This is a genomic window from Oceaniserpentilla sp. 4NH20-0058 (genome assembly GCF_040371755.1).
Taxonomy (GTDB): domain Bacteria; phylum Pseudomonadota; class Gammaproteobacteria; order Pseudomonadales; family Oceanobacteraceae; genus Bermanella.
This window is the reverse complement of sequence record NZ_BAABWE010000004.1, coordinates 173,015-230,685: the sequence shown is the minus strand read 5'-3', so window position 1 is coordinate 230,685 and position 57,671 is coordinate 173,015. Positions and strand designations below refer to the sequence as shown.

Sequence of the window (57,671 nt, the reverse complement as noted above, 5' to 3'; positions counted from 1 at the left end):
ATCATGTCATTGGCGGCCGTAACCTACAGTGGCCACCGGGCTAAAGTAAATGAACCCTTTTGACCAGTGTCTAATATTTTTAGGACTAATTTTCTCTGAGATAAGCTCACTATTAAAGTTGTAAGCCGTACATGTAACGCTTTAGGTTATTGCAGGTTTTCTGGTTTTTATTGCTATTTATACTCTTTCATCTAACACCAGTTTTATGATTCATGGTATCAGCAACGGCGTATATCGGCCTTAGATACATTAAATAGTAAAAAATACTAGCACCCTGTACTGTTCATTTAACAGTCAGCCCAACAAAGAAACCTGACTTAGACCGGAAAAAGGTTAGAAATTAAGCTTTTCAGCAAACAGTATAAGCCTCATAGCAAAGCTGATTATATTTAAAACAACAATATGACAATGGTTCCATCAGTCGCCCGCAACAGGTAGAATTTACTTCTTTAGAAACAAACTGAGAGCAAACAATGGGTCGCGCCTTTCAAAACCGAAAAGAATCTATGGCCAAAACGGCCGCACAAAAAACCAAGGTTTACAGTAAATATGGCCGTGAAATCTATGTAAGCGCCAAAAAAGGCGGTATCGACCCCGACGGTAACCTTTCTCTACGCAGCTTGATTGATCGAGCTAAAAAAGACCAAGTACCAAGCCATGTAATTGAAAAAGCCATCGACAAGGCCAAAGGCGGCGGCGGTGAAGACTACGATGTCGCACGTTATGAAGGTTTCGGGCCTGGTGGCACCATGGTGATTATAGAATGCCTAACCGATAACCCAAATCGCACGTTTGGTGATGTACGCACTTGCTTCAATAAAGCAAAATGCAAAATTGGTGCACAGGGTTCCGCATCTCATATGTTTGATCACAGTGCTATTTTCGTATTTAAAGGTGAAGACGAAGAGGCTGTATTAGAAGCATTAATGATGGACGATGTAGACGTAACCGACATTGAATTAGACAACGGTATGGTAACTGTATTTGCTCCACAAACTGAGTTCTTCAAAACAAAAACGGCTCTACAAAACGCCTTTGAAGGCTTAGAATTTGAAGTGGAAGAAATCCAATTTGTACCACACCAGACAGCTCCCCTTCCAGAAGCGGACTTGCCTATTTTTGAGAAATTCTTAGAAATGCTCGATGACGTGGATGACGTTCAAAACGTTTACCACAATGGCGAACTACCAAACTAGTCTCTTCATAGGCTTACTGGCTCCAGTAAGCCTTACATTAAGGGGTATCACATGTTAAACAAGCTAGAATTGCTCTTGCCCCCGTTACCCCTAACGTTTTTCATTGCTGCTCTAATGTGGCTTATTGATCAATCTTTAGCGGTTCACATTCAATTCTCTGGGCAAGCCCTGTTCGCTACATTTTTATTAATACTTGGTATTCTCTTTATTTTTCCTGCTGCCGTCAGTTTTATTCGAGCCAAGACCACTGTAGACCCAAGAACCCCGAATAAAAGTAATTCATTAGTCATTACCGGGCTCTATCGTATTAGTAGGAACCCTATGTATGTAGGTATGGTTTTATGTTTGCTAGCCTTGAGTTTATCCCAAGGAAATATCATCAATCTCATGTTAAGTTTTGCTTTCGTTGGGTATCTTAACCGCTTCCAAATTCAACCTGAAGAGCATTTTTTAAAAGAGAAATTTGGCGAGCAATATGTACAGTACTGCACACACGTTAGACGCTGGATATAACAGGAAATAAATGAGCGAATTAAAATTAGACTCCCAACAAAAAAAAGATGCCATAGAAAAAATAAAACGTTACTTTTTGCACAACCTTGACCAAGATATTGGTCAATTTGATGCCGAATTTTTACTTGATTTTTTCTCCAGCGAAATTGGCAGCTTTTTTTATAATAAAGGCCTGCAAGATGCCGGCGTTTTAGTGAGTGAGAAACTAGAAGATCTTCAACACGCACTCTATGAGGTAGAAAAACCGGTGTCATTCTAAATTTGTTAGCCTGCATCTCCACAATCTCATAGCTGGCGCCCCCAAACAATGAGTTCAGGTTCACATGCAACAACAGAGAAGAAATGCGAGACGGCATCAGCCATTCCTTAGAATAAAAACAATAAAAAATCAGCTAGGCTTATAAGAAGCTAAGGGCAAAGTTAGGCGGAGAGTTTTGTGCTATTGGTACGTTTAATATTCATTTTAGTTATAAGCATGAGCCATGTGTTTGCCTCAGAAATCGTTATAGACGATTCACCTGTGATGACTCTTAATGGCCCTTTATCAACCGTAATCAACCAAGATCATGTGAAAGAACCTGCCGAGTACTGGTTTTCTCAGTCGTTTTCCAATCAGGCCTATGAAACATCACTCCAGCAAGGGCCGCATACAAGCTGGTATAAAATCAAATTACTTGGACACTTCGCCGACGAGCATTCGCACAAACGTATTATTAATATTCAAACACATGTATTAACCCATCTGCATTTCTATCTTTATGAAAATGGTAAATTAATAAAACACAAAAACTTAGGTCTTGCCCATAGAGAACCAAATAACGATGAATCATACAAAGGAGTCAACTTTGAATTTACTATTAAAAATAAGCAAGCATTCACACTGCTAATTGAAAAACAAAGTAATGGCCCTTCGGTGCTGCCTATGACGATTTATAACGAAAGCAGCCACAGTGAATTTGTGCGATTTCAAGACTCTTTTTGGGCCAGTGTTATCTCTGTTCTATTGGCTATGGCCTTCTTTAATGTCCTTATTTACGCCATGCACCCCAGCAAGACCTATATATGGTATTTAGTGTTTCACCTAACGGGGTTCTTATATTTTTCAGGGGCAAACGGTTTCGGATTCAAAATTTGGCCCGAATCAATTCAAATTTTGTTATCTCAAAATGCCATGTTTTTGGGAACCATGATGATTTATTTTGGTTTGCACTTTTTTTATTCCTTTTTAGATTGTGAAAAAAATGCGCCTAAGTATGTCAAATTCTTTCTCCCCCTAAGAGTTATAACTCTTATTTTTGCAGCTACCAATTTGATATTTTATGAATATCAAACCATGCCCTATTTTGGTCCCTTCCAGTTTTTAATCAGTATTTTTGCTGTTTATGTTGGTTTTATTGCATTCAATCAGGGATACAAGCCGGCCAAGTATTATTTGATTTCATGGGTATTCCCATTAACAGGAGCGTTAATTGATATAGGTTATTCCACTAATTTATTGCCAGCCAATTTTTTAACTATTCATGGCTTCCTATTTGGTACTTTAATAGAGTTATTCTTATTATCTATTGCACTAGCAAGCCGGATTAAACACGCAGAAAATACTCTACTCAATCAACTTTATATTTATCCTGATACTCAAGTGGCCAATTTTAGTTATCTCAAAACTGAATTACCAAAATTGTATCCAGAGATCGGAAGTCGTCTTGAACACCCTTTTGTTATCATTGCTGATTTGGCTGGGTTTAAAGAAGTTGCCAGTTTATACGGCCCCAATGCGTTAACAAAACTATATAATTCTCACACACTCAATATTTCTAATTTTTTAAAAAACAAAACTTGGTCAGTCCCCTTTCCTATGCCAAATGGAGAGGATACCTACCTCATCTCTTTGCCATCAGAACAAGTTATGTGCCTGATTAATTTACCTAAAGACGGTATTGATATCACCTTGTCAGAAGTTATGAGTCAAATGATGGAAGAATCTGATGGTCTGCTAACAAGTAAGGAATTTAATAGTCAAATCCGTATCACACTGGGCTGCGCTGAGGTAACAGAGGATATCGAATCTGCCTATCGACAAGCCCAAGTTGCTTTACTCATCAGCTTACGCCAAAAAAATAAATGGGCTCTTTATTCTCATGATCATGAAAAATCAATAAGCGAGCGCACACTAATTGTTCATGAGCTCCAAGAAGCATTAGAGGAACAACACTTAAAAGTATTTATTCAACCGAAATTTAATTTATCCGATGAATCGTTAATTGGTGGTGAAGCACTTATTCGTTGGCCTCATCGTAATTTTGGAGAATTCTCTCCTGGTCTATTTATTCCATTAGCCGAACAAAGCGGTATGGTTTTTCAAATTACACAATATGTAATAACCAGTGTATTCAAGTGGATAGGAGATTTAAATAAACAAAATATGCTTGAAATGCCCTTCAATATTTCAATCAATTTATCTGCCTTAGATTTGTCAGAACAAAGACTCACGCCTTTTATTGCATCTCGATTAGAGTTTTATAATATTGAATCAAAATGGATTACATTTGAAATCACCGAATCGGCGGCTCAAGACAACCCAGCGCAAATAATTCAAACCGTTAAAGTGCTTAAACTTCTAGGTTTTACAGTTTCAATTGATGACTTTGGTACTGGTTTTAGCTCTATGGTCTACTTACAAAATATTGAACCTGATGAAATCAAAATCGATATCGCGTTTACGCGAAATATTCATATTGATAAGCAAAAACAGCATATTGTCAAAGCTATCGTGGAGCTAGCTCGCTCCAGTAATTCTAAAACCATCGCAGAAGGCATTGAAACAAGGGCTGAGCTTGAGCACATCAAAGGTATCGATTGTGATGGAGCTCAGGGGCACTTTTGGTGTCCAGCCATATCTTTCGAGGAGTTTGAAGAGAAGTACCTACAAAACAAAAAAATCTAACAATTGTATTGTTTCACCCCCTTTCAGGAAACGCATCATGGAGCCAAGAGTAAAGGACTATTACAGAGATGACTTACAGCAGTTAAGTACTCCTCTATTTACTGCTTTTGTTTTAACTACAAGCCTTTGACAGGTCCTTTGGTTATTAGTAAAAACTATCATACAAAGAGTAATAATTAATTATCATAATACACTAACAGCCTTTATCTTTAATGCATGCCTTAGGGCAACCACCAATAAAAGGATAAACATATGAACTTAGTTAAGCGTATTATTAAAAAGCATACTCAAAACCAACCACTAAAGTGCAATTACACTGACAATTATTATGGCGATCAGGTGTGTATCACACCACGCCCAGTAAAGTCTTAGTGGAGCACGGAAAATGAGTCTTCAGGGTATCTATAAATTGAATAACCCAACGTATTCTGAAGACTCATAGTGTCATCCAATTCCAGTACTGACACGTACAAGATAGTGTCTATATTATTAAGTGCGTACTATGAATATTCTCATTAGTGGTGCAAGCGGCTTCATTGGAAGTGCTTTAAAACCATACCTCGAAAGCAAAGGCCATCAAGTGTATTTACTGCACCGTGGCAAATCTTCTGGCAGTTTTTATTGGCTACATGAACAAGACATTATTCACCTTGATGAATCTATTACTATCGATGCAGTCATCAATTTAAATGGCGTGAATATTGGTGAGAAATCATGGAACAAGAAAAGAAAACAAGCACTAATTGATAGTCGGGTGAAAAGCACCCAATTATTATCACAAGCCCTTGTAAAACGCTTTGAGCCTCCTAAGGTCCTTATAAATGCCAGTGCCATTGGCTATTACGGCGATACCCGTCACACAGAAACAGACGAGTCCAGTAAAGCTGGCAATAACTTCTTAACTGACATCGTTAAACAATGGGAAGCGGCCGCTTTGCCTGCTGTAAACGCCAATATTCGCACTGTTTTTATACGCTCAGGTATCGTTCTAGCAAACCATGGCGGAGCACTTCAAAAAATGCTTCCTGCATTTAAATTTGGTCTCGGTGGCAAAATCGGTAACGGCCAGCAATACATGAGCTGGATCAGCCTCACAGATGAGCTTCGAGCCATTGCCTTTTTATTAGATGAGCCTAGCATCCAAGGGCCCGTCAATTTAACCGCCCCACATCCAGTCACCAATCGTATATTCAGTCAAACATTAGCGGCCGAGCTCAGACGCCCTTGTCTTCTGCCATTGCCGTCCACCATGATAAAACTGTTATTTGGAGAAATGGGGGAGTTATTACTCTTAGGCAGTAACCGTGTCTTGCCCAGCATTCTGACCCGCCACGGATTCCAGTTCCAACATAAAACGTTAGCAGAAGCCCTTAATTTTGAACTAAAAGCCTCAGGGTAATCCTAATAAATTGCTAGACCAAATGTAAAAAAAGACTACTATACAGGTCACACATCAAACTATGAGGAAATATGGATGATTGTATATAAAACCCTTACGGAAACAGCCTGCCGATAATTCAGGTTGAACTTGGGGCAACCCATTTAACTTCTTTTTAAGTAACGAGTGTTACTTAGGGTTCGTACATGAATACATATTTAACGCTGCCAGCACTTGGCTGGCGTAACTTTTTTCAAACTCAATTAAGTCTTGAAGAGTTAGAATCTTGCCATGCTGTGCGCATTATTGAGCAACATAAAAACCAGTATCGATATCTATCTACAGAAGGGGAAGGGACTTTACCCATAACCCAAAATGTCTCCAGCCTCACCGTTGGCGATTGGGTCCTGATGAGCAAAGAAGGACGCTTTGAACGTTTACTGGATAGGCAAAGTTACTTTTTCAGAAAAGCCAGTGGCACAAAAGTACAAAAGCAGAGCATTGCCAGTAATGTGGATACGGTTTTTATAGTGGCATCATTAAACGATGATTTTAATTTAAACCGGATTGAGCGTTACCTCGCCATTACCCATGAAGCGCAATGTGAGCCTGTGGTCGTGCTAACCAAAGCAGACTTGTGTGAAAACATTGACGACTATCTAAAGCCTCTGCGCGCATTAGATCATCACCTAATGATTGAAACCGTTAACGGGCTCGATGAAACCAGCCTCAAAGGACTATACGAGTTTTGCAAAAGCGGTCAAACCATTGCACTGCTTGGTTCGTCCGGGGTAGGTAAGTCCACCTTGGTTAACACCTTAAAAGGTTTAACCAACGAGGACTCATCCGCCAGCGCCACTCAGGGCATTCGTGAAGATGACAGCAAAGGTCGTCACACCACTACCTCAAGGCAACTGCACTTCTTACCACAAGGGGGCCTGTTACTGGACACACCCGGAATGCGAGAGCTGCAACTGGCACAATGTGAAGAAGGTATTCAGCAAACTTTCTCTGATATTACTGAGTTAGCAAAAGCCTGTCGATTTAATGACTGTCAGCATCAGAACGAACCAAACTGTGCTGTCAACCAAGCCATTGCTAATGGTGAGCTTGAACTTAGACGACTCCAAAGCTATCACAAACTCATGCGGGAGCAGGCACTCAACGTCGCCACCCTTGCGGAAAAACGCGCAAAGGATCGAGATCTTGGGAAAATGTACCGTACAATAATCAATGAAAAGCGAGCGAAAAAAAATCAGTAGAAACACGATTGCCGTTTAGATTATAAACGGCAATCTTTAGGTATGCGCAATAAACTGTGGCTTTGGCACATCTGAAACCAATTGTTCGCCTTGCGCCAAAAAAGCTTCTAGCTTAGCTTGGCTCCAGCTGGATATTTGTTGCTGGTTAGCAATAGCACCTTGCTGAGTTGCAAATGGTTGTTGAAAAACCAGTTCCACCGGTAATCGAGTAGCGGTATAGCAATCTGAAAACACTTGATTGTGATGCTCTGCAAGGCGCTTACCAAGTTGATCACTATGGCCTGTGTAATAAGTACCGTCACTGCACTTAAGAATATAGACGTGATATACCATGTATTCTTCCTTGAATGTCATTGGCTTAATAATAAATCAGTATCAAACAAAACCAAGACTACGACAACCTAATGAGATGTCAGACTCATATCGGCTGGTTAATTAAACAAGGCTAATACTATATGCTGATTTCAGTTAAAATCAAAAAGAGATTTGTTGTGTTTTGTAACAGGCTTAAGTGATTAAGCTAAAACCACATGGCTGGCAGCACCATCTAATTCTTATGATCACTTAATATGCACACCCATTAAAAATGAACGGGAAATTGCTGTCTAGAGCATTTATGAATATTTATTCATAGAATGATAAAAAACCACTATAAAGTGGCTTTTATTCTTTTGAAGGTCTCTCGAAGTAACGTTACATCGTTTGCAGCACGATGTATTTCTAATTGAAGCTCTTTTACCATGGCATCTTTGGTGTCGCTCCAGTGACTCATTTCATCTTCTGTTAGAAGGCGAGTAATGGTATCTAAGCGAAAACGCTGGATGATTTCTGCCTCATCAAACAAACGCCCTAACCAAGAACTATCAAAGCTCCAAGCATCACTGTAAAGCGTGGTGCCAGAGCACATATCATTCAGATATAAAGCAACTTCACGAGGGGTTTTCCCATGCGCCATCAGATACTCACGACTGATGCCATGTATAGCCTCAGCGCTTTCATCCCAATGGGTCCAGCTTTCAGCTGGTTGTATTAATAAGGCATGGACTGAGCCATCCTGTAATGCAATCCCCACTTCAATGGGGTAGCTGCCACGTCCAAAACCAGACGCTTCTAAATCGATAATGGCCGGCACTTCCATTATTGTTTACCTTTTATTATGGCACTGGGTGTATCACCAATGCGGAATCCGGACGTTGAACGGTTGGTGTTGCTCATTCCTTAAGGTTAGCCCATTTCTGCTGGGGTCACTCGCAATACTTCTTCTATAGTGGTCAATCCTGCGGCCACTTTTTGCGCCCCACTTAATCTGAGGTTGCGCATACCGTCTTTCATGGCTTGGCGCCTTAATTGCGCCATATCTGTTTCTACTTGGATAAGTTCTGCCAATGTATCATTCATGGGCATAACTTCATAGAGCCCAGCACGACCCTTATACCCAGTGTTGCGACACTCTAGACACCCTATTGGTTCGTAAACGAAGTCGGGGGCTTTTGCGCTCCAAGGTTTCACTAGGTCATCCCACATTTTACCATCAACCGCTTGCTTCTGCTTGCAATGAGGACAAAGAGTTCGTATCAACCGTTGTGCCATCACACCGGTTACGGCGCTTTTAATCAAATAATGGGGCACCCCAATATGTTGTAATCTGGCAATAGCACTAGGGGCATCGTTTGTGTGTAACGTGGACAATACTAGGTGGCCGGTGAGTGCGGCCTGAATCGCCATCTCCGCGGTTTCACTGTCACGAATCTCACCAACCATGACTATATCTGGGTCTTGACGCATTAAGGTACGGATACCGGACGCAAAGTTTAAGCCTATGGAAGAATTCACCTGCATCTGATTAAACGTAGGCTCTACCATCTCAATAGGGTCTTCCACCGTACAAACATTGACTTCTTCTGTGGCCAATTGTTTTAAGGTGCTATACAGGGTGGTCGTTTTACCGGAACCTGTTGGGCCGGTTACTAAAACAATACCTGAGGTTTGATGCACCATGTTGTCCCAGTGTTGATTGTCTTCTTTGCTAAAGCCTAATTCACTAAAGTTGCGCAGTAATACATCTGGGTCAAATATGCGCATAACCAACTTTTCCCCAAAGGCCGTTGGCATGGTGCTTAAGCGTAACTCGACTTCATAACCATTGGGTGTACGTGTTTTGATGCGGCTGTCTTGAGGTTTACGTTTTTCTGCAATGTTCATGCGTCCCAAGCTTTTTATGCGACTAGTAACAGCATTGGATACTGTTGCAGGGAACTCATATACAGGATGTAGAACGCCATCTATGCGAAACCGTACTCGAGAAATTTCTCGGCGCGGCTCCACATGTATGTCGCTGGCTCGCTGCTCAAACGCGTATTGGAACAGCCAATCCACAATATTAATGATGTGCTCGTCATTCGCATCACTACTGGTTTTAGTCCCCAGCTCCACTAATGACTCTAAGTTACTGCCTTGTTTTTGATGCAATGCACTAGCACCACTAACCGAAGCTGCAAGACTAAAGAACTCCACTTGATAACGCTGAATGTCTGTAGGCTTTGCCAGAACCAATCCCACTTGTCGTCGATTAATGTGCTCGATGTCTTCAATCCAACGATGATCATACGGCTCTGCCGTAGCAACAGTCACCTGATCGCGACTTATGGCAACGGGCAATAAACCATGACGCTTCGCAAACGCAAACGACATGGTAGGGGTGACTTCACTGGCTTTTACTTTTAATGGGTCGATGGTGAAATACTCAAGTTTTGATTCTTGAGCAAGCAGCCCCATGATGAATTCTTCATCAAGCTTTAGTTCAGGTTTAATGGCACTGGTAAATTGATAGCTTTCAATGGCACTAACAGGATGTGATTTTCCATTCATGCCTTTTTGTTTGATTTCAGCTAGGTGTTCTGCAGATAAATGCCCAGCATTTTGAAGTAACTGAGTAACTGCTGTAATCGAAAGTTTTAAGTCTTGTGCCTGATTCATAGAGTATCCAATTACACCCAGCCCTGTTCGGTGAGAGCTTGTTTCGCATCGAGTAAATTACGATTTTCAACGGTTAAACGTCGTTGCCAACTGGCCAGTTTGGCACGGCTTATATCATCTGTCATAACATTTAACATGTCTTTTGCGCTAATCATGCCATTTACAACGGTTTGACAACGAATGACATCATTCACAAAACTGTATCGCGAATCACCACAACGCAAACATATATAGGCTAAAGTATGTAACGAAGTTTCACAGACGTATTGCTCTTGTGTCGCCTGATGCATCAATTTTTTTACGCTATCAAAAACATTTGGCTGGGCCTGATCATTTTGATCTTGTTGAAACAAGTAATGACCTAGATCTAACATGGCCAACCCTAGACCATTGTTCTTCATACAAGTGGCAAGCCCTTTGCTCAATTGTGGCGCATTTAGGTTTAACAATCGCTGACTTAAGCCACGGCTATTGCTGTTAATATCTACATACAAACCCGAGACAACCACGGCCGGCTGCAATAATTTTAATAAATCCTGCTGTAACACTAACCAACGACCACGCAGGCTATCTGGGCAATTTGGAATTTCACTAAGTAGCCAGCATATAGTATGAACTTGTCGAGTAACTGCCTGCAACGACCACCAGTTTTCTTGCTGTGAAAAGCGATCCCAATGGCGACTCATACGAGTTAACACTTCTTGTAAGAACTGAAAAACGGGTAATTGTTTTTGCTGCCAAGTTTTAGCAAAGTCTTGTGGTGTAAAAAAGTTAATCTCGGGAGATAATAAACCATAGCCCCGCTCTGCTTTATTGATGTCACAGGGAACCAAAGGATGGCGACTAGCAAGTTCAAGCGCACAGCAAAATAAATCTTCGATGTTTCCAGATTTAAGTTCCAATTCAATTTCACACAAATTAATGCTTTGACTATTATTCGCTTGTTGCTCTGGGGTTGGGTTGTTGCTTTGAATCGACCCCTCATCTAATACCAGTTCAATTTCACTTTCACCGTAGGTTTTAAGCCAAACATGGCGAGTGAAATCGGTTTTAAAAATTGGGCGAATATTTTGTTTTAGCTTGTCTTGAAGTTGAATGTCGTTTTCAAATAATAACCAGTCTATTTGATCACTTGGAATGTCGTACTCCCATTCACCACGTTGATGCAAACCCGCAATTGTATGCCCTTTGTTTTTCAGGGTCTGCTTATAGCCATGCTGGGATTTACGCACGCGCAAAGCCGCGTGGGACTTATTTAAGTCTAATGATGGGGTATCGAAATACTGATTATCAAGCAGTAATGGGGCTCCTTGAGCGCTGCCAAGATCAGCATCGAGCTTAAATGACGCGACCGCCTGACTCGGCAAGGTGAGTTTCAGTTCAACTTCGTTGGCCATAGCCTTCCACTTATTGTTTTTTTCTAAAGGGAGCTTAGCAGAAACCGAATCAAGACTCAGCAGTAAAGCACACAACACGAGACATTTATATTGGCTTTGATACACTCAAGCTACATACAATAATTTGGTTACGCTATATACACCATGAAACCATTACCAGACATTAAACAAAAAATGTCCACCCTACTGTCATTGCCCAGTATCTCTAGCACATTAGCAGAATACGACATGAGCAATAAATCCGTTATAGACCAGTTAGCCAGTTGGTGTGAAAGCTTGGGGTTTAGCGTTGAAATACAATGTGTTGATGAGGCACATAAAAAATACAATATGCTGGCTACATTAGGCAAAGGTCCTGGGGGATTAATATTATCGGGGCATACCGATACAGTGCCATGCAATATCGAAAAATGGCAAAGTGACCCTTTTACCCTGACAGATAAAGACAATCGCTTTTATGGGCTCGGCTCATGCGATATGAAAGGCTTTTTTGCACTGGCTTTGGCTGCCGTGGAAAAGGTCGATCCAGCCAAACTGAAATCCCCAATCTTCATATTGGCCACCGCTGATGAAGAAACCAGCATGACGGGAGCCAGAGCCTTGGCTAGTCTTGGCCTACCAAAAGCCCGCGCCGCTATCATTGGTGAGCCCACCAGCTTAAAACCCATTAATATGCACAAAGGTATTTTAATGGAAGGCATTAAAATCACAGGACAAGCGGGTCACAGTTCAGACCCAAGCCTTGGCAAAAATGCCATGGACGTCATGCATTCCGTCATTGGTGACCTAATGAGCTTTCGAGCTGAGCTCAAACAGCAATATCACCACACAGGCTTTAGTATGCCTAACCCCACACTCAATTTAGGCTGCATTCACGGCGGCGATAACCCAAATCGTATTTGTGGCCAATGTGAATTACACTTTGATTTACGCACCATTCCAGGCATGAGCAGCCAACAACTACGTGTCCAAATTAAAGATCGATTAGATAGGATTGCCGAGCAGACTCAAACTCAAATTGAATTTTACCGATTATTTGATGGGGTTGAGGCCTTTGCCAGTGGCGAGCACAGTGAACTGGTGAATTTAGCAGAAAAACTCACAGGCCATGGCGCACAAGCCGTTGCTTTTGCCACCGAAGCGCCATTTTTAGCCGCTGCGAATATCGATACGGTTGTAATGGGTGCAGGTAGTATCGACCAAGCTCATCAGCCAGATGAATTTATGGCTCACGACCAAATTGAGCCAATGGTAAATTACATAGAACAATTCATTAAACATTATTGTTTATAAATTGGATTTGGGGCTTTGCTAAAAAAGCCGTAAACTGTTTTAAAACGCACACAAGTAGACAGCAAATTGAGCAATACACACAAGCAATACGTCAACTGGTTTAGACAAAGCTCCCCGTACATCAATGCTCACAGGGGGAAAACCTTTGTCATCATGTTAGGAGGGGAAACCCTTGCCCATGACCAGTTCCAAGATATCATTCACGACATCGCCCTGCTCAACAGTTTAGGAGTGCGATTGGTGCTGGTGCATGGTGCTCGCCCACAAATTGATGAGCTATGTGCACTTAAAAAACAAACAGGCACTTTTTACGATAATAAACGTATCACAGATAAAGACACCCTCGTTACAGTGCAACAAGCTGTTGGCCATTTGCGTTCACAAATTGAAGCTATGCTCAGCACGGGCATGAGTAACAGCCCAATGCACGGAGCAGATATTCGAGTAGTGGGGGGGAATTTCGTTATAGCCAAACCCATGGGCGTAATTGACGGCATAGATTTCGCTCATACCGGTGAAGTACGTAAAATTGATGCAAAAGCCATTACTAAGGTGTTAGAGAACAACGCGATTGTTCTATTAAACTGCCTTGGCTATAGCCGCACAGGTGAAACCTTTAATTTATCTGTCGAAGAGGTTGCAACTGAAACTGCCATCGCCTTGCAAGCTGATAAATTAATTTTATTTGGCGAGAACAACTGCATTTATAAAAACGGTGGTTTAATCAAAGAAGTCATCACTAGCGCCATCGGTGAATTATATGACTTAGGCTTGAACCAAGAGCAACAAGTACAGCTACTAGCCGCCACACATGCGGTACATGGTGGTGTTAAGCGCTGCCAATTAATTTCTCATTCTGAAGATGGTGCGTTACTCACTGAATTATTTACCCTTGAAGGCAATGGCACATTAGTCAGCCAGCATCATCAAGAGCAACTACGTGGCGCTCGTATGGAAGATGTCATGGGTATCTTAGAGTTACTAAGCCCATTGGAAGAAAAAGGCGTACTAGTAAGGCGTTCACGTAAAGTTTTAGAAACCGAAATAGATCGCTTTCGCGTCTTGGTGAAAGATGGCATGGTGCTAGGCTGCGCTGCATTATATTCCTATGATAACAACACCGCCGAACTTGCCTGTGTTGCCGTGCACCAAGAATATCGTAATGGAAAACGTGGTGACCGCTTGTTAAATACATTAATCAGTGAAGCAAAAAACCAAGGCATCAAGCAACTATTTGTACTAACTACTCGTACTGCACAATGGTTTGAAGAGCGTGGGTTTAAAGCCGCAAATACTGACGATTTACCCCAGCAGAAAAAAGAGCTTTATAACTACCAGCGTAATAGTAAGGTTTTTATAAAAACCCTATAAGTGACTAAAGTTTGAAGCTTATCTTCTCACTGTTATACACGCTGTTTAATATAACTTGTTTTCCACATCGTAATGGACACCCTTTTCTAAATCATCCAATGATATAGACTTAGGGGCCTTTTTTATCATTGTTTCAGCTAGGGTCGGTAATCCAGCTAAATTCGGCCAATGCTCTGGCTGCCAAAGTTTGGAACGTACCGTACTTTTTGCACAATGAAAGAAGGCCTCTTCCACATGGATGGCTAATCCCAATAAAGGCGATTTACCATTTACTTGCATATCGTCAAGAATATTGGCGTCTCTAATGATGCGCGCTGAACCTGATACCCTAAAGGTTTCTTTTTTTCCTGGAATAAAAAAGATAAGAGCCGCTTTTGGGTTACGTAAAATGTTATTATACGAATCTGCGCGTTTATTCCCCGGTCGCTCAGGCATTACAATTGTATGATCATCCAAAATCTTAACAAATCCAGCTGGATCTCCCTTAGGGGATGTATCTAAATTGCCAAGTTCATCACAGGTGGCCACCACCACAAATGGGCTACGACTTATAAAGGTTTTACAAAAATCATCTAGACAATCAATGGCTTTATCACGGGCAACAGGGTGAGGTTCACCTAAAAGGTTTGTTAATTCTTGCTGGTTTTGAAGAACCTGTTTGAATGGATACATATACTCCCCCAATTCTGATTTAAGAGGAGTATATGGTTGATTTAGCAGCGAGTACAATTGTTTTGGACGGTGTATTTAACCATTTGATGTTTTAAAAAAACCTAATATTTATTGCATTTTTTTCGCTTGCTCAGCCATAGCTGTGCTCAAGTTGACACTGTATGAATATCGGTAATTATTCTCTAGAAGCTACAGCTTAGCTTCCACATACTTATGTTCAGCATGTGAATTCGAAAAATAATTTACTTGTCCAAATAGTCAATTTCAAATAGCAAATAACTCAATATGGATTAATGTTTAATATATTCATTTAATGTAAATAATATGCGCATTAAGCTAAACAACCAATAAAGTATACTTTTTTTCTTATATTGCATTTTTCGGATATCTAACGACTAACAACCTCCTAAGATCAAGAATAATCAAGGAGATATTCCATGCATAATATTTGCTATATTGGCTCATCCTACCCAAATTATTTAAACAGTTACCCTATTGACTCTCTGTATTTTGTTCATCTAGATCATTTAGAGCCAATGAAGCACGTTCTGGAAATAGCCCATGTAATTATTTTAAATGGCAATGCTTTTAGTGAAAATTCATTATCTAACGCCAGCTTATTGCGAAGCCAACACAATCGTTCCAATCAAGTTTGGATTTATATTGTGAATGAGCAGGTAAATGAAACTATAGAAGAGTGTTATACAGAAGGCTTCGATAATGCAATTAGCTTAATAAGCCATGAAGTTTACCATTCTATCTTACGAGCAGAGGTACTATTTGAACAGCGCAAACAATCAGAAGTGCAATTGATACTAGCACAAAAAACTGCGCAAACCGCATTAATGAATAGTAGTGAATTAGGCTCCTTAATTAAATTACTTACTGATATTATTAAAGTTAAAAATCCCGCGTCCTTAGCGTTTGCCCTTATACATTGGTTTAGACAACATGGATTATGTGTTTGCCTGCAACTACGCGGTAATCAAAAACGCTATGAATTTTCAAGCAATGATATTATTCGCCCAATAGAATCTGAATTATTAAACAAAGGCGAATCAGGAGATAGAATCGTAAAAATTGGTAAGCGCTATTTGTTTAACGAAACCCATTTATCCATTCTAATCAAAAATATGCCTATAAATGAGCCTGAATTTCTAGGACGCTTGAATGATCACATTGCCACTATATGTCACAGTTGTGAATCAGCCATAGACAACGTACTAAACGAAAACCCTGACGAAGAAAGTTTTAATACAGTTGAATTAAGTAAAATTAAATCCAATATTACTGATTTAAACCAAGAGGTATTTGATTATATTATTAGTGTACGGGGTCGATTAGGAAAGCTAATGAAGGTCATGCATGCCGACTTTAGTCGCCTTGAGTTAACAGATGAACATCAAGAAATCCTTAGATCAGTGATCTCTGAATATTCATCCAATATGGAAGAAATTGACGAAATGAATTTTGATATTGAAACTAAAATCACTCGTTTTGAGCAAAACATTCAAAAAATTTAGATCATAGTGACTTTTTTGAGCATCTTCCTTGTGTTTCGATAGGTAATTCGCCAAATAAAATCTTATACTGGCTAGCAAAGCGACTTAAATGAATAAAACTATGCTTCATAGCGATTTCAGTTATGGTCATTGACTTCCCATATTTTAATATATCGAGTCGTACATTTTTTAACTTACAAACTATAAAAAACCGATAAGGGGTAATATTTAGCTCACTATTAAACAACCAATATAGTGTTCTTTTTGGTACACCTGCCTCTTGGGATAAAAAATCAACATCATACTCCCATTCTGGATTAGCCAATATATAACTGACGGCTCGTTCGAGCTTTTCATTATTTATATATGGGGATGCATTTTTAAGACTATTATCATTTTGAATCGAATCAATGATATCTAATCGTACTTTCTTTAGTAACTCTAATGCACTAAACATATCCTTACAAAACGTACATGCGTAAACAAAATTTTGAATCGCTCCCCTAATGGACTGAACTTGCTCTAATGATAGGACGGAATTTCGGCGCATAATAGATGAAAACACCTGATTATGATAATCATTAGCAGGTAAACGAAGTATGATGTGACCACACTCCGCAGAATATTTCATATTTAATTCAACATTCGGTGGAATAAAAAAAACTTCGTGCCCGACTAGTGGCTCTGAATATGGATTAATTTGAATACTTGCTTTTCCTGCCAAAGGAATAACAAAGCAAAATACATTATCTTGCAAACAATGCACTTCAACGTCTATACCATAGCGAAAACAACTCACTTGGATTTCATTAGTCTCTGCACCTGCAATATAACCATTTAAACTCATACCACAACCAACATACCTAATATTAATGTGCACATCTTGAGTGTACTCATCAATAGCTTTCAGTAGCAACTTCGTATTCTTGCCCAAATGACTAGAAAACATAGCCATTGGATACGTTTCTTGGGTATGAACCATACTTATTTTTTACTTACTATTATTGTTATAATTGTCCATTTTTTGGATTGTCTTTATAGCACGGCGGTTCAATCTTAGGATATCCGAAAAATGCAACAAAGCGGAAATAAAATTTAAATTTAATCTACTAGATGTATTTAGATAGAAGCACGGCTTATTTATAAACTATCTGAAAGATTTTAATGAATATTTTGTTAACCCGCTACTATTGACCAAGATCATATAAAACTATAATAGCCGCGTGATAAGTTAAGTAATTTTAATTTTTAGAAAAATATTTACTAATGAATTGAATTCACGACTTAAATAACCATGTCACTAACTTAATTTAATCAATGATAATTTTATCTGGATAAGCTTATATTCTTGATATTAGAAACCATTCGAACAAGTAAAGAATGTCAGCACTAGGTATAATCGTTCCCTAATGCTTATTAGATAGGAGTGCTATATGCTTTCGAATAATTGGTGATAAATTCTTATTAAGCACTATTTTTCGTTTTAAAAAATCCTAATATTTGTTGCATTTTTTTCGCTTGCTCAGCCATAGCCTCACTGGCTGCAGCTGCTTGCTCAACCAGTGCCGCATTTTGTTGCGTCATGCTATCCATCTGAGAAACCGCTACATTAACTTGATTAATACCTGCAGTTTGCTCTACCGCACCTTCTGAAATATTACGAACAACACTATCCACATTATTCACAGCATCTAAAATTTCTTTAAGTGTGCTGCCAGACTTATTGACTAATTGCGCTCCATCCGTCACTTTGTCTACGCTATCTCTGATGAGATCTTTAATCTCTTTAGCCGCTCCCGCACTACGTTGAGCAAGGCTTCTCACCTCACCGGCAACAACCGCAAACCCTTTACCTTGCTCTCCTGCTCTCGCTGCTTCAACTGCTGCATTAAGGGCTAATAAATTTGTTTGAAAAGCGATTTCATCAATCACGCCTATAATATCGGCAATTTTTTTGCTCGAAGCGTTAATTCCTTCCATGGCACTCACCGCTTTATCAACAACAGCACCACCTTGTTCAGCCCTAGATTGAGCTAATGAAGCTAGACCGGCAGCTTGTTTGGCCCCCTCTTCACTTTGTTTTACATTCGCTGTCATTTCTTCCATGCTAGCTGCTGTTTCTTCTAAACTTGAGGCTTGTTCTTCAGTTCTTTGGCTTAAATTTGCATTACCCTGAGCCAATTCATCTGCCCCACTATGTACTGCTGTAGATGATCTTAGAACCTCTCCAATTACCTCCGTTAATTTATCCACCGTTTGATTGGTATCATCTTTTAACTGAGAAAATAATCCCTCATAATGGCCTTCGATTTTTTGTGTTAAGTCGCCATTTGCTAATGAGCTAAGTACACGAACAACATCACTAATGGCAATATCTGTTGTCTCTGATAGTTTATTCAAGCCAAATGCCAGTTTTTCAAAGAAGCCTTGCTTCCCTTCTAAGTTCATGCGTGCGCTGTAATCTCCGCGACTTGCCGCATCAATCATAGTATTTACTTCTGATTCCACTTTTACCTCTTGAGTACGGTCATTCCACTCTACAACCGTACCAATGCGTTCACCTGAATCACTGCTAATTGGATTAGCAGTAAGAGAGAATGTACGCCCGCCTATTTCTATTTCTGTTTGATAAGTTTTATTCAGTTTTGCTAGCATTGATCTTTGGTGGCTCGGATCTTTATGGTAAATATCTATACTATTTCCCATAATTTTATCAGCATTAAAATTCGGTAAAGCCGTTTGTAAATCGGATTCAACCTCATGCATCATATCCGTTACGGCTTGGTTCATGTATATGACGTTATTGTCTGCATCCCCAATCATCACATTTGTCGAACATGCATCTAAGGCTTGTTTAATTCTGGCGTTCTCGTTAGCGATTCGTTGCGCTTCATTTTGGCGTTTTAGCTCTTCTGTTACGTCATTCCATTCCACTACTGTGCCAATACGATTATGCTGTTCATCGTTAATTGGATTAGCCACAAGGGTAAATGTTCGCCCCCCAATGACCACTTTAGTGCGATAGGTATCATTAAGTGCTGCTAACATTGAACGCTGATGATTTGGATTTTTATGGAAGATATCAACATTACTATTGAGTACACCTTTGACATTAAAACTTGGAAGATCTTTTTTAATGTCTTGCTCTGCATCTTTTAACATTTCATTTACGGATTCATTCATATACACAATATCATGGTCTTGATTCGCAATCATGATATTGGTTGAACAAGCATCTAACGCTTGTTTAATACGCCCATAAACGATGGCCTCATCTTGTGCTTTTTTCATTAATAAATTGGATTCTTCTGCACTTTTTTCTAACGCTTGAGATTGAGTTTTTTGATCTTTTTGCATTTCATCCAGTTGTTCAACGGTTTCATTCATACCTTTTGCTAATGCGGCCATATCACCGTTGTATTGTTTTTCTAAACGCATAGTAAAGTCATTTTTAGCGACACCTTCTAGAACGTTTTTAGCCTCTCCAAAGCAATCCCCCAATGATTGTAATAATTGATTGACACCATTGGCCGCTTGACCTACTTCATCTTTAGTTGAATTTTTTACACGAATAGAAAAATCGCCCGTGGATGTAATTTTATTAAGTACCTTAGATAATTCTGAAATGGGTGACGATAACGCCTTACCTAGTATGTACGCCACTACCAGCAGAATTATTAAAGCAATTACAACCACCATTAATACAATATTTTGCAACTTGCTTACCGGAGCCAAAGCTTCAGCTACATCTATTTCTGCGAGTATTGCCCAGTTGAGTCCTAATACACTCATTGGCGCATACGCGCTGAATACAGGATTGCCATTATAATCAATGACCATTTGTTCACCGCTTTTTCCATCGAGCGCTTTTTCTATGACAGGGGTTTTAACTGCACCCAGTTCTGGGTTTCTAAAAGAGTTAACAACAGAGTGATTTACAGGGTCTAAATAGGAATCTGAGCGCATTAGGTGATCTGGCCCCACTAGATAGGTTTCTCCTGATTCACCCATTCCCGAACGATCAGTCATCATTTTATTGATTTCAGCGATTGGCATTTGAAAAATAAGTACGCCAATTTTTTCTTCACCATCATAAACTGGGCTAGCAATAAAACTCGCGGGTGCTTGATAAGACGGATAATATAATTGGTAATCAGAAAGTGCGGTTTCGCCTTTATTTAAATCCTTCGCGGCCACTTTAAACACATCAGCAAAGTTCGTATTGGCATACGGCCCACTCATTAATGATGTAGCAAAATCCAGTTCTTTATATACGCTATAAATAATATTACCCGTTTTAACATCAACTAAAAAAATATCGTAATAAGCAAATTTCTGTAGAAATTCCCTTATTTCAGGGTGATAACGCTGATGAATGGCATGGTAACTAGCTGAGCCAACCCCTCGCGGCAGCGCATCTTTTGCACCTAACGGGTTAGGATTATCGCTAATATAGGCCTGTTGCAGTGCTAGCGTGGTTGGTGTCAGTTTTTCTATTACTTTATTTGCATTTGCTGGCACTTTATTTTGTGATTTAAATTCTGTTGCAAAGTCATTTTGATAATATTGTGAAACAGAATTTTTAGCTTGGGCTAGGCTGTATTCTTTAGATTGTTCAATATAGCGGTTATAACCCCGAATGAAATTTGATGTCGCATCAGAAATTGTTTGCTGCTGGGACATCACGCTGATTTGATCCGATATCCGGTTAAAATATCGCTCTATGGCACTTTTCCGAGCATCCCTAACGGCAAGCAAACTATTGTGAGCCTCTTTTTCTAACAGCTCAGATGCCTCATTACTTGCTATGCCACCAATAATAATGGCTGGTAAAAGCCCCATAACCACTAAGACCAATACCAGTTTTTTGGTCATGGGCATATTTAAAAACCAAGAAAACATACTCCCTCCATGGGAATTACTACGCATATAATTTTTAGAATAGCAGCATAATTTATATTTTCTGGTAGATTTAAAATTTAGTGCCAACTCAAGGAAAATGGCTTTATATAGTGCACACAAATTCAAAGCTCACGTAGATGACTAGACTATGCGCAATCCCCTATATGAGCTGGCTTTAAACCACTTCACGCCTTAATTAGACTACCTGCTACACGTTAATCCTCTAAAATGATATCTCTATAGCCCCCAGCAGTAAGATTATGTCAATCGCATATACTCCCTACACCTTGCATTTGATATACTGCGTGCCACTTTTTGTTAGTCACCCTCACTGAGAGAGTCAACATGCCTGAATATCGCAGCAAAACCTCCACCGGCGGCCGTAATATGGCCGGAGCCCGTGCCCTTTGGCGTGCAACGGGTATGAAAGACGATGACTTTTCTAAACCAATTATTGCCGTTGCCAACAGCTTTACACAGTTTGTACCCGGTCACGTACACCTGAAAGACATGGGTCAATTAGTTGCCCGTGAGATTGAAAAAGCCGGCGGTGTGGCTAAAGAATTCAATACCATCGCAGTAGATGACGGCATCGCTATGGGTCACGACGGCATGCTATACAGCCTACCTAGCCGTGAACTCATTGCTGACTCAGTGGAATACATGGTTAATGCACACTGTGCCGATGCCATCGTTTGTATCTCTAACTGCGATAAAATCACCCCGGGAATGCTGTTGGCATCTTTGCGCTTGAATATCCCTGTGATCTTTGTATCTGGCGGCCCAATGGAAGCCGGTAAAACCAAGCTTTCTGAGCACAAGTTAGACTTGGTTGACGCCATGGTTATCGCCGCTGACGACTCAGCCAGCGATGAAAAAGTGGCCGAGTATGAACGCAGTGCCTGCCCTACCTGTGGCTCTTGCTCTGGCATGTTCACCGCCAACTCGATGAACTGCCTAACCGAAGCACTAGGGCTGTCATTACCGGGCAATGGCTCAACACTGGCTACCCATGCTGACCGTGAAAACTTGTTTCTAGAAGCTGGCCGCTTAATCGTGAAAAATGCTAAGCGTTATTATGAAGAAAATGACGAATCCGTTTTACCGCGCTCTATTGCTAACTTCAAAGCATTCGAAAATGCCATGACACTAGACATCGTAATGGGTGGTTCAACTAACACTATTCTTCACTTATTAGCCGCTGCACAAGAAGGTGAAGTGGACTTTGACCTTAAGGACATCGACCGTTTATCACGGGTAGTGCCTCAGCTGTGTAAAGTAGCGCCTAACTCTCCGCTTTATCACATGGAAGACGTACACCGTGCTGGTGGCATCATGGGGATTTTAGGTGAAATTGATCGTGCAGGTTTATTACACAACGATTTACCAACGGTTCACTCCAAAACCATGAAAGAAGCCTTAGATAAATGGGACATCATGCGCAACCCAAGTGAAGAGGTTATGGAGTTCTTCCGTGCAGGACCTGCTGGTATTCCAACACAAACAGCGTTTAGCCAAAGCACTCGCTACCCTACTGTGGATGGCGACCGTGAAAATGGCTGCATCCGTTCACTAGAACATGCATATTCAAAAGAAGGTGGCTTAGCCGTACTGTACGGCAATATTGCCCTTGATGGCTGTGTAGTTAAAACCGCTGGTGTAGATGAGTCAATCCATGTATTCCAAGGTAAGGCAAAAATCTTTGAAAGCCAAGACGATGCCGTTAAGGGAATTTTAGCTGATGAAGTGGTTGCAGGGGATATCGTAATCATTCGTTACGAAGGCCCTAAAGGCGGCCCAGGTATGCAAGAAATGCTATACCCTACCTCATATCTAAAATCTAAAGGTTTAGGTAAAGATTGCGCCCTATTAACAGATGGCCGTTTTTCCGGTGGTACCTCCGGCCTCTCTATTGGTCACTGCTCTCCTGAAGCCGCATCTGGTGGAGCCATTGGTCTACTGCAAGATGGCGACATCATTAATATCGACATTCCAAACCGCGCCATCAATGTCGATTTAAGCGCAGAGGAATTATCTGTTCGTCGTCAAGAGCAAGATAAGAAAGGCTGGAAACCAGTGGCAGAACGCCCACGTAAAGTGAGCCGAGCCCTTAAGGTATATGCTAAGTTTGCAACAAGTGCCGACAAAGGTGCTGTACGCGATAATGCGCTGCTAGATGCAGAGTGACATTAACATAAAACTTGAGCCGCTTACTTGAGAAAGTAAGCGGCTTTTTTTTGAGTTACTTGGCATAAATAGGCCCACCACTTAAACCAAGCTCCACTGGCATCGCAATATCATCCTCAGAAGGCCTATTACCCTCTTCAGATAAAGCAAGAGTGACCATATCCTGTGAATATATAAGCACACCTTCTAACACATCCCCGATACCAGGCAGCGCAACGGTTAACGGGTTAAACACCCCATACATTGTATCGCTTGCACCAATACACTCCATATTCTCAAAACTATAAACAGAGCCCGGTTGCCATAAAGGCAAATTGCATACACTGGGGAGCGTACTCAAGGCATAAGCCCCTGCAGAACTATTCACATGGCGAGCTATATCCGTTACTAATAAATCAATACGATCAAACTGGAACTCACTACTTGCAATGGAATAATCCGCCTCAACCTGATCAGCATAATCGTAATCGTTGTAGCCGCCATCACACTTTGTATTATCAAGGTAGATAGCCGTTTTCATTGTTATGCTAGCATCGGTAAACTCAATGAGCTCCAGCAGGCTATCATCATGAAAGCCATCACCATCACCATCGATTGCTGTGCAAATTGGGTTAACTTCTTGTTCAGACAAAAATGAATAGCGCCCACTAGGAATACGCGCAAATACTTCGAGATAGCGACTAGATGTCATATTGACACCTTCTACCCGCATAGACCAAAAGCGATCATCATTGGGATTAGGAATTACTTGATGTTCATGTCCAAACTCTAGGCACCCTGTAGAAGTCAATGCCGTCATCACCCACAATATAGTGCTCTTCCTAAACAACATGCTTACCACCAAAATACTGCATCCTTAAAAACAGTATAGTGGTGAGAATTCGAAATATTCTTTATTAAGACAAATGTTTCATATTGAAAACCTAATCTGACAGAACAAGAAAGCATAAGAAGGTATAAGAATAAGAAAGCTAAGCATTATATTAAAAATAAATTAAATGAAGCACTTCTAACCCGCTGAATAATTTCATAACCTTCTAACTAGGTATCGTTATAAGGATAAAATCACATAGGCTGTAGAAACAATAACGAATAAAAACTATGCACATATGACGTATGGTAAAGCCATTAACATGGGCTAATCTTTATAGATGAACTGCCTATATGGCTCTATTGAGTTGATTTGGAATACACATGCCAATACTGGTCGTAATATTAGCGAGTATAGTGAGCTACAACACTTTAGCAGCTCCTATTACTATGCTTGAGCCAGGAACAAATTATAATTTCGTAAATGAAGTAGAATATATCCTAGATGACACCCATAAACTAACAATTGAAGACATCAGAAAGAGGAAAAACTGGACGCCAATAACAAGTGTAAACATAAATTTTAGTTTAATTACAGATACCTTATGGCTAAATCTTAAAGTAAAAGCCAAACAAGATGGCGACTGGTATTTGAAAACCCCCTATCCTCTACTAGATTACTACTCAAATTTTAGCTTTATTAACAATCAGCCATTAGACCCAATACATACAGGGGACAAACTGCCTTTCAATAGTCGTTTGATTAGGCACCCATACTATGTATTCCCATATAAATTAAAAGAAAACGATTTACTTGATATTTATTTAAAAGTTAATACAAAGGGCGCAGCAGAAGTACCCCTACATTTTTTGGAAAAAAAATCATATAAATTAGAGGAGCGACTCCGCACATTTTTACTTGGATGGATGAATGGAATATTAGTTGTAATGATGCTTTACAATTTCTCTATCTATTTTTTCATTAAACAAAAAATTTACCTAACCTATGTATTTAACGTTGGCTTCTACATAATGGGAACCGCTATGTATAACGGCACAGCGTTTCAACATCTGTGGCCTAACAAACCTGACCTTAACGAATATCTATACCCAACTTTTCTTGCCTGTTATCATTTTTTTAATATCTTATTTATCGTTATGATATTAAATACCAATAATCGTAATAAATTTATTAAATATTATTTCATGGTAATATTAATAGCAACGTTCTCACTCATTCCTTTATCATTTATTCTTCCTTATGAAATAATTATTCCTATAGAAGTTATTATCGCATTGATACTAAATTTTTCAGCATTTTTACTGGGAGCATTTTATTCAATTAAAGGAGAGAGAATTGCTCAGTTTTTTACCATTGCTTGGGGTTTATATATTTTAGGATTACTAATAGCTAACTTGAGAGTCCTTGGTATATTACAAGCTAATTGGTTTACATTATATGTATATCAAATAGGTGCATTTATACAAGTTTCGGTTTTATCAATTGCTCTGGCGCAAAGAATAGAAAAACAAAGACAACAAAGCATTAACACACTAAATAAATATAAAAACTTATACAATACAAGTCTATCAGGTCAATTCACCCTAAATAAAAGAGGGGTAATTATTGATGCAAACCCAGCATTTACTAAAATGTTAGATTATGACAATACAGAAGAGATTCTAAATAGATCTAAAGAAAACCATAGGGAGTATTTTCACGAAAATGAATCTACTCCTAAATCAATATTTAAAAACATGTATGAAAAAGGCTACATTATTGATTTAGAAGTACAACTAAAAAACAAAAACGGGGAATTAATTTGGTTTTCTGTATCGGTAAAATCAGTAAGAAATAATAAAGGCGACATTATTTCTTACCAAGGTTCTGCCATAAACATTCAAGAAAGAAAACAAAATGAAGAAAATAAAAAACGAGCAATGAGAGAAAGAATGCTAGCAATGGAACATTTAGTAGTTGGTATATGCCATGAAATAAACACACCTTTAGGAGTAAGCAAAACAGCCATAAGTCAGCTTAAAGACGATTTCAAATTTTTAACTGACAGTTTTGAAAATAACGAATTAACTAAATCAATTTTTTCACAAAGGCTAGAATTTGAATATGAGGCAATTGAAATAATAAACAATAATCTTGAGAAAATAAACCAACTTATCAGTGAATTTAAAGAGGTTTCAGTATTACAAAAAGGATACAAATACCAAGAAAGTTCAATCAATATAATTTTAGAAGAAATTGAACTTGTACTTAGCAAAATGATTGGAAAAGAAAATGTGATAATAATATGTGAAGAAAATATTCCATTCAAAGGCTACCCACGGGCAATTACAGATATGCTTACAAATCTATATACAAACAGTGTCATCCACGGATTTGAAGAACAGGAAGGAGTTATAAAAATACTAGCATCAACTGATAAAGACAGCATAACAATAAAAGTAAAAGATAACGGCATTGGAATTGATAGTCGTCGAATACGCGATATATTCAATCCGTTTTACACCTCAAAAAGAGGGAATAAAGGAAGTATTGGACTCGGGTTATTTCAAGTATTCAATATTGTTACTCAAATCCTAGATGGGAACATTGAAGTTGAAAACACCCATCCTGGAGTAGAGTTCACCATTACATTCCCAGTTAGCATTACAAGAGTCGAAGACAGGGGAGGTCAAAAAGAAGAGCACAATCTGAAACTAATAAACTAACCCCACTACACATGAATGGTAAACACAGTGATTTATACTAACATTATTAATAGATCCGTAATAAATTTAGGCCTTTAAATGCCATTATTGGTATTTTTAATAACATTAACTTTTAACATCAATGCAAACTCAGCACCCATTATTCCGCTGGAAAACAACCATGTCTATTATTTAGTAGAGGAAGTAGATTATCTACTTGATCCAAACAATTCACTAAAATATGAAGATGTAAAATCAAGTTCATTATGGAAAGGAATTGAATCTGATATTATTAATTTTAGTTTCATAAAGAACACTTTATGGCTTAGATTCCATCTACTTGCACAAGATAATGGAAAATGGATACTCAAAATACCTTTTCCACTGTTAGATCATATATCTGTCTTCAGCACATTAAACGAAAAAACATTACCCACTATTACTACTGGTGACGCACATGTTTTTTCAACCCGCCCAATAGATCATCCACATTTTTTATTCCCATATGAATTAACTAAAGGTGATGATTTAGAAATAATAATCAAGATTAGGACAACTGGAGCAACTGAAGTCCCAATTTATTTTGTCAGTGAATCAGAATCAGAATTAGACTATGAAATAATGACGTTTTTGCATGGATGGATGAACGGAATATTAGTTGTCATGATATTCTATAATTTTGTCATATATATTTTAACAAAGGATAGTATTTATCTTAGTTATTCATTTGCTGTTATCTCATATTTATTAATGTTTGCATCCTATAACGGCACTGGTTTTCAATATTTATGGCATGACTACCCTGAAATAAACTCCCCAATTTTCGCGTTCATAAATGGTTTCTATCAGTTATCAAACTGTATTTTTATAATTATGTTTTTAAAAATATTCACGAATAAATCTTGGTTAATACATATATTTAAACCTCTACTTTATGCATTTATTGTCTTACTACCTTTATCTTTTATCGCTCCGTATCAAGTTATTATGTTGATATATATAATACTTTCTATTGTATTAAATATAAGTGGTTTGATTGCTGGCATATATTATTCATTAAAAGGTGATAAATCGGCTATATATTTTACACTAGCATGGTGTCTATTAATCATCAGTATCATGATTGGGAATCTTAGAGGACTCGGACTACTACCTGTTAACTGGATAACTCTATACTCCTATCAGATAGGTGTATTCATAGAGGTGGTTGTTCTTTCTATTGCATTAGCCCAAAGAATAGAAAATGATAGAATTATAAGTATTTTAAACTTAAAGAAATATGAAGATTTATATAGAACAACTCTTTCAGGTCAATTCACACTCGACAAAAATGGAGTAATTAATAGCGCCAATCCATCTTTTTGTAAAATGCTAGGGTATAACAATGAAAAAGAAGTAATTGCACTATCAGAGAAAGAGAATGGACGATATTTTCATATAGACAAAAACCTTCCTGATAAATTATTTTCCATGTTAAAAAAAGTACAGAAGACATTTGATATGGAGCTTAAGTTAAAAACCAAAAATGGACAAGAAAAATGGTTCTCGTCATCCATACAATCAATAAAAGACAATAAAGGAAACATTATTGCCTATGAAGGATCACTAATAGATATACACGAAAGAAAAGAAAATGAAGACATAAATAAACGATCACTTCAAGAAAGAATGATGACGATGGAGCATTTAATTGTAGGCATCTGCCACGAAATAAACACTCCTGTCGGCGTAAGCAACACAGCGATATACCATTTAAAAGAAAACCTAGACACTCTTAACGACTCATTCACTAGCGGAACATTAACTAAATCCGCATTCACAAAAGAAATCAAATACGAAAAAGAAACTGCAGAATTAGTAGAAGAAAATTTAGAAAAAATAAATGACTTAATTCGTAAATTCAAAGAAATATCTGTACTCCAAAAAGGTTATAAATATGAAGCAGGGAGCTTATGTGAAATAATCGAAAATCAACTACCTTTACTTCACAAAAAAATTCACCCAGATAATATTAAAATTGAATGTAAAAAACCACTCGATTTCATAGGATACCCAAAGGCATTAATTGATATAATTAATCAAATAATCACTAATTGCATTCAACATGGATATGAAAACAAAGATGAAGTAAATATATTTATTAAAGCAAGTAGCTCAAAAGATAGAATTGAACTAAAAATTGGGGATGACGGAAAAGGCATTAAAATAGAAAATATAAGAAACATTTTTAATCCTTTCTACACAACCGAAAAAGAAAATAACGGAAGTATTGGATTAGGCCTCTATCAAGTTTACAACATTATTTCACAATTAATGGATGGAACAATAGAGGTTAAAAATACAAATCCAGGAACTGAATTCACCATTAACTTCCCTATTCATGTGAAACAGAAGAATGAAAAAATCAAAAACACCATAGATTCATTTTAATCTAGAAAATTAAAAACATGCAATTAAAAAATTTTGAACACAAGGTCCATTAGAATGAAAAAGAAATATTATATTGTAATGGAAGCAATCATACTATCCATACTAATTTCTATTAGCAGCTCGTCAAATGCTGTTCCAGATAACTTCTTTTTTGTTTTTCAGTCTATATATAAATCAAAAGTCACTTCAAATAAGGTAAATAACTATTTTGGGGATTTTGAAAACATTGTTAATCAGCCTGTTACATTTTCGAGCAATTCTGATTTTGATGATATAAAATCCACAATAGAGCACAATAAAATTGATCTATTGCTATGGGGCTATTCCAAAAAAATTGATAAATACCTAAATATTAAAGGATTTCATACCGTTGCCATATCACCAATTACTGTCAACATATATAAGTATGGAAATCACCCTTCTGCTGACAACAATCAGCTTGAAATTGCTGTTCTTAAAGACTCTGCAGCCCATTATTCAGCAAAAAAATATTTCAAGGACAGTCAAATTCCTGTGAAGTTTATTTTCTTTAATAATTACTTTGATTTACTTAAATCTTGCTTTAAAAAAGAAGTCGATTTAGTCGCAGCGGCTCCCTCTTTTTTAATACCACAACCAGATTCTGTTCAAGCATTGTTCAAAGTCCACCAAAAACTTCCCGTTTTTGCCAAAGTTGCAGTATGGGTAAAGGAATCTAACCATAAAAGTAAAAGTGAATTAATTTTCAATTACTTTGAATCTAAAGAGTTAATTTTAAGCAATATAATAGGCACTGAAAAGTTCAATAGACCTTAGTTAATCCGATTTCAAGATCTCAACGTAAACGGTATGGGCGTGATACCAGTGATCACATGCCCATGACTCAAGTACCTCAATTCATTATGAGTTAGACACTTTAAAAGCCCAATTGAATTTCTGATTTATCTGAAAGTTCGGGCTTACACAGCACCACTCTTTTTGATAATTCAGAATCATAATTTACTATTTCCTTCTTAATTAAATTAGCCTTAGAAAGTGCTAAATCCTGCCAATTCTCAGCTAATTCTTGTGTTTTCTTGATATGCGTACACACATATAATTGAAGCTCAGTTTTTTGTTGCAAAATTTTTGATATTTTTTCTATATAAACCAGTTGATCTTTTGTTAATTGATCATGTACTAATTCAATGGGTTCTAGTTTTATAGTAAATGGGTTTAACCCTGCGTAATCGACAATATCAATGACTAATGTATAGGGGAAAAAAGATTGGAGGAGATAACTTGTAGCGGCTTCTTTAAGAGCTCTTTTACTTAAAATCGCAATTAAATCGTTTAAGCCAAAATCTGGATCTTGTATATCTCCTTTAATTGGAATATCTAATATTATATTATTTTTATCATCCTTTAATAGAGATAAGGCCGTTTCAATAGGCATTGAAATTTTCTTACTAACTCGTTCAACTGTATCAGCATCCGAAGGCTCCATTTTACTATTAAGAACAACAACTTTTGCATTTCCACTTAGTTTATCTTCTTTGACATTCAGCTTTAAATCAAAATTTAAAAGCCCTTGACTAGCATGATAACCTAACATCTTTTCAAGATACCCGTTTAACATTAGCAAGTTGAATTCAGTTATATTTAAGTTAGTTTCACTATTCATTTTTTGTAAATTTAAAATAGAATTTAATTCTAATTTACTATATTCATCAAAGCTAATATTTAAATATACACTTGTACTCTCATTTTTATTCGTTATATTTTCTATCACTAAATCTTTAATATCTGACTTTATGTTTACTTTTGGAGAAAGGTTATCATTAATAAAAATTAGATTAGATTCTTGTTTGTTTGACTTCCTTATTTTTGTTACATGAAAGTTTATAGGTTCCGCTATATCTTTTTTATCATCTACCTCTAAATCATCATTGTGGATGATCTCTGTTTTTTTAGCCAACAACATTGGTTTATCATGTTCATCCATTTCAACTTTAATTCTTAAACCATCAAATACATTTTCTTCACTTGAAATATTTCGTCCATCAACCTTCAATTTATTAATGATATATTTATCTAAATACAATTTATGGTCATTTACATTTAATTTTGATATTTCCAGAATATCTATATTTTGAGTTGCAGGGTCTATATTCACGCCGTTAAAACTAACAGAATCAAGCAGTACCTTGTTATTCAAAATGAGAGTATCAATATCTAATAGTTGAATATTACCTGTCCATCTAGGCTGACTATATAAATCACTAATGTCACCTGATATCAATAATTTACTAGGTTTATTTAATAATATCGTTTTATTTGAATCTGCCAGTTCGTTAATTGAAATATCAACACTTAAGGTTAGTCCTTCGGCTTTACTTAGCTTATTGATTTTAATGTTATTAATATCAATTGCGGTGTGTATTTGCTCATTACCAAAAGTAAATCTAATGCCATTAAGATCCGCTTTATTAACAGAAAATTCCCATGGGGTTGATTCCTTCACATCCGCTTTTTCAGGTGCCATATTAGGATCATCAACCATAGGAATCTGTAAACCTAGTACTTCTATTTGTCCTTTTACTATTTTTAAATCAACTTGGCTTCCAGCAAATTCTAATTTTTCTATATTAATTTGATTATCAAATAACCCTAAAATTTCTAAGTCCAATTCAAATAATTCAAAATTCATACTAGAATTTGAATAATTAAATGTCACATCCTGAATAATGATTGAGCCAGCCCATGGGTTAATATTCAAAGATTCAACGTCTAACGAATAATCGTTTCCTTGCTTTCCATACCAGTTTTGCACCCCTTTTATTGCAGCAAAAGGAATCAGCCATTCAATACTTACAACCCATATAACAATAATTACAAAAAGGATTTTTAAACCCTTATTTAAAAACAACATATTTCAATCACCAATTTTTTTACAATTATATTCAACAAACATAAGCTCTATTAGTATAAGTATTTAAAAGCTCACGCTGCAGTTGCGCTGACACCATTAGTATCAAGTTGCGGGGTATTATATGACACAAGAAAATGTGTTTTTTGACGACTTTCGCTTAAAAGCCATATTGGTCATGGCTTTTATCTATAAAGTTACAGAGCTTTATCGTATACGACAAAACTATAATCATAGGGATTTTCTTCACTAGCCATATAATCCGCTCGCTGAACTTCACGCCAATTAGAAAAATCCACCTCTGGAAAATAAGCATCCCCATTTACGTTTGCGTGTACCTGTGTCAAATATAATCGGTCCGCTATAGGCAAGCACAACTCATAAATGGTGGCACCACCAATAATCATGATTTCATCGACACCGTTGATTTCATTCACGGCTTGCGCCACTTCGATAGCGGCCTCTAGACTTGTGACCACCTTTACACCTTCGACAGAAAACTCTGGGTTACTACTGATCACAATATTTGTTCTGTTCGGTAATGGGCGACCAATGCTTTCATAGGTTTTACGACCCATGATAATAGCTTTACCCGTTGTGCAGGCTTTAAAATATTTTAAATCTTCAGGTAGATGCCATGGCAATTGATTATCAATACCTACAACCATATTTTTTGCGTAGGCAGCAATTAAGGCTATTTTCATTATATAACTCTTATCTTAAACACTAAATGGATAGGCTATGGCATCATGATGCTTGTAATCTTCTACGCTAAAGTCGTCCATAGTAACCCACGTTTCAAGGTCTTCTAGGGATTTGATATCTGGATTAATGATTAACTTTGGCGAAGGATATGGCTCACGCTTAATTTGCACATCACGCATGAGTTCAAGTTGGTCTTCATAAATATGTGCATTAACAATCTTATGGTATGCCGTTCCTGCTTTATGCCCAGTAATTTGCGCCATAATGGCCAAAAAGAAAAAAACCTGCACTTGATTGAAGTTCAAGCCTAATGGCACATCGCACGAACGTTGATAGCTAGTAAGATACAAGGTGTCCCCTAGCAATGAAAAATTATGGGTATGCATGCACGGACGTAAACAGCCCATGTGGAATTCACCAGGATTATAGAACGACATGATTTCACCACGATCATCAATACCCTGTTTAAGGTCATTCACAATTTTGCGTAATTGATCAACAAAACCACCATCCGGTTTAATCCAACTACGACCTTGTACACCGTAAACACGGCCCATGTCATCATCACCTTTGCGGTGAGGATTATTCAGCCAAGCTTCATTTAAATTGGCATTGGCATCCCAAGTTTTTGCGCCTAATTTACGAAAGTCTGCTGCATTATCATAACCACGAATGTAACCTAAAAACTCTGCGATGGCTGCTTTGTAAAAACTTTTACGAGTGGTAATCAGTGGAAATTCATTTTTATCCACACGATACTGCAAGTCAGCATCAATCACCGTCAAGCAACGCTTACCTGTGCGTTCGTTTTCAACCCAGACACCATCATCAATGATGCGACGGCACAATTCTAAATACTGTTTCATTACGCACCCTTCTTTTGTGCCAAATTAGCATGGTTTTTATAACCAAGGTAAATGATAGCCGCACCAAATAGTATCATAGGCACACATAGTAATTGACCTCGAGTCATCCACCCTAGTAAATCAAATCCAATATGATTATCCGGTTCACGCACAAATTCCACACTGAATCGGAACACGCCATAACCCACTAAAAATAAACCACTCACTGCCATAGTTGGGCGCGGCTTACGACTATATAACCAAAGAATTAAAAATAGCACCAAGCCTTCTAAAAAGGCTTCGTATAATTGACTTGGGTGACGTGGCAATGGCCCTCCCTTTGGAAATACCATAGCCCACTGCACATCAGAAACACGACCCCAAAGTTCACCACCAATAAAGTTACCAATACGGCCTGTTAATAAACCAATTGGAACCATTGGCGCACCAAAGTCAGTAATAGAATAAAACGTTTTGTTGAAACGGCGACCAAACAAAAACACCGCTACTAACACACCCAGTAAACCACCATGGAACGACATACCGCCCTCCCATATTGCAAATAACCAAAGCGGGTCATCCAAAAATTTAGGAAAATTATAAAACAATACATAACCAAATCGTCCACCCAGCACCACGCCCATGGCAGAGTAAAATATTAAGTCGCCAACTTGGTCTTTATTCCAGCCTGAATTAGGCAAGTTAGCGCGGCGCACCATTAACAGATACGCTAATGAAAAACCCACTAAGTACATCAGTCCATACCAATGAATACTTAAAGGGCCAATGCTTATAGCAACTGGATCAATTTGGGGGTAAGTCAGCATATTTATTCCGTTATTATTCTTACAAATTCAGATTCTACAAATTGGCCGTTAAAAATTTAACCGCCACAAACACTAACATGATGGCAAATAATCGTTTCAGTTTTTCGGCACTTAACCGATGGGCCAATTTAGCCCCCAAACGAGCACATGGGACACTGGTGATCACAATACCCAATAACGCAGGCCAGTAAACATACCCAATGGATTCTTGTGGCAGTAAAGGATTACTCCAACCAACCGCCATATTCGACAACGCCCCAACCAAAGCAATTGGAAAACCACACGCAGCAGCTGTCGCAACACTGCGCTGCATCGGATGATTACACCAAGTTAAAAACGGCACGGTTAAAGAGCCACCACCAATACCAAACAACGCCGATGCCCAGCCAATCCCTGCACCTGCCGAACCTAGCCCAACAGGGCCAGGTAGAGAGCGAGTTGGTTTTGGTTTTAAGCCTAACCCCATTTGTGCAGCCATCATTAATGCTGAAATACCAATGACAATTTGTAGTCCTGCTCCGCTTAAGGAGTCGGCTGTTAAAACTCCTAACACAGCGCCTACTAAAATCCCTAGGCTAAGCATTTTTACGATGGACCAATCCACTGCTTTCTTCTGGTGATGAGTGCGTACTGAGCTCAACGAGGTAAAAACAATACTGGCAAGGGATGTGGCCACCGCCATATGAGTCAACACATCATTTGAAAAACCAAGGCTTTCAAAGGTGATCACCAGCACCGGCACAATCACCATTCCACCACCAATACCAAATAAACCCGCCAGCAAACCTGCAAAAGCGCCAACAGCCAAGTAGGTCAAAATTAACATATAAGCTTCAATTGAAAAAATGGGTGAGCATTATGAATGCTATTATGGCTAAGGGCCAGTTTCAAACGGATACATTACTGGCTAATTTTAAGATCATAGGTAAACTTCGCTTATGTGCTTAATTACCTTTCGTTGGCAACCAAATAGCCAAACCCCCCTTATATTAGCCGCCAATCGCGATGAGTTTCATGCTCGCCCTGCTGCCGTCGCCCAGTACTGGCTTGAACATCCTCATGTATTGGCAGGTAAGGATTTATCCGCTGGTGGCACTTGGCTTGGGGTTACTTTTGATGGGGCTTTTGCAGCTCTGACTAATGTTCGTCAGCTACCCGCACCCTATGAGGGCCAAGTTTCTAGAGGCAAGCTGGTATTAGATTACCTAGCCCACAACCAAGACCCACAATCTTATTTGCAAAAAATCGCACAGAACCCAACCCTATACGATGGGTTCAACCTAATTGTAGGCAATCGAACTCACTGCTGGTACTACAGTAATCGCTCTCAAAGCGCACCTGTTTCACTTGAACCGGGTTTATACGGATTAAGTAACAATATTCTGGACACTCCTTGGCCCAAATTGGAGCGTGCAAAAAACCAATTATCAAATTGGATGAAACAACCCAGCCAGCCGCTACACACGATTCTTCATGAGCGCCAAACATACCCTGAACACCTACAGCCCAATACAGGTATTGGCCAGCCTTGGGAAACCATGCTTTCTGCCGCCTTCATTACCAGTGATGAATACGGCACCAGAGCCTGTACCAGCTTACAGATTCACCATGATCAAATTGAATTTACCGAAGAAAGCTATGATTTGCAGGGCAAAGCCACAGAAAAAGTAGATTTTAAGATTTAAAAAAAATTCTTTAAGATTTTTTTGCTATTTAAACTCAGCAAATATCTGACACCTAAAGCCATATTTGCAAAATACAGCGCTAACTGATTGTTTTACTTGCTGTCATTTTTTTGAATTACAAACCCTTGCGCGACGTAACCAAAACGTCCTAAAAAGCAGCGTGAAATCCATCACATAATACATTTCCCCCTGCCATACTTTGTTGTATGGACAAGTACCTATATACAGCCCCAGTTAGGCACTCCCCTGTGCAATCACAAAGCAAAGCTTTGTTGGTTTTGGGCGTATTATGCTTATCACTTTTATATTCAGCCATTTTTTTCAGCGGCGTTACGCGCCCCGTAATGGCCCCCCTTGTGGCACAAGAAAGCCTAGAGTATTGGTTATATGAATCCCCTAATAATGTGGCGGGAAACATTAGCCTGCGCTATCGAGAAGAACTAGACCTACTTTACCGGAACAATGACTTTCAACCTGTTTGGATGGATCACTTTGAATTAAGCAAAGCCGGCAAGAAACTGGTCAGTAGCTTAAGGCACACAGCCAGTGATGAGTGGAAAGCCTATCGCTATCGCATCAGTAAACTTCAAACAGAAATTGAGCGACTCAGTAATCAGCCTAAACATGCCGCTGCCATCGATGTATTACTAAGCGATGCCTACATCGATTTTGCTCAACAGGTGATGAATAATGAACTGCTTCCCAATAATGGCGAGCTGGATCACCCTTCGTTTAAGAAAGTAGCCGCCCCGCCTACTACTCGAATATCATCTTTGGATGTTATTAGCTTGCTTTCACAAAGCCTAGAACAAGGCAAACTCTTTAGCTTAGTTAGCCAACTTGTACCAAAACACAAAGGGTACGAGCGTTTAACTAAAGAATTAGACCGCTACCAAGAAATTGCTGATAGTGGCATGTGGTACCCCTTAGACATAAATACAGAACTTACAGAAGGGGATCGTCACCCACAAATACCCAGAATACGCTGGATGCTTCAATCTTACGGGGATTACCATCAAGGCTCTTTAGATTGGCTTAAACCCCAGCAAGCCACACAAGACCCACTACTGTTAGAGCAAGACTATCAAGCCGGTGATCAACGCAGCACCTACCAATTAGACAATGACACCGTTGCCGCTATACAGCACTTTCAAACTCGCAACGGTCTAACCGCCCATGGACGTATTGACCAAGCAACCCTTGAGCGTTTAAACGTGGCACCGTATTTTATGGCACAAAGAATCGCGTTAAATATGAAACGCTGGCGTTATCTACCAAAACACCTTGGTGAACGCTACATATTGGTCAACATGGCCAATTACCGCTTAAACTTCATAGAAAACGGTGAAAGCCAACTGAGTATGAAAGTCATCATTGGTAAAGAAAAACTGCGCACTCCCGTTTTATCAGAAACTATTAATTCCGTTGTTTTAGCGCCAGTTTGGAATGTGCCTCACCGTATTGCTAAGCGCAGCATCATCCCATCCGCCAAAGCTAATCCTAATTATTTGAAAGAACATAATTTTAAAATTTACGAAGGCTGGCAAATACCCGCTAAAGAAATCGACATATCACAAGATATCGATTGGGATGGCTTTAATGCCAGAGAAAACACCTATCGTTTTGTGCAAGCACCAGGGGAAGAAAATTCCCTTGGTCATGTGAAGTTCGTGATCCCAAATGATCAATCCATTTACTTGCACGACACCAATCATAAAGAATTATTTCGTTACAAAGACCGAGCCCTTAGCAGTGGCTGTATTCGAGTAGAAAAACCCTTTGAATTAGCACACGCCTTATTAAAAAAACAAAACTGGAACAGAGACACCATAGACAAAACCATTCAAAAAGCTCAAACACGAGCGGTTCGCCTAAAAGAACCCGTTCCTGTGTACCTTATGTACTGGACAACGTGGGTAGACGAGAATGGTCAACTTCAAGTCCGTGATGACGTATACAAACGCGACCAAATTCATGGCGAAAGCCATAAACTGGATTCCATCGTTTTGTAATTCCCTACGCTTCTATAAATGTAATAGATAGGCACTTTGCTTATAACCACCCAAAAATGGCACAATCCCTGCGACTTTATCCATAACAATAAAAATCGTCAGGGACCAAGCAGTGAATCGACGCGACTTTATCAAACAATTGGGATTATCCAGCCTAGTGATCGGCAGCAGCCCTGTTTTCGCAAACAATAGCTCATTGATCCTGCCTGACACAGAGCACCGCACCCTCAAAATCAAAAACCTGCACACAGGTGAGAAAATTAACGCCACCTACTGGGAGAATGGTGAGTACTTAATAGATGGTTTAGCTGAAGTGTATTTCATTATGCGTGACCATAGAGCAAACAAAGTCACAGCCATTGACTTAGACCTGCTTAACAACCTGCATCATGTACAGCACACCCTTAATACCAACAAAGAAATCTATTTAATCTCAGGCTATCGCAGCCCCGAAACAAACGTATCCTTAAGACGCCAAAATCAAGGTGTGGCCAAACACAGCTTACATATGCAAGGACAGGCAATGGATTTCCGCATTCCCGGTATTAGCAACAAGCATATAAACAGAGCCGCCCGCAGCAGTATTTCAGGAGGCGTGGGGTACTACCGTAAAAGCGGTTTTATCCACCTAGATACAGGGCGCAAGCGTCATTGGATTGGCTAATAACCCTCGTCACAACTGTACAATTTACAACCACCTGATTTGAAAGGGTTTTTCTTTTCATACAGCTTATATTTGTTATGATGTGTTTTTATCGCAATAACAATAATGCCTGTGCGACATACTTACTTAGCCACATTAGGCCTTTCAGAAGGGGCTGATCAACAAAGTATTAAGACGGCTTTTCGTCGGCTTGCCTCTGTCTATCATCCAGACAAAGACCCTAATCATCGCCAGCGCTTTATTGAAATCTGCCATGCCTATGATCAACTCATGGCACCAAGCCCACAGATCAAAATGAAACCCACTCGTATGAACACCAATAGACGTCTTGGTAAACGTGGAGAGCCTTCACAACGGCGCTTCGAAACCATGCTAGAGCAGCACTATAAAGGGGTAAATGTTAGCGTTAAGGCATAATGCTCTAAGTAGAAATAGGCCCAAGAATCCGGCTCTGGCCAATCTTATTCAATGCCAGTTCCAGCGTACTACTAATCACATTCGCATCATCTAGCTTGATTACATCCGCCAGCAACTGCTGAGCAAACACCATATCCGAATTACGAATCACAGATTTCACCCTAGGCACGTTTGTGGCATTCATTGATAGCATATCGTACCCCATGGCCATCAAAAGCAGGGCTCCCGCTGGATTCCCCGCCATTTCACCACACACACTAACAGGGCAGTTTTCACTTTTACCTGCATTCACAATATGCTGTAACGCCGATAACACCGAAGGGTGAAAACTATCATACAACCCAGACACCCTAGGGTTGTTTCTATCCACTGCTAATAGGTACTGGGTTAAGTCGTTAGACCCAACCGATAAAAAATCCACCATGCTGGCTAATTGCTTTGCCTGATAAACAGCGGCAGGCACCTCAATCATGACTCCAACCTCAGGCATTTTCACCTCGATACCTTCTTCAAGCACTTCTTGAAAAGCACGATAAATAAGATGTTGAGCCTCTTCAACTTCACTGATACTGGTAATCATCGGCAGCATGATCTTTAAATTATCCAAACCATGGCTTGCTTTTAACATAGCACGTACTTGCAATAAGAAGATCTCAGGATGATCTAAGGTCACACGAATACCGCGCCAGCCTAAAAACGGATTATCTTCATCAATTGGGAAGTAAGTAAGCGCTTTATCTCCACCAATATCCAACGTTCGCATGGTGACAGGCTGAGGCGCAAAGGCTTCTAATTGTGAACGATAGATTTGTGCTTGCTCTGACTCAGAAGGAAAGCAATCACGCATCATAAAAGGCACTTCTGTACGATACAGGCCAACACCTTCAGCCCCTTTATCTAGGGAACGAAAGGCGTCGGTAATAAGCCCCGTATTAACAAACAACTGCAAGCGATGCCCATCAAGGGTTTGTGCTGGTAAATCTTTAATGGCCTCAAGACCTTTTACCAGTGCTTTTTCTTCTTCAACAATTGCTTGAAACTGCTGCAGCATTTTTTGCGATGGGTGGGTGTATATATACCCCCGATAACCATCAATTACTAACTCAATGCCGTCCATTTGCTTAACAGGTAGATCTAGCGCCCCCATAACCGTAGGAATGCCCATTGCTCTGGCTAAAATAGCCACATGGGAGTTAGCAGAGCCTTTCGCGCTAACTAAACCAACTAGCTTATCTTCTGGCACCTCTCCTAACATGGAGGGGGTCAGCTCTTCGCTAACCAATATGGTATTCGGTGGGAACTGAAAGTCTGACAACGCATCACTGGTGTCTTGCAACTGCGACAATACCCGCGCACCAAGGTCTTTAATATCTGTGGCGCGTTCGCGCAGGTAAGCGTCATCCATGCGATCAAAGTGATTCACATACTCTAAAATTACATCCCTGAGCGCCCCTTGGGCCCACTGGTTGTTTTCTTTAATTCGATTGATGACTTCGTTGCCTAATGCATCGTCATCCAGCATACGAATATACACATTGAACAACGCTTGCTCTTCTGGGCGTAAATCTTTTAACGACTCACCAACCAGTTTAATCTGTTTACGGGCACCCTCTATGGCACTTTTAAAGCGCTTAATTTCTTCATCAACATTGCTCGCAGCCCGATCCGGCACATCGTATAGATCCGCCGTTGGCGACAAAACCACGACGGTACCAATGGCAATACCCGGAGCCGCCGCCGAACCTTTTACTACCACATCTTGTTTGATTTTTTTCTGTTTGTACTTATTCGGGCTATCCAATACTTGGCCAGTGGCCTCTGCGTGAGCCAACACTGCAGCCAGCTGCGCAGACATGGTGACCATGAAGGATTCTTCCCCTTCATCAAATTTACGCCGCACAGACTGCTGAATCACCAACACACCTAAGATGCGCTTTTGATGGATAATGGGTACGCCCAAAAAGCTATTGAATTTCTCTTCGCCAGTGCCTGACAAAAAATGATACTTAGGATGCTTAGAGGCATCATCCAGATTAATCGGTTCTTCGCGTGCAGCTACAAACCCCACTAACCCTTCATTATTTCGAAGGCTTACCTTTCCGACTGACTGGGTGTTTAGCCCTTTAGTCGCTCTTAAAATATGTAGCTTAGATTTTGGCTCATAAACATATACCGAACACACTTCGGTTTGCATGGCTTTCTGAACGCGATCCACAAGAATAGCCAGTGCGCTATCCAAATCTGGAGCACTGTTCACTTCCTGTACAATTTGGCGTAACACATTCAGCATATTTGCTTCGCCTGCAGTTCAAATAATTTAGGCGCCAACTCACGCATGGCTCGACGGTATACATCTCGTTTAAACGGCACAACTTGTCCTAACGGATACCAATAACTAACCCATCGCCAGCTATCAAATTCAGCTTTATCAGCAAATTCAAAGCTTATGCGGTTTTCATTACTGGTTAATTGCAGTAAGAACCACTTCTGTTTTTGTCCAATACATACTGGTTTACTATGATGACGTATCATGCGTTTAGGTAAACGATAACGTAGCCAGCCTTTTGTACATCCCAAAATTTCAACATCTTCAGGTAATAGGCCCACTTCTTCTCGTAGTTCTCTAAACAAAGCGGCTTCGGCACTTTCATGGGATTTAATCCCACCTTGAGGAAACTGCCATGCATCTTGTCCAATACGTCTGGCCCATAACACTTGAGCCTTTTTATTCACCAGTATGATGCCGACATTAGGGCGATAGCCTTCAGCATCAATCACGGTCACATCCAAAATTTAAATTTAATATTCCCACCATACTATTAAAACATAGCCATTGGAAACCAGTGTTTTTTTATTCCATTTTTGCATAAGCAGAGATTATGTGAGTGACTTACACAATATTAAAGACACTATCGGTCCTAAAGGCTAAAATACGCCCATTTTTAGATTGGGGAATACCGTGGCTCTGGCAATATTCGACTTAGACAATACGCTAATTTCTGGGGACAGTGATCATGGCTGGGGGCAGTTCTTGGTAGAAAAAGGCAAAGTAGATGCCGTGTTGTACCAAGAAAAGAATGATTACTACCTAACTCAATATCAATTAGGCAAGCTAGATATCCTAGAATATTTAGAATTTTCACTAAATGCGTTAACACAATTCCCGCAAGAAGAGCTATTTCAGCTAAGAGAAACCTTTGTAAAAGAAGATATCCTGCCACTTATCACCAATAAATCCCGAGCCCTACTGCAAAAACATCGCGATGAAGGTGATTACCTGCTAATTATCACCGCCACCAACCTATTTGTAACTGAGCCTATCGCCAAAGAATTGGGGGTAGATGACATTATTGCCACGGAACCAGAGGTTATAAACGGTCGATACACAGGCAAAATATTCGGTACGCCTAGTTTTCAGGAAGGAAAAGTGAAGCGCTTAGCAGCTTGGCTCAAGCAAAAAACGCTATCATTAGAGGGAAGTTACTTTTATAGCGACTCCCATAACGATCTACCATTACTAAAACAAGTGGATTATCCTGTAGCAGTGGATGCTGACGACACCTTAACCGCTTATGCAAAAGAACATAACTGGCCAATTATTAGCTTAAGGGATGACACTTGATTACCAGATATCCAGTAAACATCGTCTGTAATGTACTGATTATCATCAGTACTATTAGCTTATCGGGGTGTGATAAATTATTTGAGCCGCCCGAGAAAGTCACCCCGACTAAAACCCAAGTCGAAGTAGACAGTGACGGCCTGCTATCTACGAGTAATTTATTTGTTTACACACAAATGTCCGACGCTTTAAGTAAAGCTCAAGAATTAGACTCCATCATTACCTCCTTTTTACACCACCCAAATCCATTGGCATTAGAAGAAGCTCAAGCCGCATGGATTGCTGCATATAGTGCCTATGTAAAAGTAAGCTTTTTTGAAAAAGTGCCCCGTTTTGAAAAACCACAATTTCGAGAACAAGACGAGACCTATCAGCACATACAAGAGCGCCTAGATAGCTGGCCCATCGAACCTGGATACATTGATTATTTGCCCCTTTACCCCCTCAGCGGCATCGTCAATGACCTTACGCTAAACATCAACCAAACCGATATCAAAGCACAGCATGGGTTTTCAGATTTACGCTTTGCAAGCTTAGGCTTCCACCCTATGGAGTTCTTACTATTTGCTGTAAACGGCAAACGCAGCGCTAGGGATTTTATTCCTCAAGAAAACAGCGTTGAAGTCGTATCCGCTGACACCATTGTAAAAGAAGACGCCGAGATACACGATGACGCCACTGAAGGAGCTTCGGAAAGCTCTGAAGCACACGATCATGCACACGTAGTTGTGAACGGCCCGCAAAACCATAATCGTCGTCGAGAGTACCTGCGCCTATTAAGTGGCTTGATTGTAAAAAACCTGCAAAAATTAACGGACCGATGGGAACCTGCCCATGGCTATTACGCCAAACAATGGCGCCAACCTAAAGCCGCTCAAAAAACATCCAGTTTAAGTGATATTTACCAAGTCATTTTGGATACTATGCAAAATACCTTACTTGAAAAACATCTGCAGCCACTACTCACACAAAATACCGTTGAAGATTTACGCAGCCCATTCTCAGCACAAGACACCAATAATATCTTAGATATTATTGGTGGTATTGAATCCCTATTTAATATGGATAACGGTTTTACCAGTGAAATAAAAAAACAAAACGCTGAAAGCGCTGATAAGCTAACCGCCATGTTTCAACGATTGCTTACTGACGCAAAAAGACTCCCAGCAAACCTTGGTGAACTGCCGCTAGCAAAACGTAAAGAACTGCTACTGCCCATCCAAGACAAAACCCTGCAATTATTTGAACAGCTCTACATAGGAGCCGATGTTTTGCGTTTAACGGTTCGCCCTTTACCAATTTCTACAACCTAACTTTATCTACCTAAGAAATGGGCGCTGTATAAATTCAGCGCCTCATTATAGGGTGTTTCGATACAATCTGTTCCATATTCACATGCAATCCATTCAAGTAATCTTGCGTATACCCAACTAATGCTACGGCAACTACGTGCCAAGCCTTGACCTTTCGCGTCATGTCTCACTTAAGTTGATACTGGTAGTATCTAAGTCCAAGTAGTGAGTTTAACCAGAGTTATTAGGAGCCATTATGAATGTCGATTTATCCAGTGAAGATCTAGCATTTCAGCAAGAGGCTAGACAATTCCTAGCTGAAAAATTGCCTAAAGATATTGCGAAAAAAATCAAAGAAGACCTGCACCTAACAAAAGAAGATAATATTGTTTGGCAAAAGATTTTAGCCGAAAAGGGCTGGTCTGCTGTCAACTGGCCAGTTGAATATGGCGGTACCGGCTGGACCTCTACACAAAAATACATTTGGAATACTGAATGCGCCAAAGCAGGAGCACCTATCATTGTACCGTTTGGCCTAAGCATGGTTGCTCCTGTCATTTATGGCTTCGGTAACGACGAACAAAAACAACGATTCCTACCTAGCATCCTAAATAGTGACGTTTGGTGGTGCCAAGGCTATTCAGAACCCAATGCTGGCTCTGATCTGGCATCCTTAAAAACCACTGCCACATCTGATGGTGATGACTATATCGTAAACGGAACAAAAACTTGGACCACTCTAGCACAATATGCAGATTGGATTTTTTGCCTTGTGCGTACAGGTGGCCCAGAAGTTAAAAACCAACAAGCCATCAGCTTTTTATTAATTGATATGAAAACGCCAGGCATCACTGTTTCACCTATTTACATGCTAGATGAACGCCGTGAAGTAAACGAAGTGCATTTTGATAATGTGCGTGTGCCTAAAATCAATCGTATTGGTGAAGAAGGCCAAGGCTGGACCTATGCCAAGGTTTTATTGACACATGAACGTACTGGCATTGCAGAAGTTGCAAAAAGCAAAGACACTTTATCCAAGGTTAAAACACTAGCAAGTGAAACCAACGACGCTGGCTCGTCGCTAATGGAAAACCCTATCTTTGCACACAAAGTAGCTGAGCTAGAAATTGATCTACTAGCACTAGAATATACAGAACTAAGAACACTTGCCGCAGTGAGCACAGGTAAAGCACCTGGGCCAGAGTCTTCCATACTCAAAATCAAAGGCACTGAGATCGCACAAAAGATCGACGAGTTAAAAATTGAAGTAGCCGGATACTACGCCATACCATTTATTGACGAGCAATTTAATATTGAATTTGATGGTGAAAAAGTTGGCCCAGGATCTGCGGCAAATAGCGCACCGATGTACTTCAATCATCGCAAAACTACCATATATGGTGGCAGTAACGAAGTACAAAAAAATATTATCTGCAAAGCTGTATTAGGTCTATAAGGAGTCAACCATGGATTTTTCATTATCAGATGAACAACAAATGCTGCAAGACAGCATCGCACGCTTTGTACAAAATGATTACGACTTTGACTCACGCTGCAAAGCTATGAAAAGTGAAGACGGCTACAACCTTGATCACTGGAAATTATTTGCAGAACTTGGTTGGCTCATGGTGCCATTCACAGAGGAAGATGGCGGTCTTGGCGGCAACGCCACAGACCTTATGATAGTAATGGAAGAGCTAGGCAAAGGCATCGTTATTGAGCCATTTTTAGCAACCGCAGTGATTGGCGGCGGATTAATTTCAAAAGCCGGTAACGCCGAGCAAAAAGAAACTCTCATTGGTGCCATTATGGATGGCAGTTTGCAACTTGCATTTGCCTATACTGAGCCAACCAGTCGTTATGCTTTATCTAATGTGGCTACTAGCGCACAAAAAAATGAAAACGGCTACATTATTAACGGCCATAAAGCCGTGGTATTGAACGGCGGTATTGCCGACAAGATCATTGTGAGTGCTCGTACCTCTGGCGAACAGACTGACTCAGCGGGCATTTCACTGTTTATAGTGGATGCCAATGCCGCCGGTGTGAGCGTGAATTCATACCGCACCCAAGATGGTTTTCGTGCAGCTGAAGTTCATTTTGATAACGTACAGGTATCAAATGAGCAATTACTAGGTAACGAAAACCAAGCGCTGGAAGTGATTGAGTTTGTATTGGACCGTGCAACACTAGCAATCTGCGCCGAAGCGGTTGGTGCAATGGAATCGTCTATCACAAAGACAGTTGAATACACAAAAACACGTGTACAGTTCGGTGCCCCTATTGCTAAGTTCCAAGCATTACAGCATCGCATGGCCGATATGTTCATTGAACACCAGCAAGCCAAATCCATTGTCTTAATGGCAGCAATGAAACTTGATCAAGCAGAGCAAGATGCATCAAAATCAGTGGCCGCAATGAAATCACTTGTGGGTCGAGCTTCAAGAAAAGTGGGTCAAGAATCCATTCAGATACACGGCGGTATCGGTGTTACTGACGAATTAGATGTAGGTCATTATTTCAAGCGCATGACAATGATTGAAATTCTATTTGGTAATAGCGATTACCAAACACAAAGATTTGCCGCGCTTTAATCGCCACTAATAAGTAAAACATTTATAGGGCCTTAGGGCCCTTTTTTTGATTCTTTATTAACCCCCACCTTACAATCATTGCAAGTAGCAATACTTTTCATATTTTACAAAACCTGCAACACTGACCTAATAAATAACAATAATAACGAGAGTCACAATGACACCTGATGTAATAAAACAATGGCACCAAATCGCAGAAAGCAAAAATATCGATCTTCTAGATGATATCTTAGCCGAAGATGCAAAAATGTATTCTCCAGTGGTACATACCGTACAAGTTGGTAAAAGCATTACCAAAATGTATCTTGCAGGAGCACTAATGACTTTAGGCAACGAATCATTCAAGTATGTACGCGAAGTTTACGATACTCAATTTGCATTACTGGAATTCGAAACAGAACTAGAAGGCATTCTTGTGAATGGTGTAGACATGATCACGTGGAATGACGCAGGTAAAATCACTGACTTTAAAGTCATGATCCGCCCACTCAAGGGCATTAACGCCGTACATAAAGTCATGGGAGAAGCATTACTTAAAATGCAAAGCAAGAATAAGTAAAAACTAACCTAATCTTGTTTATTACCCACAAAAAAAGCGATGAATGACCTCATCGCTTTTTTATTAACCTAAATTAGGTTTAGTTATTACTTGTTTTTCTTCGCTGAATTTGCACGCTTACGCTCGTTTTCAGTAAGGAACTTCTTACGAATACGGATGCTTTCAGGTGTTACTTCAACTAATTCATCGTCTTCGATGAACTCAAGTGCTTGCTCCAATGTGTGCTTAACTGGTGGAACCAAGTTAATCGCTTCATCCGTACCAGATGCACGAACGTTGGTTAGCTGCTTAGCTTTGGTTGGGTTAACCACAAGGTCGTTATCACGAGAGTGCAGACCAACGATCTGACCTTCATATACTTCCTGTGCTGGCACAACAAACAAGCGACCACGTTCTTGTAAAGTAAATAGCGCATAGCCCAATACTTTACCTGCAACCATAGACACCAATACACCGTTGTGACGAGTAGCCACTGGGCCTGCTTTCACTTCACCGTAGTGATCAAAAACATTGGTCAAAATACCAGAACCAGAAGTCATGGTCATAAAGTCGCCACGGAAGCCGATCAAGCCACGAGCAGGCATGATGAACTCTAAACGTACACGACCCTTACCATCTGGAACCATGTTGGTCATTTCACCACGACGATCGCCCATTTCAGACATCACTGCACCTTGGTGCTGCTCTTCAACGTCGATTACGACTTGTTCATATGGCTCTTGAATAACACCATCAATTTCTCTTTGAACCACTTCAGGACGGCCTACAGCAAGCTCAAAGCCTTCACGACGCATGGTTTCAATTAATACAGATAAGTGAAGCTCACCACGACCAGATACTTTGAACTTCTCAGGACTATCACCTTGTTCAACACGTAATGCCACGTTGTGAATCAATTCTTTTTCTAAGCGTTCTGCAATATTGCGGCTCGTTACAAACTTACCTTCTTTACCAGCAAACGGAGAATCGTTAACTTGGAAAGTCATGCTTACTGTTGGTTCATCAACAGACAGTGGTGGTAATGCTTCAACATTTGTAGGTACACAAAGAGTGTCAGAAATACCTAACTTATCGATACCTGTAATACAAACGATATCACCAGCAGTGGCTTCAGGTACCACTACACGATGCAGGCCATGGTAACCCTTTACTTCAGCTACTTTACCGTTACGAGTTTTACCTTCTGCATCAATAACCGTTACTTGTTGATTGGTTTTCAACGTACCACGAGTAATACGGCCAATACCTACAACGCCTTTGAACGGGTCGTAATCTAAAGATGAAACCTGCATTTGAAGGTCGCCATCAGGATCAACTTGAGGCGCTGGTACGTTATCAGCAATTGCTTGAAGAAGCGGCGTCATATCTTCAGCCATATCTTCGAAATCCGTTCCTGCAATACCGTTAATAGCTGAGGCATAGATAACAGGGAAATCAAGTTGCTCTTCAGTGGCACCTAAACGGTCAAACAAATCGAATACTTCATCCATTACCCAGTCAGGGCGAGAACCAGGACGGTCAATTTTGTTAATAACAACGATTGGCTTCAAGCCACGGGCAAATGCTTTTTGCGTTACGAAGCGTGTTTGCGGCATTGGGCCATCAACCGCATCTACGATCAAAAGCACAGAGTCAACCATGGACATTACACGTTCTACTTCACCACCAAAGTCGGCGTGTCCAGGGGTGTCCACAATATTGAAACGGTATTCGTTCCATTTGATTGCAGTGTTCTTCGCAAGAATGGTAATACCACGCTCTTTTTCTTGATCGTTTGAGTCCATCACACGCTCGCCACCTAGTTCTTTACGATCTAGGGTGCCTGATTGCTCAAGAAGCTTATCAACCAGTGTTGTTTTACCATGGTCAACGTGAGCGATGATGGCAATATTGCGTAGGTTTTCAATCATATAGATATCCTGTCAGGCCTTGCTGTTAACATGCCTAAAATAAAAAAACTGCATGGCGCTATCTGCAGTGTGATGCGCGCTCGATTGGTGTTAGGCCATAATTTCTTCGCCCGTAGACACAAAAATTACCCGAGACGATTAAGCCTCTAAACCCCGCATCGACTATCACTGCCTCTTTTTGGCTCAAGTTCAAACCTAAAGAGTACGTTGCAAGGAAACTGCCTTAAAAATTTAGGCGGCGATTATAGCCATCTAATGCCATGCAAGCTATGAAAACCCATAGAAAAAACGCTTTTTTCGCTCACTTTTCAGTCAATTTGCATATTTAACTAAAAATGTCCCTTCAGTGAGCACAATCACGCTATCTTAGAGGGGCGGTTGAACCTATAATGTGCAGGCTAAATTTGATGGATTCTACTGGAAAGAGACATTCATCACCCCATATGCACCACTTATGAGCATAAATAAAAATAACGCACCATAATAAAACAAATAGGTTTGGCCTTATTTCCTTAAGCCCCTTGAAGTCCCTTATTATACGCCCATTTAACGAATGGCATGCGTTTTGCTCTAAGTTCGGGCAGTGCACTAAGTGCAAGCTACTTATTACAAGAGCAATCGTTAAAAATCTGACGCAAATCGTCATCAACCATTGGAGAGCACCATGTCAGAGAACACTCTGAAGCTGATTAAAGATAATGATGTGAAGTGGGTAGACCTACGCTTCACCGACACAAAAGGTAAAGAGCAGCACGTTTCCATCCCTGCTTCTTACGTTGATGCAGAATTCTTCGAAACTGGCCAAATGTTTGATGGCTCTTCAATTGCAGGCTGGAAAGGCATCAACGAATCAGACATGATTCTTTTACCAGACGACACTACTTCTTTCCTTGATCCGTTCACTGAAGATGCCACTTTAGTTTTACGTTGTGACATCATCGAGCCTTCTACCATGCAAGGTTACGAGCGTGACCCACGTTCTGTTGCTAAGCGTGCTGAAGACTTCTTGAAATCAACAGGTCTTGGCGACACTGCATTCTTTGGTCCTGAGCCTGAATTCTTCATCTTTGATGACGTTCAGTTCGGCGCTGACATGTCTGGTGCATTCTACAAACTGAACTCTGAAGAAGGTGCTTGGAACTCTGCCAACCCAATCGAAGGCGGTAACATGGGTCACCGTCCTCGCGTTAAAGGTGGTTACTTCCCAGTTCCTCCTGTTGACTCTTCACACGACATCCGTGCATCTATGTGTAACACCATGATGGCAATCGGCCTTGACGTTGAAGTACACCATCACGAAGTAGCAACCGCGAACCAAAACGAAATCGGCGTTAAATTTAACACTCTAGTTAAGAAAGCTGATGAAGTTCAAATGATGAAATACGTTGTACACAACGTTGCTCACGCATACGGTAAAACAGCGACTTTCATGCCTAAGCCTATCGTTGGTGATAACGGTTCTGGTATGCACGTTCACCAGTCTTTCTGGAAAGATGGCGAAAACATGTTTGCTGGTGACGGCTATGCAGGTCTTTCTGAAACTGCGCTTTACTACATCGGCGGTATCATTAAGCACGCTAAAGCACTTAACGCATTCACTAACCCATCAACAAACTCTTACAAGCGTTTGATCCCAGGTTTTGAAGCTCCAGTAATGCTTGCTTACTCTGCACGTAACCGTTCTGCTTCTATCCGTATTCCTTACGTTGCAAGCCCTAAAGGTAAGCGTGTTGAAGCTCGTTTCCCTGATCCATGTGCTAACCCATACCTAGCATTCGCAGCAATGCTAATGGCTGGTATTGATGGTGTTAAAAACAAGATTCACCCTGGCGATGCTGCTGATAAAGATCTATATGATCTTCCAGCTGAAGAAGCTGCTGCAATCCCTCAGGTTGCTGGTAGCCTACGTGAAGCTCTATCTGAACTTGAAAAAGACATGGACTTCCTAACTCAAGGTGACGTGTTCACTAAAGACATGATTGAAGCTTACATCGAACTTAAGATGGAAGACGTGTATCGTGTTGAACACACAACTCACCCAGTTGAGTTTGACATGTACTACTCTGTTTAAGAGTCAGGCGCTAAATGTCGGGGGTCAGACGCAAGTTTGACCTCAAAAAAGAAAGGTCGCTTCGGCGGCCTTTTTTATGGCTAAGATTTAGCAAGTGTTGAACACAACTCTCTACCCATGACCCAGTTGAGTTTGACATGTACTACTGGGTTTAATTCTTTTAGATTAAACAAGTATAAAAAGGAGCAGCCTACGGGCTGTTTTTAAAAAATGTTGAGCGCAATTCATAACACTAGATGTTAGATGGTGGATGCAAGATGTATTTCGCTTGAACCCGCTCAACATTCCGGAGGAGCGAGGCGGAATCCACTTGTAATCGTAGAGAGGGTTAGCATGAGAGAAGGGAAGGCGTAACCCACCATTGCACCCAAAAATGACTACCGAGAAAACCATGAGTTACGATCTCGCTTCGCTTGATCTAACACCGTTCTACTCTCATCTCTCATCTCTCATCTCTCATCTCCGAATATCAATTTTGTGCGCTTTATTGAGAAATACACAAAAAAAACAGATACAGTAGAGCTTCACTGAGAGCTATTTATGAAAATTATATCCCTACTGTTTTTGATATTGCCTATTTTTAGTTATGCACAAGTTTACACTTGGATAAATAAAGAGGGTGGTCGTGTTTATGGCGACGAGCCACCTGCTCATGCAAACAAGGCTGAACTTCCCAGTATTCAAGAAGTGAATATGCCCAAAATAGTGCAAAATGAAGATTCCACCAAAACCGACGAAGAAAATGAATTTAAAGGTTATGACACCCTTGAAATAATTAGCCCCAAAGAAGACCACATCATTACATCCAAAGACCTAGGAAAGGTTAAATTACTGCTGCATATTCAACCAGAACTTCAACCCAAAGATGAAATCGTATTATTATTAAACGGTCGAATCGTGCAAAAATCCCGTAAGCTAGAATTCGAACTAGACAGCCTCAACCGCGGCTCCCACCTGCTTCAGCTACAAGTTCGTAATGGTAATAAAGCCCTAATTATTAGCCCTAAACGCCGTATCCACGTACAACGCCCATCCATATTAAATCGCTCACGCTCTTAATGGTGCACGCCTGCATCATTATAGTGCTATATTGACCATTGATTTTGTTCTTTCGAACTAAAGCACCCTTGTGAACCACCTATTCATGGGAGGGTTTGGCAATAACAGTGCAAAATTGAAATGGCTTACTTCTTGCTACAAGGCCATTACCTAGGAAAAGATATGTTATGGCCGATTTCGTTTTTTATAAGCAACTGATCAATCATCTAAATAGTTCAATATTAGTACTAGATGATCAGCTGTCTGTTCAATACCTCAATCCTGCTGCTGAGGCTCTTTTGCAAGTCAGTGGTCGTCGCTGTGTAGGCGTAGCTGCTGAAACTGTCTTCTTAGATGTTAAGCAGGATGTGCAAACCTTCGAAGCATCTCTTAGCCAAGAAACCTCATTCACAAAACGAGAAGCCGAAGTTAAGCTTTTGAATCAACAAATCATCACACTAGATTACAGTGTTAGTCCTGTTGAGTTTGATAAAACCATGTGCCTCGTTGTTGAGATGCACCCACGTGATCGTTTGTTACGCATTAGCCGTGAAGAAGAACTCATTACAGCACAAGCCACAACCCAAGCACTCGTACGTGGTATGGCCCATGAGATTAAAAATCCTTTAGGAGGCATTCGCGGTAGCGCACAATTATTAGAGCGCGTGCTAGATAATGATGAACTGAAAGAATACACCCATATCATCATTGAAGAAGTCGATCGCTTAAGAAACCTAGTAGATAAAATGCTAGGGCCCAATAAATTACTCGAACGAAAATCAACTAATATCCACGAAGTACTCGAGCGAGTACACAGTTTGATTTTCGTAGAAGCAGAAGGCCACCTTAAATTACGTCGAGATTATGACCCAAGTATTCCTGAGTTTTTGGCCGACAAAGAGCAACTTATTCAGGTGGTGCTGAATATTACCCGTAATGCAATGCAAGCATTATTGGGGCAGCAAGACCCTGAATACTTCCCCGAGATCACATTAAGAACTCGGGCAATTCGCCAATTCACCATTGGCCACACTAAACACAGACTCGTATTGCATCTAAGCATTATCGATAACGGGCCTGGTATTCCAGAAAACATTAGAGAAAGTTTGTTCTTCCCAATGGTCAGTGGTCGAGCCGAAGGCACCGGACTTGGGCTATCCATCGCTCAGTCCATAATCAATCAACACCAGGGAATTATTGAATGTGATAGCAAGCCGGGACAAACGCATTTTTCAATTTACTTACCACTAGAGCTTGATCAAAACGATTATTCCGCTCAAGTGCAAAAAAATATATTTTAAAGATTGGGACTAAGCCATGAATAAAGTTTGGATTATCGACGACGACCGTTCTATACGCTGGGTATTAGAAAAGGCGTTAGAGCAAGATAACATTGAAAGCCAATCCTTTGAAAACGGCGACAAAGTCATCAATGCATTAAACCGAGAAGTGCCAGATGCCATCATTTGTGACGTACGCATGCCAGGCATTGACGGTTTAACACTATTACAGCAAGTCCATGATGTAGACCCAAATATACCGGTAATCATCATGACCGCTCATAGCGACTTAGACAGTGCTGTTACCTCTTATCAAAAAGGTGCCTTTGAGTACCTGCCAAAACCATTTGATGTAGATGAAGCAGTTGGCCTTATAAAACGCGCCATAGCTCACAAACATGAAACAGCATCACTTAATAACCAAGAGCCGGCAGAACCCTATAAGAACACTGAAATCATTGGTGAAGCACCTGCCATGCAAGAAGTGTTTCGTGCCATTGGTCGCTTAAGCCACTCTAATATCACTGTATTAATCAACGGTGAATCAGGAACCGGTAAAGAGTTAGTCGCTCACGCTCTTCACAAACACAGTCCCCGTAGTGAACAGCCTTTTGTCGCATTAAACATGGCTGCCATTCCAAAAGACTTAATTGAAAGTGAATTATTTGGCCATGAAAAAGGCTCGTTTACGGGTGCAGGCGGTCAACGCCGTGGACGTTTTGAACAAGCCGATGGCGGTACCTTATTTCTAGACGAAATCGGTGATATGCCTGCAGATACCCAAACCCGTTTATTACGAGTATTAGCAGATGGTGAATTTTACCGTGTAGGTGGTAGTACACCTGTAAAGGTAAATGTGCGAATCATTGCAGCCACCCACCAAGACTTAGAAGGCCTAGTAAAAGCAGGCACATTCCGAGAAGATTTATTTCACCGCTTGAATGTTATCCGTATTCATTTACCTGCCTTAGCTGAGCGCCGTGAAGACGTACCACGTTTATTACACCACTTTTTAAATCGTGCAGCCGAAGAACTAGGCGTAGAAGCAAAAGTACTGAAAAGCGAAACGGAAGATTACCTATGCACACTTCCTTGGCAAGGTAACGTACGCCAGTTAGAAAATACCTGTCGCTGGATTACGGTTATGGCCTCTGGTCGTGAAGTGCATATTAACGACTTACCCCCTGAGCTACTAAACCAAGAAGAAAAAGCCACAACCAGTAATAATTGGGAGCACGCGCTCAGAAATTGGGCTGACCAGCAATTAGCTCAAGGTAAAAAAGGGATTTTAGATTCCGCCGTACCTATTTTTGAACGCATCATGATTGAAACTGCACTGAAGCACACAGCAGGTCGTCGTCGTGATGCCTCAATATTACTAGGCTGGGGTCGTAATACGTTAACCCGTAAGATTAAAGAATTGGGTATGGAAGACAGCCCAGAAGAGGAAGAGATTGATTAATCCTCTGACGAGAACTCACTCATAAAAGAAAGAATGCGAAGCCAATTTTCAGCTTCGCTTCTTTTATCAAAGTATTCCTGCTTAACCGTTTTATTACGCCTAAATTGTGCGTCTTTTTCTCTCGCCATAATCTTCAATACACTTTTATTCACGACCGCGGCTTCAGCCAGCTGGCCATTATCTTCTGCCCAATTTTGAAACTCATGGATAAACTCAACCACCTCAGGTGGATGTAAGCCCCATTCTGTCAAATCAACTAAAGATGCCCAATGGTTATGAGGTAATTGAGAAATAAGAACTTTAGCTTGAAGCATAAAACGCAATGCGGTTTCTAATTCGATCACACCACGAACATTTAATAATAATGTTCGTCCACTGATATCAACGTCATACCCTCCTAACTCAGTATCAAAAGTAATCATCGAAGATATCCTATTGAAGAATTGTATTAAGTATAGTGCATGAATAATTTAAGGATTTATAATTTAAAAATATATGAAGTTTAGATTCTAAGAGCATGGGCTAATAAAGTTCTTTCCAGTAGATAATTTTATCATGGCCTCGATAGCGTCCAAACGTCACATTTGTAATTGGCCCTTCTTCACTGGTATCTAGACTTTCATCCCAGTTATAGGTTAGCCATGACGGAGACGAATATTGTGTAGTAATGGTTCCATAATGGCCATTAGCTGGGGCACTCCAAGACAACCGCCATATCCCTGCATTTAACGAACCCGAATCAAAATCTTGACCACTTAATGAAGTGTCCCCCGTAATAAGAGGGGTTGAAGCGTCACCTACGTCCGTCACTAGAAAATTAAAAAACTCACTGATATCCACATTAGTATTAGAGTCCAATTCATTTAATTGGAATGTCTGACCGTCATAATATTCCGCATACATATTATGTGTAAGTTCGCTTAATTCCGAACCAAAAGCATTTTCTATATTTAAACGCCCATATCTAACCTCGCTACCTATAGGCGTAAAACTCAATGAATTTCCCGTTATATTGTCATCATCTGAAAAGCTATTAATATTAATCAACACATCCAAATCAAAAGGAGCGATTAATGCCAGCATGGTTCTTTCTACATAATAATGATCAAATAAATTAAAACTGGCTGAATATATTGAGTTAGAAGATTGATAACTAAACGCATGTGCAGATAAAACTGAATTTAATGTTAAAGGTGTAACATTATCATTGCCCACGTTATTTAACGTCACGTTTAATGTCGGCTGTGGATTCTTGAAAAAATCACCAATATAGTTCTGTAGTACATCCGCAGCTGGAAAAGCATTAACTGCATCAAACTGATACTGTGGCGCACTATCATAGGTAATTACACCGTCACCAAATTCATTAATTTGCCCTGTATATGTAAAGCCGTTATTCGCTGAGTTGAATTCACCATCATCTTGTTTCGTCAATCGGAATGAACTTGGAGTAAAGCGTCCAATAGGCTTAGAGGAAGTAACAGGTAAATCTTTGGATAAATAGCTATTCCCACCTATATCAAGGCTCACAACCCCCATTTCACTCCATGCCATATCAAATGTTTTTGTTCCAGCAACAAGATCTGCACTAGTTTGAGTAATATAACCCGTAAAGCCGGAACTGGGAGCTATCAGACTAGGTGATAAATTCACCGCATGATTAAACGACAAAAGCGTTTTATTATTATCGCAGAAATCAAGATCCCCATTAGATTCCCAGCCTTGGGCACTTGTTGTAACAGAAAAAGACTCTCCTGATTTTTTAAATACACTACAACTGGCGTAATCTGCATCATTACTGCCAGCACATTCACTATTAATTTCATTTACATTAAGACAAAAACCAGCAGGAATAAACGTCATGGATTGGGATGCACCCAATATATTACTCCCAGATAATGCTTTAAAAGCATGTAATGTTATGCTGCCCGCATCTTGATACACAACATCAGGCAACCGCGCCGTACTATTTAAAGAGAAATTCAACAAAACAGAGGTATAAGAGCCTACTGAACCGGTATTTTCAGATATTGAATTTCCATCAATTAAAAAATTGGAATTCCCTGATCCGTCACATGCTAACGGATCATTACATTCAACAGCAATTTGTATAGTTTGGGGCCCTGAAAATAATGACTGACATACTCCAGTTTCAATATCGGTTGTTATCGCACGTAACATCACGGGATGATCAACTAAATCAATCTGGAGGGGCTTATAAGATATTAAGTCAGGAAAAATCTGAGACTCTATAACACCATC

45 protein-coding genes (2 of these 45 running past the window's edge) are annotated in these 57,671 nt (G+C 39.9%); 27 read left to right on the top strand and 18 right to left on the bottom strand.

Annotated elements, in window-relative coordinates:
• The 7 genes from ABWV45_RS07705 to rsgA all read left to right on the top strand — a co-directional run.
• On the top strand, positions 1 to 44 hold the end of the coding sequence (locus ABWV45_RS07705; RefSeq protein WP_353350334.1) for a histidine triad nucleotide-binding protein. 316 nt of this gene lie to the left of the window's left edge; the window shows 44 of its 360 coding nt (coding positions 317-360); its start codon lies beyond the left edge, outside the window; its stop codon occupies positions 42 to 44.
• A 429-nt stretch (positions 45 to 473) separates the two neighbouring features.
• Complete coding sequence (locus tag ABWV45_RS07700) at positions 474 to 1,196, top strand: YebC/PmpR family DNA-binding transcriptional regulator (RefSeq protein ID WP_353350332.1); 723 nt, start codon at positions 474 to 476, stop codon at positions 1,194 to 1,196.
• Positions 1,197 to 1,247: 51 nt separating this feature from the next.
• Complete coding sequence (locus ABWV45_RS07695) at positions 1,248 to 1,709, top strand: methyltransferase family protein (RefSeq protein WP_353350330.1); 462 nt, start codon at positions 1,248 to 1,250, stop codon at positions 1,707 to 1,709.
• Positions 1,710 to 1,719: 10 nt separating this feature from the next.
• Complete coding sequence (locus ABWV45_RS07690; RefSeq protein WP_353350328.1) at positions 1,720 to 1,968, top strand: DUF2164 domain-containing protein; 249 nt, start codon at positions 1,720 to 1,722, stop codon at positions 1,966 to 1,968.
• A gap of 177 nt (positions 1,969 to 2,145) precedes the next feature.
• Complete coding sequence (locus tag ABWV45_RS07685; RefSeq protein ID WP_353350326.1) at positions 2,146 to 4,653, top strand: EAL domain-containing protein; 2,508 nt, start codon at positions 2,146 to 2,148, stop codon at positions 4,651 to 4,653.
• A 502-nt stretch (positions 4,654 to 5,155) separates the two neighbouring features.
• Positions 5,156 to 6,052: a TIGR01777 family oxidoreductase gene (locus ABWV45_RS07680; protein ID WP_353350324.1), complete on the top strand. Its 897-nt coding sequence runs from the start codon at positions 5,156 to 5,158 to the stop codon at positions 6,050 to 6,052.
• A 185-nt stretch (positions 6,053 to 6,237) separates the two neighbouring features.
• Positions 6,238 to 7,293 (top strand): ribosome small subunit-dependent GTPase A, encoded by a 1,056-nt coding sequence (gene rsgA, locus ABWV45_RS07675; protein ID WP_353350322.1) that lies wholly within the window; start codon positions 6,238 to 6,240, stop codon positions 7,291 to 7,293.
• A 36-nt stretch (positions 7,294 to 7,329) separates the two neighbouring features.
• On the opposite strand, the gene ABWV45_RS07670 is transcribed toward rsgA, so the two are convergent.
• From ABWV45_RS07670 to ABWV45_RS07655, 4 genes are all read right to left on the bottom strand, one after another.
• Complete coding sequence (locus ABWV45_RS07670; protein ID WP_353350320.1) at positions 7,330 to 7,626, bottom strand: GIY-YIG nuclease family protein; 297 nt, start codon at positions 7,624 to 7,626, stop codon at positions 7,330 to 7,332.
• 316 nt (positions 7,627 to 7,942) lie between these two features.
• Positions 7,943 to 8,431 carry a 3'-5' exonuclease gene (locus tag ABWV45_RS07665; protein ID WP_353350318.1) on the bottom strand — a complete coding sequence of 163 codons (489 nt, stop codon included), beginning with the start codon at positions 8,429 to 8,431 and terminating at the stop codon, positions 7,943 to 7,945.
• An 86-nt stretch (positions 8,432 to 8,517) separates the two neighbouring features.
• Positions 8,518 to 10,269, bottom strand: coding sequence for a type IV pilus assembly ATPase TfpB (gene tfpB, locus ABWV45_RS07660; RefSeq protein ID WP_353350316.1), 1,752 nt, complete (start codon positions 10,267 to 10,269; stop codon positions 8,518 to 8,520).
• Positions 10,270 to 10,280: 11 nt separating this feature from the next.
• The gene (locus tag ABWV45_RS07655; protein WP_353350314.1) at positions 10,281 to 11,666 is read right to left on the bottom strand and encodes a CYTH domain-containing protein; all 1,386 of its coding nucleotides are present in this window, start codon (positions 11,664 to 11,666) and stop codon (positions 10,281 to 10,283) included.
• Positions 11,667 to 11,810: 144 nt separating this feature from the next.
• On the opposite strand from ABWV45_RS07655, the gene argE reads away from it, so the two are divergent.
• Positions 11,811 to 12,959: an acetylornithine deacetylase gene (argE, locus tag ABWV45_RS07650; RefSeq protein ID WP_353350312.1), complete on the top strand. Its 1,149-nt coding sequence runs from the start codon at positions 11,811 to 11,813 to the stop codon at positions 12,957 to 12,959.
• A gap of 66 nt (positions 12,960 to 13,025) precedes the next feature.
• The gene (gene argA / locus ABWV45_RS07645; protein WP_353350310.1) at positions 13,026 to 14,330 is read left to right on the top strand and encodes an amino-acid N-acetyltransferase; all 1,305 of its coding nucleotides are present in this window, start codon (positions 13,026 to 13,028) and stop codon (positions 14,328 to 14,330) included.
• A gap of 45 nt (positions 14,331 to 14,375) precedes the next feature.
• On the opposite strand, the gene ABWV45_RS07640 is transcribed toward argA, so the two are convergent.
• Positions 14,376 to 15,002, bottom strand: a complete 627-nt coding sequence (locus ABWV45_RS07640; RefSeq protein ID WP_353350308.1) for an MSMEG_1061 family FMN-dependent PPOX-type flavoprotein — start codon at positions 15,000 to 15,002, stop codon at positions 14,376 to 14,378.
• Positions 15,003 to 15,439: 437 nt separating this feature from the next.
• Here ABWV45_RS07640 and ABWV45_RS07635 point away from each other — a divergent pair, with 437 nt between their 5' ends.
• Positions 15,440 to 16,525, top strand: a complete 1,086-nt coding sequence (locus ABWV45_RS07635) for a hypothetical protein (protein WP_353350306.1) — start codon at positions 15,440 to 15,442, stop codon at positions 16,523 to 16,525.
• A gap of 1 nt (position 16,526) precedes the next feature.
• Here the strand turns inward: ABWV45_RS07635 and ABWV45_RS07630 are convergent, their stop codons facing one another.
• Positions 16,527 to 17,486 (bottom strand): helix-turn-helix domain-containing protein, encoded by a 960-nt coding sequence (locus tag ABWV45_RS07630; RefSeq protein WP_353350304.1) that lies wholly within the window; start codon positions 17,484 to 17,486, stop codon positions 16,527 to 16,529.
• Between the two features lie 482 nt (positions 17,487 to 17,968).
• Entirely contained in the window at positions 17,969 to 21,406 is a 3,438-nt protein-coding gene (locus tag ABWV45_RS07625; RefSeq protein WP_353350302.1) for a methyl-accepting chemotaxis protein, read from the bottom strand.
• 345 nt (positions 21,407 to 21,751) lie between these two features.
• Here ABWV45_RS07625 and ilvD point away from each other — a divergent pair, with 345 nt between their 5' ends.
• The gene (gene ilvD, locus ABWV45_RS07620) at positions 21,752 to 23,593 is read left to right on the top strand and encodes a dihydroxy-acid dehydratase (RefSeq protein WP_353350300.1); all 1,842 of its coding nucleotides are present in this window, start codon (positions 21,752 to 21,754) and stop codon (positions 23,591 to 23,593) included.
• A 55-nt stretch (positions 23,594 to 23,648) separates the two neighbouring features.
• Here ilvD and ABWV45_RS07615 read toward each other — a convergent pair whose 3' ends face one another.
• Complete coding sequence (locus ABWV45_RS07615) at positions 23,649 to 24,425, bottom strand: hypothetical protein (RefSeq protein ID WP_353350298.1); 777 nt, start codon at positions 24,423 to 24,425, stop codon at positions 23,649 to 23,651.
• A gap of 362 nt (positions 24,426 to 24,787) precedes the next feature.
• Here ABWV45_RS07615 and ABWV45_RS07610 point away from each other — a divergent pair, with 362 nt between their 5' ends.
• The 3 genes from ABWV45_RS07610 (at position 24,788) to ABWV45_RS07600 (ending at position 30,334) form a co-directional block, all read left to right on the top strand.
• Positions 24,788 to 27,130, top strand: a complete 2,343-nt coding sequence (locus ABWV45_RS07610; RefSeq protein ID WP_353350296.1) for a 7TM diverse intracellular signaling domain-containing protein — start codon at positions 24,788 to 24,790, stop codon at positions 27,128 to 27,130.
• A 78-nt stretch (positions 27,131 to 27,208) separates the two neighbouring features.
• Entirely contained in the window at positions 27,209 to 29,539 is a 2,331-nt protein-coding gene (locus ABWV45_RS07605; RefSeq protein ID WP_353350294.1) for a 7TM diverse intracellular signaling domain-containing protein, read from the top strand.
• Between the two features lie 54 nt (positions 29,540 to 29,593).
• Positions 29,594 to 30,334, top strand: a complete 741-nt coding sequence (locus ABWV45_RS07600; protein ID WP_353350292.1) for a hypothetical protein — start codon at positions 29,594 to 29,596, stop codon at positions 30,332 to 30,334.
• Between the two features lie 100 nt (positions 30,335 to 30,434).
• Here the strand turns inward: ABWV45_RS07600 and ABWV45_RS07595 are convergent, their stop codons facing one another.
• From ABWV45_RS07595 to ABWV45_RS07575, 5 genes are all read right to left on the bottom strand, one after another.
• Positions 30,435 to 32,429: a DUF748 domain-containing protein gene (locus ABWV45_RS07595; RefSeq protein ID WP_353350290.1), complete on the bottom strand. Its 1,995-nt coding sequence runs from the start codon at positions 32,427 to 32,429 to the stop codon at positions 30,435 to 30,437.
• Positions 32,430 to 32,623: 194 nt separating this feature from the next.
• A complete protein-coding gene (locus ABWV45_RS07590) occupies positions 32,624 to 33,130 on the bottom strand; it encodes a dihydrofolate reductase (protein WP_353350288.1) in 507 nt (168 codons plus the stop codon).
• Between the two features lie 15 nt (positions 33,131 to 33,145).
• Positions 33,146 to 33,997, bottom strand: a complete 852-nt coding sequence (locus ABWV45_RS07585; protein ID WP_353350286.1) for a thymidylate synthase — start codon at positions 33,995 to 33,997, stop codon at positions 33,146 to 33,148.
• Positions 33,997 to 34,803: a prolipoprotein diacylglyceryl transferase gene (gene lgt / locus ABWV45_RS07580; protein WP_353350284.1), complete on the bottom strand. Its 807-nt coding sequence runs from the start codon at positions 34,801 to 34,803 to the stop codon at positions 33,997 to 33,999. The genes ABWV45_RS07585 and lgt overlap by 1 nt, the downstream gene beginning before the upstream one ends.
• A 34-nt stretch (positions 34,804 to 34,837) precedes the next feature.
• Positions 34,838 to 35,629 carry a sulfite exporter TauE/SafE family protein gene (locus tag ABWV45_RS07575; RefSeq protein ID WP_353350282.1) on the bottom strand — a complete coding sequence of 264 codons (792 nt, stop codon included), beginning with the start codon at positions 35,627 to 35,629 and terminating at the stop codon, positions 34,838 to 34,840.
• Positions 35,630 to 35,741: 112 nt separating this feature from the next.
• Here ABWV45_RS07575 and ABWV45_RS07570 point away from each other — a divergent pair, with 112 nt between their 5' ends.
• From ABWV45_RS07570 to ABWV45_RS07555, 4 genes are all read left to right on the top strand, one after another.
• Positions 35,742 to 36,488 carry an NRDE family protein gene (locus ABWV45_RS07570; RefSeq protein WP_353350280.1) on the top strand — a complete coding sequence of 249 codons (747 nt, stop codon included), beginning with the start codon at positions 35,742 to 35,744 and terminating at the stop codon, positions 36,486 to 36,488.
• A 356-nt stretch (positions 36,489 to 36,844) separates the two neighbouring features.
• Positions 36,845 to 38,500, top strand: a complete 1,656-nt coding sequence (locus ABWV45_RS07565) for a L,D-transpeptidase family protein (RefSeq protein ID WP_353350278.1) — start codon at positions 36,845 to 36,847, stop codon at positions 38,498 to 38,500.
• Positions 38,501 to 38,612: 112 nt separating this feature from the next.
• Complete coding sequence (mepK, locus tag ABWV45_RS07560) at positions 38,613 to 39,164, top strand: peptidoglycan L,D-endopeptidase MepK (RefSeq protein ID WP_353350276.1); 552 nt, start codon at positions 38,613 to 38,615, stop codon at positions 39,162 to 39,164.
• A 105-nt stretch (positions 39,165 to 39,269) separates the two neighbouring features.
• Positions 39,270 to 39,581 (top strand): J domain-containing protein, encoded by a 312-nt coding sequence (locus ABWV45_RS07555; protein WP_353350274.1) that lies wholly within the window; start codon positions 39,270 to 39,272, stop codon positions 39,579 to 39,581.
• 4 nt (positions 39,582 to 39,585) lie between these two features.
• On the opposite strand, the gene ptsP is transcribed toward ABWV45_RS07555, so the two are convergent.
• Positions 39,586 to 41,871 carry a phosphoenolpyruvate--protein phosphotransferase gene (gene ptsP, locus ABWV45_RS07550; RefSeq protein WP_353350272.1) on the bottom strand — a complete coding sequence of 762 codons (2,286 nt, stop codon included), beginning with the start codon at positions 41,869 to 41,871 and terminating at the stop codon, positions 39,586 to 39,588.
• Entirely contained in the window at positions 41,865 to 42,359 is a 495-nt protein-coding gene (locus ABWV45_RS07545; RefSeq protein WP_353350270.1) for an RNA pyrophosphohydrolase, read from the bottom strand. Before ABWV45_RS07545 ends, ptsP begins: the two co-directional genes overlap by 7 nt.
• A 181-nt stretch (positions 42,360 to 42,540) precedes the next feature.
• Here ABWV45_RS07545 and ABWV45_RS07540 point away from each other — a divergent pair, with 181 nt between their 5' ends.
• The 5 genes from ABWV45_RS07540 (at position 42,541) to ABWV45_RS07520 (ending at position 47,648) form a co-directional block, all read left to right on the top strand.
• Positions 42,541 to 43,203, top strand: coding sequence for a histidinol-phosphatase (locus ABWV45_RS07540; protein ID WP_353350268.1), 663 nt, complete (start codon positions 42,541 to 42,543; stop codon positions 43,201 to 43,203).
• Positions 43,200 to 44,516 carry an imelysin family protein gene (locus ABWV45_RS07535; protein WP_353350267.1) on the top strand — a complete coding sequence of 439 codons (1,317 nt, stop codon included), beginning with the start codon at positions 43,200 to 43,202 and terminating at the stop codon, positions 44,514 to 44,516. The genes ABWV45_RS07540 and ABWV45_RS07535 overlap by 4 nt, the downstream gene beginning before the upstream one ends.
• 235 nt (positions 44,517 to 44,751) lie before the next feature.
• On the top strand, positions 44,752 to 45,951 hold the full coding sequence (locus tag ABWV45_RS07530; protein ID WP_353350266.1) for an acyl-CoA dehydrogenase family protein: 1,200 nt from the start codon (positions 44,752 to 44,754) through the stop codon (positions 45,949 to 45,951).
• Positions 45,952 to 45,961: 10 nt separating this feature from the next.
• Positions 45,962 to 47,089: an acyl-CoA dehydrogenase family protein gene (locus tag ABWV45_RS07525; protein ID WP_353350264.1), complete on the top strand. Its 1,128-nt coding sequence runs from the start codon at positions 45,962 to 45,964 to the stop codon at positions 47,087 to 47,089.
• Between the two features lie 157 nt (positions 47,090 to 47,246).
• On the top strand, positions 47,247 to 47,648 hold the full coding sequence (locus tag ABWV45_RS07520; RefSeq protein ID WP_353350262.1) for a nuclear transport factor 2 family protein: 402 nt from the start codon (positions 47,247 to 47,249) through the stop codon (positions 47,646 to 47,648).
• An 86-nt stretch (positions 47,649 to 47,734) separates the two neighbouring features.
• On the opposite strand, the gene typA is transcribed toward ABWV45_RS07520, so the two are convergent.
• Entirely contained in the window at positions 47,735 to 49,558 is a 1,824-nt protein-coding gene (typA, locus tag ABWV45_RS07515; RefSeq protein ID WP_353350260.1) for a translational GTPase TypA, read from the bottom strand.
• 664 nt (positions 49,559 to 50,222) lie between these two features.
• Between typA and glnA the strand changes: the two genes are divergently transcribed.
• The 4 genes from glnA (at position 50,223) to glnG (ending at position 55,409) form a co-directional block, all read left to right on the top strand.
• Complete coding sequence (gene glnA, locus ABWV45_RS07510; protein WP_353350258.1) at positions 50,223 to 51,629, top strand: glutamate--ammonia ligase; 1,407 nt, start codon at positions 50,223 to 50,225, stop codon at positions 51,627 to 51,629.
• 540 nt (positions 51,630 to 52,169) lie between these two features.
• Positions 52,170 to 52,688 (top strand): DUF4124 domain-containing protein, encoded by a 519-nt coding sequence (locus ABWV45_RS07505; protein ID WP_353350256.1) that lies wholly within the window; start codon positions 52,170 to 52,172, stop codon positions 52,686 to 52,688.
• Between the two features lie 167 nt (positions 52,689 to 52,855).
• Positions 52,856 to 53,968 carry a nitrogen regulation protein NR(II) gene (gene glnL, locus ABWV45_RS07500; protein ID WP_353350254.1) on the top strand — a complete coding sequence of 371 codons (1,113 nt, stop codon included), beginning with the start codon at positions 52,856 to 52,858 and terminating at the stop codon, positions 53,966 to 53,968.
• 16 nt (positions 53,969 to 53,984) lie between these two features.
• Positions 53,985 to 55,409: a nitrogen regulation protein NR(I) gene (gene glnG / locus ABWV45_RS07495; protein ID WP_353350252.1), complete on the top strand. Its 1,425-nt coding sequence runs from the start codon at positions 53,985 to 53,987 to the stop codon at positions 55,407 to 55,409.
• Here the strand turns inward: glnG and ABWV45_RS07490 are convergent.
• Complete coding sequence (locus ABWV45_RS07490) at positions 55,406 to 55,831, bottom strand: hypothetical protein (RefSeq protein WP_353350250.1); 426 nt, start codon at positions 55,829 to 55,831, stop codon at positions 55,406 to 55,408. The two genes, glnG and ABWV45_RS07490, sit on opposite strands and share 4 nt — an antisense overlap.
• A gap of 100 nt (positions 55,832 to 55,931) precedes the next feature.
• A protein-coding gene (locus tag ABWV45_RS07485; protein ID WP_353350248.1) for a DUF6701 domain-containing protein crosses the window boundary here: on the bottom strand, positions 55,932 to 57,671 show its 3' portion. The gene runs 1,299 nt beyond the window's last position; 1,740 of the gene's 3,039 nt are visible here — the last part of the coding sequence; its start codon lies beyond the right edge, outside the window; it ends in the stop codon at positions 55,932 to 55,934.

Bases quoted from the DNA above. Each gene is read 5' to 3' on its own strand.
- ABWV45_RS07585 (WP_353350286.1), bottom strand. From the start codon at position 33,997: ATGAAACAGTATTTAGAATTGTGCCGTCGCATCATTGATGATGGTGTC.
- ABWV45_RS07610 (WP_353350296.1), top strand. From the start codon at position 24,788: ATGCCAATACTGGTCGTAATATTAGCGAGTATAGTGAGCTACAACACT.
- ABWV45_RS07615 (WP_353350298.1), bottom strand. From the start codon at position 24,425: ATGTTGTTTAGGAAGAGCACTATATTGTGGGTGATGACGGCATTGACT.
- ABWV45_RS07605 (WP_353350294.1), top strand. From the start codon at position 27,209: ATGCCATTATTGGTATTTTTAATAACATTAACTTTTAACATCAATGCA.
- ABWV45_RS07695 (WP_353350330.1), top strand. From the start codon at position 1,248: ATGTTAAACAAGCTAGAATTGCTCTTGCCCCCGTTACCCCTAACGTTT.
- glnG (WP_353350252.1), top strand. From the start codon at position 53,985: ATGAATAAAGTTTGGATTATCGACGACGACCGTTCTATACGCTGGGTA.
- ABWV45_RS07590 (WP_353350288.1), bottom strand. From the start codon at position 33,130: ATGAAAATAGCCTTAATTGCTGCCTACGCAAAAAATATGGTTGTAGGT.
- ilvD (WP_353350300.1), top strand. From the start codon at position 21,752: ATGCCTGAATATCGCAGCAAAACCTCCACCGGCGGCCGTAATATGGCC.
- ABWV45_RS07630 (WP_353350304.1), bottom strand. From the start codon at position 17,486: ATGGTTCATACCCAAGAAACGTATCCAATGGCTATGTTTTCTAGTCAT.
- typA (WP_353350260.1), bottom strand. From the start codon at position 49,558: ATGATTGAAAACCTACGCAATATTGCCATCATCGCTCACGTTGACCAT.
- ABWV45_RS07530 (WP_353350266.1), top strand. From the start codon at position 44,752: ATGAATGTCGATTTATCCAGTGAAGATCTAGCATTTCAGCAAGAGGCT.
- ABWV45_RS07505 (WP_353350256.1), top strand. From the start codon at position 52,170: ATGAAAATTATATCCCTACTGTTTTTGATATTGCCTATTTTTAGTTAT.
- ABWV45_RS07600 (WP_353350292.1), top strand. From the start codon at position 29,594: ATGAAAAAGAAATATTATATTGTAATGGAAGCAATCATACTATCCATA.
- ABWV45_RS07670 (WP_353350320.1), bottom strand. From the start codon at position 7,626: ATGGTATATCACGTCTATATTCTTAAGTGCAGTGACGGTACTTATTAC.
- ABWV45_RS07490 (WP_353350250.1), bottom strand. From the start codon at position 55,831: ATGATTACTTTTGATACTGAGTTAGGAGGGTATGACGTTGATATCAGT.
- ABWV45_RS07690 (WP_353350328.1), top strand. From the start codon at position 1,720: ATGAGCGAATTAAAATTAGACTCCCAACAAAAAAAAGATGCCATAGAA.
- ABWV45_RS07575 (WP_353350282.1), bottom strand. From the start codon at position 35,629: ATGTTAATTTTGACCTACTTGGCTGTTGGCGCTTTTGCAGGTTTGCTG.
- rsgA (WP_353350322.1), top strand. From the start codon at position 6,238: ATGAATACATATTTAACGCTGCCAGCACTTGGCTGGCGTAACTTTTTT.
- ABWV45_RS07555 (WP_353350274.1), top strand. From the start codon at position 39,270: ATGCCTGTGCGACATACTTACTTAGCCACATTAGGCCTTTCAGAAGGG.
- ABWV45_RS07525 (WP_353350264.1), top strand. From the start codon at position 45,962: ATGGATTTTTCATTATCAGATGAACAACAAATGCTGCAAGACAGCATC.
- argE (WP_353350312.1), top strand. From the start codon at position 11,811: ATGAAACCATTACCAGACATTAAACAAAAAATGTCCACCCTACTGTCA.
- ABWV45_RS07640 (WP_353350308.1), bottom strand. From the start codon at position 15,002: ATGTATCCATTCAAACAGGTTCTTCAAAACCAGCAAGAATTAACAAAC.
- ABWV45_RS07570 (WP_353350280.1), top strand. From the start codon at position 35,742: ATGTGCTTAATTACCTTTCGTTGGCAACCAAATAGCCAAACCCCCCTT.
- ABWV45_RS07635 (WP_353350306.1), top strand. From the start codon at position 15,440: ATGCATAATATTTGCTATATTGGCTCATCCTACCCAAATTATTTAAAC.
- ABWV45_RS07595 (WP_353350290.1), bottom strand. From the start codon at position 32,429: ATGTTGTTTTTAAATAAGGGTTTAAAAATCCTTTTTGTAATTATTGTT.
- lgt (WP_353350284.1), bottom strand. From the start codon at position 34,803: ATGCTGACTTACCCCCAAATTGATCCAGTTGCTATAAGCATTGGCCCT.
- ptsP (WP_353350272.1), bottom strand. From the start codon at position 41,871: ATGCTGAATGTGTTACGCCAAATTGTACAGGAAGTGAACAGTGCTCCA.
- glnA (WP_353350258.1), top strand. From the start codon at position 50,223: ATGTCAGAGAACACTCTGAAGCTGATTAAAGATAATGATGTGAAGTGG.
- ABWV45_RS07680 (WP_353350324.1), top strand. From the start codon at position 5,156: ATGAATATTCTCATTAGTGGTGCAAGCGGCTTCATTGGAAGTGCTTTA.
- ABWV45_RS07520 (WP_353350262.1), top strand. From the start codon at position 47,247: ATGACACCTGATGTAATAAAACAATGGCACCAAATCGCAGAAAGCAAA.
- ABWV45_RS07655 (WP_353350314.1), bottom strand. From the start codon at position 11,666: ATGGCCAACGAAGTTGAACTGAAACTCACCTTGCCGAGTCAGGCGGTC.
- ABWV45_RS07665 (WP_353350318.1), bottom strand. From the start codon at position 8,431: ATGGAAGTGCCGGCCATTATCGATTTAGAAGCGTCTGGTTTTGGACGT.
- tfpB (WP_353350316.1), bottom strand. From the start codon at position 10,269: ATGAATCAGGCACAAGACTTAAAACTTTCGATTACAGCAGTTACTCAG.
- ABWV45_RS07700 (WP_353350332.1), top strand. From the start codon at position 474: ATGGGTCGCGCCTTTCAAAACCGAAAAGAATCTATGGCCAAAACGGCC.
- glnL (WP_353350254.1), top strand. From the start codon at position 52,856: ATGGCCGATTTCGTTTTTTATAAGCAACTGATCAATCATCTAAATAGT.
- ABWV45_RS07625 (WP_353350302.1), bottom strand. From the start codon at position 21,406: ATGTTTTCTTGGTTTTTAAATATGCCCATGACCAAAAAACTGGTATTG.